Annotated in this window: 52 protein-coding genes, 4 tRNA genes and 4 rRNA genes (1 of these 60 only partly in view); 25 read left to right on the top strand and 35 right to left on the bottom strand. The window is 55.4% G+C overall.

Features of this window, described 5'->3' with window-relative positions; genetic code table 11:
* Positions 1 to 283 carry the beginning of a class I SAM-dependent methyltransferase gene (locus AC4PCC_RS03210; RefSeq protein WP_492126379.1) on the bottom strand. Its footprint begins 455 nt before the window's first position, so 283 of the gene's 738 nt are visible here — the first part of the coding sequence; it begins with the start codon at positions 281 to 283; its stop codon lies off the left edge, out of view.
* 44 nt (positions 284 to 327) lie between these two features.
* Between AC4PCC_RS03210 and gloB the strand changes: the two genes are divergently transcribed.
* Both gloB and mltD read left to right on the top strand, forming a co-directional pair.
* On the top strand, positions 328 to 1083 hold the full coding sequence (gene gloB / locus AC4PCC_RS03205; RefSeq protein ID WP_492127448.1) for a hydroxyacylglutathione hydrolase: 756 nt from the start codon (positions 328 to 330) through the stop codon (positions 1081 to 1083).
* A 70-nt stretch (positions 1084 to 1153) separates the two neighbouring features.
* On the top strand, positions 1154 to 2530 hold the full coding sequence (gene mltD, locus AC4PCC_RS03200) for a murein transglycosylase D (protein ID WP_492126378.1): 1377 nt from the start codon (positions 1154 to 1156) through the stop codon (positions 2528 to 2530).
* A 90-nt stretch (positions 2531 to 2620) separates the two neighbouring features.
* On the opposite strand, the gene AC4PCC_RS03195 is transcribed toward mltD, so the two are convergent.
* The 11 genes from AC4PCC_RS03195 to gmhB all read right to left on the bottom strand — a co-directional run bounded on the left by AC4PCC_RS03195 (position 2621) and on the right by gmhB (position 11449).
* Positions 2621 to 3385: a class I SAM-dependent methyltransferase gene (locus AC4PCC_RS03195; RefSeq protein ID WP_492126377.1), complete on the bottom strand. Its 765-nt coding sequence runs from the start codon at positions 3383 to 3385 to the stop codon at positions 2621 to 2623.
* 77 nt (positions 3386 to 3462) lie between these two features.
* A complete protein-coding gene (locus AC4PCC_RS03190) occupies positions 3463 to 4266 on the bottom strand; it encodes an endonuclease/exonuclease/phosphatase family protein (protein ID WP_492126376.1) in 804 nt (267 codons plus the stop codon).
* 206 nt (positions 4267 to 4472) lie between these two features.
* Positions 4473 to 4549: transfer RNA gene (locus AC4PCC_RS03185), tRNA-Asp, on the bottom strand.
* Between the two features lie 102 nt (positions 4550 to 4651).
* A 5S ribosomal RNA gene (gene rrf, locus AC4PCC_RS03180) occupies positions 4652 to 4767 on the bottom strand.
* 29 nt (positions 4768 to 4796) lie between these two features.
* Positions 4797 to 4872 (bottom strand) — tRNA-Thr (locus AC4PCC_RS03175).
* Between the two features lie 47 nt (positions 4873 to 4919).
* A 5S ribosomal RNA gene (gene rrf / locus AC4PCC_RS03170) occupies positions 4920 to 5035 on the bottom strand.
* A gap of 296 nt (positions 5036 to 5331) precedes the next feature.
* Positions 5332 to 8236 (bottom strand): 23S ribosomal RNA (locus tag AC4PCC_RS03165).
* A 319-nt stretch (positions 8237 to 8555) separates the two neighbouring features.
* Positions 8556 to 8631, bottom strand: a tRNA-Ala gene (locus AC4PCC_RS03160).
* Between the two features lie 155 nt (positions 8632 to 8786).
* Positions 8787 to 8863 (bottom strand) — tRNA-Ile (locus tag AC4PCC_RS03155).
* Between the two features lie 74 nt (positions 8864 to 8937).
* A 16S ribosomal RNA gene (locus tag AC4PCC_RS03150) occupies positions 8938 to 10479 on the bottom strand.
* Together the 16S, 23S and 5S rRNA genes with 4 tRNA genes alongside form the textbook arrangement of a ribosomal RNA operon.
* 409 nt (positions 10480 to 10888) lie before the next feature.
* Positions 10889 to 11449: a D-glycero-beta-D-manno-heptose 1,7-bisphosphate 7-phosphatase gene (gmhB, locus tag AC4PCC_RS03145; protein WP_492126375.1), complete on the bottom strand. Its 561-nt coding sequence runs from the start codon at positions 11447 to 11449 to the stop codon at positions 10889 to 10891.
* Between the two features lie 457 nt (positions 11450 to 11906).
* Here gmhB and metN point away from each other — a divergent pair, with 457 nt between their 5' ends.
* The 6 genes from metN (at position 11907) to proS (ending at position 17512) form a co-directional block, all read left to right on the top strand.
* Entirely contained in the window at positions 11907 to 12938 is a 1032-nt protein-coding gene (gene metN / locus AC4PCC_RS03140) for a methionine ABC transporter ATP-binding protein MetN (RefSeq protein ID WP_492127447.1), read from the top strand.
* Positions 12931 to 13584, top strand: a complete 654-nt coding sequence (locus AC4PCC_RS03135; RefSeq protein ID WP_492126374.1) for a methionine ABC transporter permease MetI — start codon at positions 12931 to 12933, stop codon at positions 13582 to 13584. The genes metN and AC4PCC_RS03135 overlap by 8 nt, the downstream gene beginning before the upstream one ends.
* 26 nt (positions 13585 to 13610) lie before the next feature.
* The gene (locus AC4PCC_RS03130) at positions 13611 to 14426 is read left to right on the top strand and encodes a MetQ/NlpA family lipoprotein (RefSeq protein WP_492126373.1); all 816 of its coding nucleotides are present in this window, start codon (positions 13611 to 13613) and stop codon (positions 14424 to 14426) included.
* 149 nt (positions 14427 to 14575) lie between these two features.
* The gene (rcsF, locus tag AC4PCC_RS03125) at positions 14576 to 14980 is read left to right on the top strand and encodes an Rcs stress response system protein RcsF (RefSeq protein WP_067706283.1); all 405 of its coding nucleotides are present in this window, start codon (positions 14576 to 14578) and stop codon (positions 14978 to 14980) included.
* A complete protein-coding gene (tsaA, locus tag AC4PCC_RS03120; RefSeq protein WP_067706281.1) occupies positions 14977 to 15684 on the top strand; it encodes a tRNA (N6-threonylcarbamoyladenosine(37)-N6)-methyltransferase TrmO in 708 nt (235 codons plus the stop codon). The genes rcsF and tsaA overlap by 4 nt, the downstream gene beginning before the upstream one ends.
* Positions 15685 to 15793: 109 nt before the next feature.
* Positions 15794 to 17512, top strand: a complete 1719-nt coding sequence (gene proS / locus AC4PCC_RS03115; RefSeq protein ID WP_492126372.1) for a proline--tRNA ligase — start codon at positions 15794 to 15796, stop codon at positions 17510 to 17512.
* Positions 17513 to 17691: 179 nt separating this feature from the next.
* On the opposite strand, the gene arfB is transcribed toward proS, so the two are convergent.
* Complete coding sequence (gene arfB / locus AC4PCC_RS03110) at positions 17692 to 18114, bottom strand: alternative ribosome rescue aminoacyl-tRNA hydrolase ArfB (RefSeq protein WP_067706279.1); 423 nt, start codon at positions 18112 to 18114, stop codon at positions 17692 to 17694.
* Positions 18111 to 18665: a YaeQ family protein gene (locus AC4PCC_RS03105; protein ID WP_345828925.1), complete on the bottom strand. Its 555-nt coding sequence runs from the start codon at positions 18663 to 18665 to the stop codon at positions 18111 to 18113. Before AC4PCC_RS03105 ends, arfB begins: the two co-directional genes overlap by 4 nt.
* Before the next feature lie 133 nt (positions 18666 to 18798).
* Between AC4PCC_RS03105 and AC4PCC_RS03100 the strand changes: the two genes are divergently transcribed.
* The gene (locus AC4PCC_RS03100; RefSeq protein WP_067706275.1) at positions 18799 to 18999 is read left to right on the top strand and encodes a YaeP family protein; all 201 of its coding nucleotides are present in this window, start codon (positions 18799 to 18801) and stop codon (positions 18997 to 18999) included.
* Positions 18986 to 19249, top strand: a complete 264-nt coding sequence (gene rof / locus AC4PCC_RS03095; protein ID WP_492126371.1) for a Rho-binding antiterminator — start codon at positions 18986 to 18988, stop codon at positions 19247 to 19249. Before AC4PCC_RS03100 ends, rof begins: the two co-directional genes overlap by 14 nt.
* A gap of 43 nt (positions 19250 to 19292) precedes the next feature.
* Here rof and AC4PCC_RS03090 read toward each other — a convergent pair whose 3' ends face one another.
* From AC4PCC_RS03090 to AC4PCC_RS03070, 5 genes are all read right to left on the bottom strand, one after another.
* Positions 19293 to 19607, bottom strand: coding sequence for a c-type cytochrome (locus AC4PCC_RS03090; RefSeq protein WP_067706271.1), 315 nt, complete (start codon positions 19605 to 19607; stop codon positions 19293 to 19295).
* 11 nt (positions 19608 to 19618) lie between these two features.
* On the bottom strand, positions 19619 to 20917 hold the full coding sequence (gene tilS / locus AC4PCC_RS03085; RefSeq protein ID WP_492126370.1) for a tRNA lysidine(34) synthetase TilS: 1299 nt from the start codon (positions 20915 to 20917) through the stop codon (positions 19619 to 19621).
* A 239-nt stretch (positions 20918 to 21156) separates the two neighbouring features.
* A complete protein-coding gene (locus AC4PCC_RS03080) occupies positions 21157 to 21546 on the bottom strand; it encodes a VOC family protein (protein WP_492126369.1) in 390 nt (129 codons plus the stop codon).
* Positions 21547 to 21637: 91 nt separating this feature from the next.
* Positions 21638 to 23776 (bottom strand): lysine decarboxylase LdcC, encoded by a 2139-nt coding sequence (locus AC4PCC_RS03075; RefSeq protein ID WP_492126368.1) that lies wholly within the window; start codon positions 23774 to 23776, stop codon positions 21638 to 21640.
* 38 nt (positions 23777 to 23814) lie between these two features.
* A complete protein-coding gene (locus AC4PCC_RS03070; protein ID WP_492126367.1) occupies positions 23815 to 24405 on the bottom strand; it encodes a cupin domain-containing protein in 591 nt (196 codons plus the stop codon).
* Positions 24406 to 24562: 157 nt separating this feature from the next.
* On the opposite strand from AC4PCC_RS03070, the gene AC4PCC_RS03065 reads away from it, so the two are divergent.
* On the top strand, positions 24563 to 25045 hold the full coding sequence (locus AC4PCC_RS03065) for a YlaC family protein (protein WP_492126366.1): 483 nt from the start codon (positions 24563 to 24565) through the stop codon (positions 25043 to 25045).
* Positions 25046 to 25084: 39 nt separating this feature from the next.
* Here the strand turns inward: AC4PCC_RS03065 and AC4PCC_RS03060 are convergent, their stop codons facing one another.
* The gene (locus AC4PCC_RS03060; protein WP_492126365.1) at positions 25085 to 26494 is read right to left on the bottom strand and encodes an aminotransferase-like domain-containing protein; all 1410 of its coding nucleotides are present in this window, start codon (positions 26492 to 26494) and stop codon (positions 25085 to 25087) included.
* Positions 26495 to 26551: 57 nt separating this feature from the next.
* Entirely contained in the window at positions 26552 to 28681 is a 2130-nt protein-coding gene (locus AC4PCC_RS03055) for a putative bifunctional diguanylate cyclase/phosphodiesterase (RefSeq protein ID WP_492126364.1), read from the bottom strand.
* 547 nt (positions 28682 to 29228) lie between these two features.
* On the opposite strand from AC4PCC_RS03055, the gene AC4PCC_RS03050 reads away from it, so the two are divergent.
* From AC4PCC_RS03050 to AC4PCC_RS03015, 8 genes are all read left to right on the top strand, one after another.
* The gene (locus AC4PCC_RS03050; protein ID WP_492126363.1) at positions 29229 to 29795 is read left to right on the top strand and encodes a spore coat protein U domain-containing protein; all 567 of its coding nucleotides are present in this window, start codon (positions 29229 to 29231) and stop codon (positions 29793 to 29795) included.
* A 71-nt stretch (positions 29796 to 29866) separates the two neighbouring features.
* The gene (locus AC4PCC_RS03045; protein WP_492127446.1) at positions 29867 to 30349 is read left to right on the top strand and encodes a Csu type fimbrial protein; all 483 of its coding nucleotides are present in this window, start codon (positions 29867 to 29869) and stop codon (positions 30347 to 30349) included.
* A gap of 23 nt (positions 30350 to 30372) precedes the next feature.
* The gene (locus tag AC4PCC_RS03040; RefSeq protein WP_492126362.1) at positions 30373 to 31092 is read left to right on the top strand and encodes a fimbrial biogenesis chaperone; all 720 of its coding nucleotides are present in this window, start codon (positions 30373 to 30375) and stop codon (positions 31090 to 31092) included.
* Between the two features lie 3 nt (positions 31093 to 31095).
* Positions 31096 to 33513, top strand: a complete 2418-nt coding sequence (locus AC4PCC_RS03035) for a fimbria/pilus outer membrane usher protein (protein ID WP_492126361.1) — start codon at positions 31096 to 31098, stop codon at positions 33511 to 33513.
* A complete protein-coding gene (locus tag AC4PCC_RS03030; RefSeq protein ID WP_492126360.1) occupies positions 33510 to 34496 on the top strand; it encodes a Csu type fimbrial protein in 987 nt (328 codons plus the stop codon). Before AC4PCC_RS03035 ends, AC4PCC_RS03030 begins: the two co-directional genes overlap by 4 nt.
* Before the next feature lie 316 nt (positions 34497 to 34812).
* Positions 34813 to 36132 (top strand): MFS transporter, encoded by a 1320-nt coding sequence (locus tag AC4PCC_RS03025; protein WP_492126359.1) that lies wholly within the window; start codon positions 34813 to 34815, stop codon positions 36130 to 36132.
* Positions 36133 to 36742: 610 nt separating this feature from the next.
* The gene (locus AC4PCC_RS03020) at positions 36743 to 37018 is read left to right on the top strand and encodes a hypothetical protein (RefSeq protein WP_492126358.1); all 276 of its coding nucleotides are present in this window, start codon (positions 36743 to 36745) and stop codon (positions 37016 to 37018) included.
* 3 nt (positions 37019 to 37021) lie between these two features.
* A complete protein-coding gene (locus AC4PCC_RS03015; protein WP_492126357.1) occupies positions 37022 to 37249 on the top strand; it encodes a hypothetical protein in 228 nt (75 codons plus the stop codon).
* 130 nt (positions 37250 to 37379) lie between these two features.
* Here AC4PCC_RS03015 and exbD read toward each other — a convergent pair whose 3' ends face one another.
* Complete coding sequence (gene exbD, locus AC4PCC_RS03010) at positions 37380 to 37802, bottom strand: TonB system transport protein ExbD (protein WP_492126356.1); 423 nt, start codon at positions 37800 to 37802, stop codon at positions 37380 to 37382.
* A 5-nt stretch (positions 37803 to 37807) separates the two neighbouring features.
* Positions 37808 to 38542, bottom strand: coding sequence for a tol-pal system-associated acyl-CoA thioesterase (gene exbB, locus AC4PCC_RS03005; RefSeq protein ID WP_492126355.1), 735 nt, complete (start codon positions 38540 to 38542; stop codon positions 37808 to 37810).
* Positions 38543 to 38777: 235 nt separating this feature from the next.
* On the opposite strand from exbB, the gene metC reads away from it, so the two are divergent.
* A complete protein-coding gene (gene metC, locus AC4PCC_RS03000; RefSeq protein ID WP_492126354.1) occupies positions 38778 to 39968 on the top strand; it encodes a cystathionine beta-lyase in 1191 nt (396 codons plus the stop codon).
* 115 nt (positions 39969 to 40083) lie between these two features.
* Positions 40084 to 40743: a DedA family protein gene (locus AC4PCC_RS02995; RefSeq protein ID WP_067706242.1), complete on the top strand. Its 660-nt coding sequence runs from the start codon at positions 40084 to 40086 to the stop codon at positions 40741 to 40743.
* A gap of 22 nt (positions 40744 to 40765) precedes the next feature.
* Here AC4PCC_RS02995 and AC4PCC_RS02990 read toward each other — a convergent pair whose 3' ends face one another.
* Positions 40766 to 41653, bottom strand: coding sequence for an AraC family transcriptional regulator (locus AC4PCC_RS02990; RefSeq protein ID WP_492127445.1), 888 nt, complete (start codon positions 41651 to 41653; stop codon positions 40766 to 40768).
* Positions 41654 to 41894: 241 nt separating this feature from the next.
* On the opposite strand from AC4PCC_RS02990, the gene dkgA reads away from it, so the two are divergent.
* The gene (gene dkgA / locus AC4PCC_RS02985; RefSeq protein WP_416247991.1) at positions 41895 to 42719 is read left to right on the top strand and encodes a 2,5-didehydrogluconate reductase DkgA; all 825 of its coding nucleotides are present in this window, start codon (positions 41895 to 41897) and stop codon (positions 42717 to 42719) included.
* Between the two features lie 56 nt (positions 42720 to 42775).
* Here dkgA and ftsP read toward each other — a convergent pair whose 3' ends face one another.
* From ftsP to AC4PCC_RS02965, 4 genes are all read right to left on the bottom strand, one after another.
* Positions 42776 to 44191, bottom strand: a complete 1416-nt coding sequence (gene ftsP / locus AC4PCC_RS02980; protein WP_492126353.1) for a cell division protein FtsP — start codon at positions 44189 to 44191, stop codon at positions 42776 to 42778.
* 91 nt (positions 44192 to 44282) lie between these two features.
* A complete protein-coding gene (locus AC4PCC_RS02975) occupies positions 44283 to 45029 on the bottom strand; it encodes a 1-acylglycerol-3-phosphate O-acyltransferase (RefSeq protein ID WP_492126352.1) in 747 nt (248 codons plus the stop codon).
* Between the two features lie 177 nt (positions 45030 to 45206).
* A complete protein-coding gene (gene parC, locus AC4PCC_RS02970) occupies positions 45207 to 47486 on the bottom strand; it encodes a DNA topoisomerase IV subunit A (RefSeq protein ID WP_492126351.1) in 2280 nt (759 codons plus the stop codon).
* Positions 47487 to 47637: 151 nt separating this feature from the next.
* Positions 47638 to 48405 (bottom strand): transporter substrate-binding domain-containing protein, encoded by a 768-nt coding sequence (locus tag AC4PCC_RS02965; protein WP_492126350.1) that lies wholly within the window; start codon positions 48403 to 48405, stop codon positions 47638 to 47640.
* A gap of 138 nt (positions 48406 to 48543) precedes the next feature.
* On the opposite strand from AC4PCC_RS02965, the gene AC4PCC_RS02960 reads away from it, so the two are divergent.
* Together AC4PCC_RS02960 and AC4PCC_RS02955 are read left to right on the top strand one after the other, a co-directional pair.
* On the top strand, positions 48544 to 49125 hold the full coding sequence (locus AC4PCC_RS02960) for an NAD(P)H-dependent oxidoreductase (RefSeq protein WP_492126349.1): 582 nt from the start codon (positions 48544 to 48546) through the stop codon (positions 49123 to 49125).
* 33 nt (positions 49126 to 49158) lie between these two features.
* Positions 49159 to 49476, top strand: coding sequence for a putative quinol monooxygenase (locus AC4PCC_RS02955; protein WP_067706228.1), 318 nt, complete (start codon positions 49159 to 49161; stop codon positions 49474 to 49476).
* 29 nt (positions 49477 to 49505) lie between these two features.
* On the opposite strand, the gene AC4PCC_RS02950 is transcribed toward AC4PCC_RS02955, so the two are convergent.
* The 6 genes from AC4PCC_RS02950 to nudF are packed head-to-tail and all read right to left on the bottom strand — an operon-like array spanning position 49506 to position 54925.
* A complete protein-coding gene (locus AC4PCC_RS02950) occupies positions 49506 to 50405 on the bottom strand; it encodes a LysR substrate-binding domain-containing protein (RefSeq protein ID WP_345828966.1) in 900 nt (299 codons plus the stop codon).
* A 53-nt stretch (positions 50406 to 50458) separates the two neighbouring features.
* Positions 50459 to 52354 carry a DNA topoisomerase IV subunit B gene (gene parE / locus AC4PCC_RS02945; protein ID WP_492126348.1) on the bottom strand — a complete coding sequence of 632 codons (1896 nt, stop codon included), beginning with the start codon at positions 52352 to 52354 and terminating at the stop codon, positions 50459 to 50461.
* Between the two features lie 53 nt (positions 52355 to 52407).
* Positions 52408 to 52989, bottom strand: a complete 582-nt coding sequence (yqiA, locus tag AC4PCC_RS02940) for an esterase YqiA (RefSeq protein ID WP_492126347.1) — start codon at positions 52987 to 52989, stop codon at positions 52408 to 52410.
* 3 nt (positions 52990 to 52992) lie between these two features.
* Entirely contained in the window at positions 52993 to 53820 is an 828-nt protein-coding gene (cpdA, locus tag AC4PCC_RS02935) for a 3',5'-cyclic-AMP phosphodiesterase (RefSeq protein ID WP_492126346.1), read from the bottom strand.
* 47 nt (positions 53821 to 53867) lie between these two features.
* Positions 53868 to 54293 carry a DUF1249 family protein gene (locus tag AC4PCC_RS02930; RefSeq protein ID WP_067706219.1) on the bottom strand — a complete coding sequence of 142 codons (426 nt, stop codon included), beginning with the start codon at positions 54291 to 54293 and terminating at the stop codon, positions 53868 to 53870.
* On the bottom strand, positions 54290 to 54925 hold the full coding sequence (nudF, locus tag AC4PCC_RS02925) for an ADP-ribose diphosphatase (RefSeq protein ID WP_492126345.1): 636 nt from the start codon (positions 54923 to 54925) through the stop codon (positions 54290 to 54292). Before nudF ends, AC4PCC_RS02930 begins: the two co-directional genes overlap by 4 nt.
* A 211-nt stretch (positions 54926 to 55136) precedes the next feature.
* On the opposite strand from nudF, the gene tolC reads away from it, so the two are divergent.
* Positions 55137 to 56645, top strand: a complete 1509-nt coding sequence (gene tolC / locus AC4PCC_RS02920; RefSeq protein WP_492126344.1) for an outer membrane channel protein TolC — start codon at positions 55137 to 55139, stop codon at positions 56643 to 56645.
* 148 nt (positions 56646 to 56793) lie between these two features.
* Here the strand turns inward: tolC and AC4PCC_RS02915 are convergent, their stop codons facing one another.
* Positions 56794 to 57006, bottom strand: coding sequence for a hypothetical protein (locus AC4PCC_RS02915; RefSeq protein ID WP_492126343.1), 213 nt, complete (start codon positions 57004 to 57006; stop codon positions 56794 to 56796).
* Positions 57007 to 57061 lie beyond the last annotated feature (55 nt).

The raw sequence follows: 57061 nt of genomic DNA, 5'->3' as shown, positions 1-57061 counted from the left end.
GGCAGGCATCCACGGATTTCGATTCAAACGGCAGGCTCATCGGATCGGCCTGCACCTGCAACCGCTCACCATACAGTCCGACATTTACCTGATGGGATATCGCGCAGTGGCTGGTTTCGATTTCTGCGCTGAGATCGCCCACTTTTAGCAAATGGAAGCCGTAAATCCGCGCAAGACAGGGCTGGAGGTGTGACGTGAGCGCATCACGATAAAATTCTCCCCATGGCATTTCCGCCCAGGAGTGTGGCGCATGACGAATTTGGCGTGTTTTAGCAGGCTTCATGCTTTACCATCTTCTTTCCATTTCGGCCATTAAACGAGGCGATGATGAATCTTACCAGCATTCCGGCATTTCAGGACAACTACATCTGGTCATTAAGTAACGAAGAAGGACAGTGTCTGATTGTGGATCCAGGCGAAGCGGCACCGGTACTGGCGGCGCTGGAAAAAAACAGTTGGCAGCCGGTCGCCATTCTTTTAACTCATCATCACCATGACCACGTTGGCGGCGTAAAAGAACTTCTTAAAAAATACCCCGATCTGCCGGTTTATGGCCCAGAGGAAACACGCGATAAAGGGGCAAATGTGCTGGTTGGAGAGGGTGATAAGGTCGCTATTTTGGGCTGCGAATTTAGTGTTTATCATACGCCGGGCCATACTTTAGGACATATCTCATATTTCAGTCACCCTTACCTTTTCTGTGGGGACACGCTCTTTTCCGGCGGCTGCGGGAGGCTGTTCGAAGGCACACCCAGGCAGATGTATGAATCTTTTCAGAAACTTAACAAGCTCCCCGAAGATACACTAATATGTTGCGCGCATGAGTATACTTTATCGAATATGAAGTTTGCCCATGCCGTTTTACATCAGGATGTTGAAATAGATCGGTATTACCAGCAAATTAAGGAGTTACGAGCGAAAAACAGGGTTACCTTGCCCGTAACGCTGGCTAATGAGAGGAAAATAAATATTTTTCTACGCACTCAAGATGTTGATTTAAAAAGAACTCTTGGTTATGAAACATCTCCACAACATGAATGGCAGGTTTTTGCGACTCTACGCGAGAAGAAAGACAATTTTTGATTTTCGGGTTGTATTGGTTTAGCCATGCACGTATAGTTGCTCGTCTTTTAAGCGACAAATTGACACACACATGAAGGCTATAGCGATATTTTTCGCCTCGGTCTTGCTGGTGGGGTGCCAGGCGTCACAACATGACGCCAACGTACCGGAGCAGCATGCACAGAGTTTGTCTTCAGCGGGTCAAAATGATAATTCAAATGATGCAGATCGACTTTTATCACCGCGCTGGCAGGACGATGGGACCCGCCTTACGCAAGATCAGGATCTATGGAATTTCATTGGCGACGAGCTGAAGATGAAGGTTCCGGATAATCCCCGGATACGCGAACAAAAACAAAAATACTTAAGAAACAAGAGCTATCTCCACGATGTAACATTACGGGCAGAGCCGTATATGTACTGGATTGTCGAGCAGATTAAGCAACGTAAAATGCCGATGGAACTGGTACTACTACCCATAGTGGAGAGCGCTTTTGATCCCCATGCAACTTCAACTGCTAATGCCGCGGGCATCTGGCAGATAGTACCGCAGACGGGGCGTAACTACGGTCTGAAGCAGACACAGTGGTATGATGGACGACGTGACGTCGTGGCTTCAACCAAAGTGGCGCTGGATATGATGGAGCGGATGAACCGCATGTTTGGCGGCGACTGGTTACTGACCATTGCCGCTTATAACAGTGGTGAAGGTCGCGTTTTGAAGGCGATGAAAGCCAATAAATCTCGCGGAAAGCCAACGGATTTCTGGTCTCTTTCTCTGCCCAGGGAAACGACGATCTACGTGCCTAAAATGCTGGCGCTTGGCGAGTTGCTCAAGAACAATAAGCGGTACGGTATCCAGTTACCGAAGCCGAACGAAACGCGGGCTCTGGCACGGGTCGACGTTGGGCAGCCGATAGAGCTGACGCAGGCGGCCGAAATGGCTGGCATGTCACTCAGTAAGTTAAAAAGCTTTAACGCGGGTTATAAGCGCAGTAGTACGGGACCTACCGGCCCCCACTACATTATGGTGCCAAAATCGAATGTGGCGCAGCTGCGTAACTCTCTGGCAACCGGCGACATTGCCGCTGTTCAGAACGTTGCGCTGGCGAGCAATACCACTACAGCGTCGTACAAAGTTCGCAGTGGCGATACCCTGTCGGGTATTGCAAAGCGCCTGAACGTGTCGATGGCGGACTTACAGCGTGCTAATAACATCCGTGGCGGCAACATTAAGCCGGGACAAACGCTAAGCCTGGGCAGCAGCGGAAACGCAGCTAAACTGGCCGATAATGGCAACAGCATCACCTATCAGGTTCGCAAAGGTGATTCTCTGGCCAGCATTGCAAAGCGCCATGGCGTTGAAATGCAGGATGTGATGCGCTGGAATAGCAGCGGCAGTAAGAACATTCAGCCCGGCGATAAGCTGACGCTGTTTGTTAATAACAGCGCCACGCCTGACAGCTAAGCTCACTCAACAATAAAAAAAGCCAATCTGATGATTGGCTTTTTTTATTCCTGCTCCCTGGCTCCAGATTCCAGGTCCCTGCCCTTTGAACTACAGCTTCACTGCCTCGATAAAGAGAGTATCAGTGCTGAAGCTTCCATCTGGCTTCAGCGCGTAATAGCGCTGCACATCTTCAGAAGCCGATTGCTGATAAGCGCGGATGGCTTCAATCATCAACGGCGGCGTGCGCATCCGTTCTGTCCAGCTTGAAAACTCAAGCTCCAGTCGGTCATGGCTAACTGCTGTGATAGCAAGGCCAGCCTCGGTGAACATCGTGAGCCACTCCCCCGGCGCGTAATCCCGCACATGAGACGTATCGCGCAGGGCCTCAACGGTTTGCAGCCAGATATCCAGTACGGCGTTTCCCGGCGCGCTGACGTCCATAAAGATCACCTTCCCGCCAGGCTTGAGTACGCGCTTCACTTCGCGCATTGCGCTTCCTACGTCGTGCCAGTGATGTGCAGAGTAACGACTGATGACAATATCAAACTGTTCATCCTTAAAGGGGAGCTGTTCTGCATACCCCCACTGAGTGGTTAAGTTCGTTAAGCCCTGCTCCTTCGCTGACTCATTTACCACCGCAAGCATTTTTTCTGAGAGGTCATAAGCAACCACGCTCGAAACATGCCGGGCTGCCGCATAGCTCGCATGCCCACCGCCACAGCCCAGATCAAGCACTGAGGCATCTTTCTCAGCAGACAAACGTTCCCCAAGCCCGATCAGATCGCTACCGCTCACGTGTACAGCACTTGTCAGATAAGCGCTGGCCTGGTCGCCAAATTGCTTTTCAACGTGATCGTGATGATGTTTTGCCATGACGCGAATTTCCTTTTTATTGTTGAAATGACGGGCAGAATGTGGAAGTGCCTGCCCTGATAGCAGGCAGAACATGCTTATAGAAGCACAGGCCTGCTGGGAGTGAATTCAACGAGTAGCGGATTGTGATCGGAGGCGCGGGTAACCAGCACGGTGGCTTCAGTCACTCTCATGTCGCGGTAAAATACGAAGTCTAATGGCCGACCAAAGGCTTTGCGTCGGTGATCGTCAGTAAAACTGACCTCTTTCAGCCCCATGTCCCTGGCGAAATTATACAATGCGTAAATACGCTGACGGCTCCAGGCATTAAAATCACCCGCCATGATGACAGGACCCTTATGGTGGATGATTTGTTCACCTATCGGGCCCAGCTGCTTGCTGTAGACATCAACACCTAAGCTGAAGTTAACAGCATGAATATTCACCACCATTAGCATTTGCTCATCGGGCAATGGGTAAGCGGTAACCAACGCGGACTTTGATAAGCGGAGTAAAGGTTCACGTTCACGCAGTGGGCAGCAGTAGACCGCATGCGCTGATGCCAGCGTCATGACGCCCGATGGATGCTGCGGCAGAGAAAAGGCGGGGACCTGATCGGCAGCCAGGTAATTGCTTGTAGCAAAACGCACCAGTTCGGGGGTGGTCTGAGCCTCCTGCAAAAGTACAAGGTGAGCATCTTTACCGAAATTCTGCAGAACCGAAAGCCAGTCAGCGCGCTGCTGCTTAAAGATATTCCATACCAGTACGCGCAGCGAAGAGTCTGCGGTCAAAGGGGCTCCGGGCGGTAATGCCTTTCCGACGTGCAGCATGGCACCAGGCGGGAATATACGCTCCGCTGGCTGCCCTGCTACATATCTCATGGCATAGGTCTTTTTACGCACGCTACCCGCCTGGTTTTAATGACTGCTAAATAATATATGCCGTAATGATGTTATAAGGGCTTTAGGGCTTAGTTTCAATCGGAGCATGCTAATAAGACTGGATTGTCAGTAAACAAATATTGATGAGAAGCCACTGTCTGTCTTGTGATGGCTTTTTTCACATACAAAAAAACCCTGAGTCAGATGACTCAGGGTCTAATGATAAGTGGCGGAACGGACGGGGCTCGAACCCGCGACCCCCTGCGTGACAGGCAGGTATTCTAACCAACTGAACTACCGCTCCACCGATTCTGTACTGAATCCAGAATGTTGCTTCTGGTATCAGGTGTTTCACCCATTCCGTGTCACCGGAGTGGTCATGACCAGCGTACTGGTCTAAATTGATGCCTGGCAGTTCCCTACTCTCGCATGGGGAGACCCCACACTACCATCGGCGCTACGGCGTTTCACTTCTGAGTTCGGCATGGGGTCAGGTGGGACCACCGCGCTAAAGCCGCCAGGCAAATTCTTTTACCGCACTTGCGTATAACTGGTGCTGATACCCAGAGTCGAACTGGGGACCTCACCCTTACCAAGGGTGCGCTCTACCAACTGAGCCATATCAGCACGCTTATTACTTAATAAAGAACCTTGTTCTTTATCTCTAATTTGATGCCTGGCAGTTCCCTACTCTCGCATGGGGAGACCCCACACTACCATCGGCGCTACGGCGTTTCACTTCTGAGTTCGGCATGGGGTCAGGTGGGACCACCGCGCTACAGCCGCCAGGCAAATCTTGGTGCACGGAACGAATATTTTGCGCTGCTGCACTGGCCGCACCTGCAAACTCAGTCACATACTTCAGTATGCTCCTTCCTTCGCTGCGTTTGCCGCACTGCTTCAGCACAAACTCTTTCGTTCCCGCTAATCTTTTAAATCACACTCCGCGGAATAAGGTCCGCAGGGCAGATAAAATCTCCTGCTCTGTCCCGCATGCGTAATATGCAGAACAGCTTAATTCTTTCCGGATAAGCTGAAAATTGTCTTTCTGTCTCTCAACGCTCACCAGAACGCTTCTGGTGTTGTAAGGTTAAGCCTCACGGGTCATTAGTACCGGTTAGCTCAACGCATCGCTGCGCTTACACACCCGGCCTATCAACGTCGTAGTCTTCAACGTCCCTTCAGGACCCTTAAAGGGTCAGGGAAGATTCATCTCGAGGCAAGTTTCGCGCTTAGATGCTTTCAGCGCTTATCTTTTCCGCACTTAGCTACCGGGCAATGCCATTGGCATGACAACCCGAACACCAGTGGTGCGTTCACTCCGGTCCTCTCGTACTAGGAGCAACCCCTCTCAATCTTCCAGCGCCCACGGCAGATAGGGACCGAACTGTCTCACGACGTTCTAAACCCAGCTCGCGTACCACTTTAAACGGCGAACAGCCGTACCCTTGGGACCTACTTCAGCCCCAGGATGTGATGAGCCGACATCGAGGTGCCAAACACCGCCGTCGATATGAACTCTTGGGCGGTATCAGCCTGTTATCCCCGGAGTACCTTTTATCCGTTGAGCGATGGCCCTTCCATTCAGAACCACCGGATCACTATGACCTGCTTTCGCACCTGCCCGAGCCGTCACTCTCGCAGTCAAGCCAGCTTATGCCATTGCACTAACCTCACGATGTCCGACCGTGATTAGCTGACCTTCGTGCTCCTCCGTTACTCTTTAGGAGGAGACCGCCCCAGTCAAACTACCCACCAGACACTGTCCCCACGCCAGATTATGGCGCCAGGTTAGAACATCAAACGTTAAAGGGTGGTATTTCAAGGTTGGCTCCACGCAGACTGGCGTCCACGCTTCAAAGCCTCCCACCTATCCTACACATCAAGGCTCAATGTTCAGTGTCAAGCTGTAGTAAAGGTTCACGGGGTCTTTCCGTCTTGCCGCGGGTACACTGCATCTTCACAGCGAGTTCAATTTCACTGAGTCTCGGGTGGAGACAGCCTGGCCATCATTACGCCATTCGTGCAGGTCGGAACTTACCCGACAAGGAATTTCGCTACCTTAGGACCGTTATAGTTACGGCCGCCGTTTACCGGGGCTTCGATCAGGAGCTTCTCTTGCGATAACCCCATCAATTAACCTTCCGGCACCGGGCAGGCGTCACACCGTATACGTCCACTTTCGTGTTTGCACAGTGCTGTGTTTTTAATAAACAGTTGCAGCCAGCTGGTATCTTCGACTGGCTTCAGCTCCGCGAGCAAGTCGCTTCACCTACGCACCAGCGTGCCTTCTCCCGAAGTTACGGCACCATTTTGCCTAGTTCCTTCACCCGAGTTCTCTCAAGCGCCTTGGTATTCTCTACCTGACCACCTGTGTCGGTTTGGGGTACGATTCGTTGTTACCTGATGCTTAGAGGCTTTTCCTGGAAGCAGGGCATTTGTTACTTCAGCACCGTGGTGCCTCGTCATCACGCCTCAGCCTTAAGGCATTCCGGATTTACCTGGAACACCAGCCTACACGCTTAAACCGGGACAACCGTCGCCCGGCTAACATAGCCTTCTCCGTCCCCCCTTCGCAGTAACACCGAGTACAGGAATATTAACCTGTTTCCCATCGACTACGCCTTTCGGCCTCGCCTTAGGGGTCGACTCACCCTGCCCCGATTAACGTTGGACAGGAACCCTTGGTCTTCCGGCGAGCGGGCTTTTCACCCGCTTTATCGTTACTCATGTCAGCATTCGCACTTCTGATACCTCCAGCAGACCTCACAGTCCACCTTCAACGGCTTACAGAACGCTCCCCTACCCAACAACACCTAAGTGTCGCTGCCGCAGCTTCGGTGCATGGTTTAGCCCCGTTACATCTTCCGCGCAGGCCGACTCGACCAGTGAGCTATTACGCTTTCTTTAAATGATGGCTGCTTCTAAGCCAACATCCTGGCTGTCTGTGCCTTCCCACATCGTTTCCCACTTAACCATGACTTTGGGACCTTAGCTGGCGGTCTGGGTTGTTTCCCTCTTCACGACGGACGTTAGCACCCGCCGTGTGTCTCCCGTGATAACATTCTCCGGTATTCGCAGTTTGCATCGGGTTGGTAAGCCGGGATGGCCCCCTAGCCGAAACAGTGCTCTACCCCCGGAGATGAGTTCACGAGGCGCTACCTAAATAGCTTTCGGGGAGAACCAGCTATCTCCCGGTTTGATTGGCCTTTCACCCCCAGCCACAGGTCATCCGCTAATTTTTCAACATTAGTCGGTTCGGTCCTCCAGTTAGTGTTACCCAACCTTCAACCTGCCCATGGCTAGATCACCGGGTTTCGGGTCTATACCCTGCAACTTAACGCCCAGTTAAGACTCGGTTTCCCTGCGGCTCCCCTATACGGTTAACCTTGCTACAGAATATAAGTCGCTGACCCATTATACAAAAGGTACGCAGTCACACCACGAAGGTGCTCCCACTGCTTGTACGTACACGGTTTCAGGTTCTGTTTCACTCCCCTCGCCGGGGTTCTTTTCGCCTTTCCCTCACGGTACTGGTTCACTATCGGTCAGTCAGGAGTATTTAGCCTTGGAGGATGGTCCCCCCATATTCAGACAGGATATCACGTGTCCCGCCCTACTCTTCGAACTCACAGCAAATGCATCTTTGTGTACGGGAGTGTCACCCTGTACCCTGCGACTTTCCAGACGCTTCCACTGATGCACAAACTGATTCAGGTTCTGGGCTCCTCCCCGTTCGCTCGCCGCTACTGGGGGAATCTCGGTTGATTTCTTTTCCTCGGGGTACTTAGATGTTTCAGTTCCCCCGGTTCGCCTCGCAACACTATGTATTCATGTTGCGATAGTGTGTCGAAACACACTGGGTTTCCCCATTCGGGTATCGCCGGTTGTTGCGGTTCATATCACCTTACCGGCGCTTATCGCAGATTAGCACGCCCTTCATCGCCTCTGACTGCCAGGGCATCCACCGTGTACGCTTAGTCACTTAACCTCACAACCCAGAAGATTCTGGCTGCGTGACCCGTCTGAACTGCGGCGTTGCTCCGGTGCTCGCAACTGCTCATGGACATGAAGTCCACTGCGCGTTGCTGTGCGCCGGGCGCCCTGCATTTCAGCCGTTCACTCAGCCCTCAGCTTTCTGAGGAGTAAGCATTTGAGAGACCCGACCATATCGTGTTATTTCATTCTTATTACGGAGAATGAAAACGATACGTCGTTTCAATTTTCAGCTTGTTCCGGATTATTAAAGAGCATAATACTTCGCAGCACACCGTTGCCGGTACGCTCTGAAGTATTGTCAGAAAACTGCATGGTGGAGCTAAGCGGGATCGAACCGCTGACCTCCTGCGTGCAAGGCAGGCGCTCTCCCAGCTGAGCTATAGCCCCATACAGTTACTGCAGAGACCTTCCACTACCACTCAACGTGAGTTCACCTGTCGCTGTGAGGCGGCAAATGTTAATTTTTGCTCAGGCAGGCCGTGCGAATGGGAAGTTTACCTGAGGTAAACCACCGCGCGCATAACGCAGCATGAGTGAAAATTTGGTAGGCCTGAGTGGACTTGAACCACCGACCTCACCCTTATCAGGGGTGCGCTCTAACCACCTGAGCTACAAGCCTGTAGAGGTTTTTCTGCTCGTTACTTTTTCATCAGACAATCTGTTGTGGACACTACGCGGGAAAGTATCTTCAGGTAAGGAGGTGATCCAACCGCAGGTTCCCCTACGGTTACCTTGTTACGACTTCACCCCAGTCATGAATCACAAAGTGGTAAGCGCCCTCCCGAAGGTTAAGCTACCTACTTCTTTTGCAACCCACTCCCATGGTGTGACGGGCGGTGTGTACAAGGCCCGGGAACGTATTCACCGTGGCATTCTGATCCACGATTACTAGCGATTCCGACTTCACGGAGTCGAGTTGCAGACTCCGATCCGGACTACGACGCACTTTGTGAGGTCCGCTTGCTCTCGCGAGGTCGCTTCTCTTTGTATGCGCCATTGTAGCACGTGTGTAGCCCTGCTCGTAAGGGCCATGATGACTTGACGTCATCCCCACCTTCCTCCGGTTTATCACCGGCAGTCTCCTTTGAGTTCCCGACCGAATCGCTGGCAACAAAGGATAAGGGTTGCGCTCGTTGCGGGACTTAACCCAACATTTCACAACACGAGCTGACGACAGCCATGCAGCACCTGTCTCACGGTTCCCGAAGGCACTAAGGCATCTCTGCCAAATTCCGTGGATGTCAAGAGCAGGTAAGGTTCTTCGCGTTGCATCGAATTAAACCACATGCTCCACCGCTTGTGCGGGCCCCCGTCAATTCATTTGAGTTTTAACCTTGCGGCCGTACTCCCCAGGCGGTCGACTTAACGCGTTAGCTCCGGAAGCCACTCCTCAAGGGAACAACCTCCAAGTCGACATCGTTTACGGCGTGGACTACCAGGGTATCTAATCCTGTTTGCTCCCCACGCTTTCGCACCTGAGCGTCAGTCTTTGTCCAGGGGGCCGCCTTCGCCACCGGTATTCCTCCAGATCTCTACGCATTTCACCGCTACACCTGGAATTCTACCCCCCTCTACAAGACTCTAGCCTGCCAGTTTCGAATGCAGTTCCCGGGTTGAGCCCGGGGATTTCACATCCGACTTGACAGACCGCCTGCGTGCGCTTTACGCCCAGTAATTCCGATTAACGCTTGCACCCTCCGTATTACCGCGGCTGCTGGCACGGAGTTAGCCGGTGCTTCTTCTGCGGGTAACGTCAATGAACGAGGTTATTAACCTCACTCCCTTCCTCCCCGCTGAAAGTACTTTACAACCCGAAGGCCTTCTTCATACACGCGGCATGGCTGCATCAGGCTTGCGCCCATTGTGCAATATTCCCCACTGCTGCCTCCCGTAGGAGTCTGGACCGTGTCTCAGTTCCAGTGTGGCTGGTCATCCTCTCAGACCAGCTAGGGATCGTCGCCTTGGTGAGCCATTACCTCACCAACAAGCTAATCCCATCTGGGCACATCCGATGGTGTGAGGCCCGAAGGTCCCCCACTTTGGTCCGTAGACGTTATGCGGTATTAGCTACCGTTTCCAGTAGTTATCCCCCTCCATCGGGCAGTTTCCCAGACATTACTCACCCGTCCGCCACTCGTCACCCAAAGAGCAAGCTCTCCTGTGCTACCGTTCGACTTGCATGTGTTAGGCCTGCCGCCAGCGTTCAATCTGAGCCATGATCAAACTCTTCAATTTAAAAGTTCGATTTGCTTCAACAAGTGAAGCGATGCTCAAGTGTAAAACGTCATAATGAATTTCATTATGTGTTCACTCTTAAGACTTGATATTTTTTGCGCCTTGCGGCGCTGATATCAATCCTGCGAGTGCCCACACAGATTGTCTGATAAATTGTTAAAGAGCGTTGCGGCTGGCGCCTTGGCGGCCTGCTGCGAGGTGGCGTATATTACGCTTTCCTCCTTCAGAGTCAACTTCTTTTTGGGAAGTTTTTCTCCGGCGGTTCAGCTTCCTGACCCTCTCAACCCGGCGGCCTGTAAGCCGTTGTTCCGTGTCGATGGAGGCGCATTATAGGGATGCGCCCGGGGAAGGCAAGTATAAAAATGAAGTTTTTTACCGTTCGCTGAAAGTTCGTGCAGAACGCTGCTTTTTAGCCCTGTTTAATGCGTGCAGGCAGGTCTGCAAGGCTGTTTATGACCCAGTCTGCTGCATTTTCACCCTCTTCCGTCACTGGCTTACCGCTACGCACTAAAACCTTTTTACCCACGCCTGCCGCTTTTCCTGCCAGCATGTCCTCAGGTTTGTCGCCTACCATATAAGAAGCGGCCATATCGATGTGGAGTTCCTGCTGAGCGGACAGCAGCATGCCGGGGTGTGGCTTCCGACAGTCGCACTGCTGGCGATACTCTTCTACTACCGCGTCCGGGAGATGCGGACAGAAGTAGATGCCATCTAAATCGACTTCACGATCGGCCAGCGACCAGTCCATCCATTCGGTGAGCTGCATAAAGGTATTTTCATTAAAGATACCCCGCGCAATACCGGACTGGTTAGTTACCATCACCAGCGCAAAACCCATTTTCTTAAGTTCACGCATTGCGTCGATCGCGCCATCAATAAACTGAAAGTTGTCGATTTCATGCACGTAACCATGATCGACATTCATTGTGCCGTCGCGATCGAGAAATATTGCGGGTACGGTATTAGCCACCGGAAGCTCCTGTAATTACCTGTTGCGTTGGGGCATATCATATCCCTGCGCCCGTAACAGAACCAGTAGAGTAATGACGATCGCATTTTCACCCGGTAGCCTGACCACAACATTCCCTGTTCAGGCGTAAAGCGTCGTAGTGTGACCGTAGCATAACGTCACCGCCCCAGGCCGTGAGCGAATGCACCCAATCTGCCCGTAAGCTAATGCGACCTATCCCCCTGCGATCCAAAGCACCGTACCTGCCTGTGAGCAAATTCGCTATAAAGGACGACCCGAAGCTTTTTCAACAATGCCGCTGCGCTACGAATGGTTCATTGTGCGAGAATTCCCTGGCGGAGTAGTGAATCATACTTTGATTGATTCAGCCGTCTGGATGCCTTACCATCCACTCGCGCCCGGCGTTGCTCGGGAAGCACTTTACTTAACGCCATGGATAAACAGCAGCGCACTTAAAATGATAAAACTTTCGCACATAACTAAGGTGTTCCAGCAGGGCACACGCACCATCACGGCGCTGTCAGACGTCAGCCTGCATGTGCCTGCGGGGCAAATTTACGGCGTCATCGGCGCATCAGGGGCGGGGAAAAGCACCCTGATCCGCTGCGTTAATCTACTCGAACGCCCCACTTCCGGGTCTGTTCTGGTCGATAATCAGGAGCTCACCACGCTCTCTGAAAGCCAGCTGACCCGGGCGCGCCGCCAAATAGGCATGATTTTCCAGCATTTCAACCTGATGAACTCCCGTACCGTCGCTGGCAATGTCGCCCTGCCGCTGGAGCTGGGCAAGCTGACCAGCAGCGAGATCAAAACGCGCGTTACTGAGCTGCTGGCCCTTGTCGGCCTGGCGGACAAGCATGATGTCTGGCCGGCCAATCTTTCCGGCGGTCAGAAGCAGCGTGTTGCTATTGCCCGCGCGCTGGCCACCAATCCTAAAGTGCTGCTGTGCGATGAAGCCACCAGCGCCCTCGACCCGGCAACCACGCGCGCCATTCTTGAATTACTTAAGGACATCAACCGCCGCCTGGGCATCACCATACTGCTGATCACCCATGAGATGGATGTCGTTAAGCGCATCTGTGACGGGGTAGCGGTGATCAGCAACGGTGAGTTAATAGAGAACGATACGGTCAGCGAAGTGTTTTCGCACCCTAAGACGCCGCTGGCACAGCAGTTTATTCACTCCACGCTCCATCTGGATATTCCCGACGATTATTCGGCGCGCCTGACGGCGGATCCGCGGCCTGACGCCGTACCTTTATTGCGCCTGGAGTTCACCGGCCAGTCGGTAGATGCCCCATTACTCTCTGAGTCGGCTCGCCGTTTCAATGTGAACAACAATATTATCAGCGCGCAGATGGACTACGCGGGCGGCGTGAAGTTCGGCATTATGCTCACCGAAATGCACGGTACGGATGCTGACACGCAGGCGGCGATCAATTTTCTTAAAGAGCACCATGTAAAGGTAGAGGTACTGGGTTATGTCTGAGGCAATGGTATGGCTTCTCGGCCGGGGCGTTTGGGAAACGCTGATGATGACCTTCGTTTCCGGTTTTTTTGGTTTTGTACTGGGCCTTCCGGTCGGCGTGCTGCTTTACGTGACGCGTCCGGGGCAGATTATGTCCAACCAAAAACTCTACCGCCTCCTCTCTGCGCTGGTGAACATCTTCCGCTCCATCCCCTTTATTATTCTGTTGGTATGGATGATTCCATTTACCCGCATCATCGTCGGCACCTCCATAGGTTTGCAGGCAGCCATTGTTCCGCTGACGGTGGGGGCTGCACCCTTTATTGCCCGCATGGTGGAAAATGCCCTGCTTGAGCTCCCGTCCGGGCTGATTGAGGCTTCACGCGCCATGGGCGCCACCCCGATGCAGATCATACGCAAAGTGCTGCTGCCGGAAGCGATGCCGGGGCTGGTAAATGCAGCAACGATTACGCTGATTACGCTGGTAGGCTATTCTGCTATGGGGGGCGCAGTCGGCGCCGGGGGCCTTGGTCAGATTGGCTATCAGTATGGTTACATCGGCTATGACGCGACGGTCATGAATACGGTACTGGTGTTACTGGTGGTACTCGTTTATCTGATCCAATTCAGTGGTGACCGCATCGTTCGCGCGGTCACGCATAAATAACAGCACATTCAGATTAAGGAAGGGATATGTCTTTTAATTTTAAAACATTGGCCGCTGTAGGCGCGCTAATTGGTACGCTGGCACTGGTTGGTTGCGATCGCAAAGAAAAAGATCCTAATCATATTAAAGTTGGCGTGATCGTCGGTGCGGAGCAGCAGGTTGCTGAAGTCGCTAAGCAGGTGGCTAAAGATAAGTACGGTCTGGACGTTGAGCTGGTCACCTTTAACGATTACGTACTGCCTAATGAAGCGCTGAGCAAAGGCGATATTGACGTCAATGCTTTCCAGCATAAGCCTTATCTCGATCAGCAGATCAAGGATCGCGGCTATAAGCTGGTTTCCGTCGGCAATACTTTCGTTTATCCGATTGCGGGCTACTCTAAGAAAATCAAATCGCTGGATGAGCTACAGAATGGCGCGCAGGTCGCAATTCCTAACGACCCGACGAATCTCGGGCGTTCACTTCTGCTGTTGCAGAAAGTGGGCCTGATTAAGCTTAAAGAGGGCACCGGGCTGCTCCCAACGACTCTGGACGTGGTAGAGAACCCGAAAAATATCAAGCTGGTTGAGCTGGAAGCGCCGCAGCTCCCTCGCTCGCTGGACGATCAGCAGATCGCTCTGGCAGTCATTAATACCACCTATGCCAGCCAGATTAACCTCACCCCAGAGAAAGACGGCATTTTTGTGGAAGACAAAAACTCACCTTACGTGAATATGATTGTTGCACGTGAAGATAATAAAGATGCTGAAAACGTGAAGAAATTCGTTGAGGCGTATCACTCTGACGAAGTCAGCAACGCCGCGAGCAAAATCTTCAACGGCGGTGCGGTAAAAGGCTGGTAAAATGCCAGGATCTGCGGTTTCACTTCGGTGATAGCCGTGACGCCATTGACAAAGCGGGCGATTGCCCGCTTTATTATTTCCAGAACGCTTGTTATTACCCACCAGGGTTGCTTCAATAACGTCACTTTACCGACTATAAGGAACTTCACATGCGTGTTTTACCGCTCTGTTTGTTAGCCCTTTCGCTGACAGGGTGTTCGCTGCTGCATAAACCGTACAAACCCGTCGAGCCCTTCAAGCAAACTACGCAAACTGAGCCAGCACGCACCAAACCTGCGCCGCGCCCTGTCCCGGTAAAACTTTACACCGATGCTGGCGATCTGGTCAGTAAGCCGTTCCGCGATTTGGGCGAAGTCTATGGTGAAGATTGCCAGAACAGCGCACAGAGCTCACCGCCAAATATTACAACCGCTCGAAGAAGAATGCAGACGCGCGCGTCAACGATGAAAGCCAATGCCGTACTGCTCCATCAGTGTGAAATCGTAAGTAGTGCGCAGGGTTGCTACCGCCAGGCCGTGTGTCAGGGGTCTGCCCTGAAAGTGTCCAACCAGTGAGTGCATTTTCCTTCCAGCAAATTGGCACCCTTCGTTCCCCCTGGAAGGAAAAGTTTGCCGTTCCCCGCCAGCCGGGCCTTGTGCAGGATGGCGGTGGTGAACTTCACCTGCTCCCCCCTTACAATCAGCCCGAAGCCGTACGCGGACTGGAGGAATTTAGCCATTTATGGCTGCTGTTTGTCTTTCATCAGACGATGGAAGGGGGATGGCGCCCCACCGTACGCCCTCCGCGGCTGGGCGGCAACGCGCGGGTAGGCGTTTTTAGTACCCGTTCAACGTTTCGTCCTAACCCGGTGGGGATGTCGCTGGTCGAGCTGACCGGGATTAGAGTGGATAAAGGCAGCGTTGTGCTGGAGCTGGGAAGCCTTGACCTGGTGGATGGCACCCCCATTGTTGATATCAAACCCTATCTGCCGTTTGCAGAATCCATTCCTGATGCCCGCGCCGGATTTGCCCAACAGGCACCGGATGCGTCAATGCCGGTAACGTTCTCCCCGCTGGCGGAGCAACAGGTTGCCAGCCAGCGCCAGCGCTATCCGCACCTGGCGCGTTTTATCCGTCAGGTACTGGCCCAGGATCCTCGTCCGGCCTACCGTAAGGGCGAAGAGCCCGAGCGGGAATATGCCGCCTGGCTGCTCGATTTTAACGTTCGCTGGTGCGTGACGGGCACAGGAACTGTCGTGATCGCTGTCGATCCGCGTTAATTTATTCCCCTGCATCTTTTGAGAGTTAAAACTCGCTGGTACACTACCGTCAGCATTTTAACTGCCTGGCTTAATTCGTAAGCTTTCTGCTTAACTGGAATCGTAACTCATGCGTACTACTCAATACCTGCTCTCCACTCAGAAGGAGACGCCTGCCGACGCTGAAGTGATCAGCCATCAGCTGATGCTGCGCGCCGGGATGATCCGCAAGCTGGCATCCGGGCTTTATACCTGGCTGCCGACCGGCCTGCGCGTACTTAAAAAAGTCGAAAATATCGTGCGTGAAGAGATGAATAACGCCGGTGCAATTGAGATTTCCATGCCGGTCGTGCAGCCCGCCGATCTGTGGCAGGAAAGTGGACGCTGGGAGGAGTACGGCCCGGAACTGCTGCGCTTTGTCGATCGTGGCGATCGCCCTTTCGTGCTCGGCCCGACGCATGAGGAAGTGGTTACCGACCTGATCCGTAACGAACTGAGCTCATACAAACAGCTGCCGCTGAACGTATTCCAGATCCAGACCAAATTCCGTGATGAAGTGCGCCCTCGCTTTGGCGTGATGCGCTCACGTGAGTTTATTATGAAAGATGCCTACTCCTTTCATATTTCGCAGGCCTCTTTACAGGAGACCTACGATGCGATGTATCGTGCCTACGGCCAGAGCTTTAGCCGGATGGGGCTGGATTTCCGTGCGGTGCAGGCCGATACCGGCTCAATTGGCGGCAGCGCATCCCATGAGTTTCAGGTGCTGGCGAAAAGCGGTGAGGACGATATCGTCTTCTCTACCGAATCGGATTATGCGGCCAACATTGAGCTGGCAGAGGCCGTCGCTCCTGCCGGTGGTCGTCCGGACGCCACTCAGGAACTGAATGAGATTGACACGCCAGAGGCGAAAACTATCGCTGCGCTGGTTGAACAGTTCGGTCTGCCGATCCAAAAAACCGTGAAGACGCTGCTGGTGAAGGCGGCTGCGGAAAGCGGCCACTCGCTGGTTGCCCTGCTGGTGCGCGGCGATCATGAGCTGAACGGAATCAAAGCTGAGAAAATTGATATCGTTGCCGCGCCGCTGACCTTTGCCACTGAGGAAGAGATCCGCGCGGCTATCGGTGCAGGCCCGGGTTCACTTGGCCCGGTAGGCCTGTCACTGCCGGTGGTGGTTGACCGCACCGTGGCGGCCATGAGCGACTTCTGTGCAGGTGCCAATATTGACGGCAAACACTTTACCGGCATCAACTGGCAGCGCGATCTGCCGCTGCCGCGCGTGGCGGATATCCGCAACGTCGTCGAGGGCGATGCCAGTCCGGATGGTAAGGGAACGCTGCTGATCAAGCGCGGCATTGAAGTGGGCCATATCTTCCAGCTCGGCACCAAATACTCCGAAGCGATGAAAGCCTCTGTGCAGGGTGAAGACGGCCGTAACCAGGTTCTGTCTATGGGCTGTTATGGCATCGGCATCAGCCGCATTGTTGCGGCGGCAATTGAACAGAACCATGACGACCGTGGAATTATCTGGCCTGCGGCGCTGGCACCTTTCCAGGTGGCGATCCTGCCAATGAACATGCACAAATCCTTCCGCGTGAAGGAGCTGGCGGAGGAGCTTTACGCCCAGCTGCGTGCGAAAGGCATTGAGGTTATCCTCGACGACCGTAAAGAGCGCCCGGGCGTGATGTTCGCCGACATGGAGCTGATTGGCGTGCCACATACGATTGTCATTGGCGACCGTAACCTGGACAGCGAAGAGATTGAGTATAAATCCCGTCGCGAAGGGGAAAAACGCATGATTAAGACCGGCGAAATCCTTGATTTCCTGTTAGCTGAAATCGACGGCTAAGCCCTCTCCGTGGCAGGCTGCTGATGCAGCCTGCCACGCTCATACCCACTCACCGTAACGTCTTCTCCACACCCCAGTCTGCCCAGCACGCAACGCGTCCGCTACTTCAGCGCGCCACGCTTTTCCGCGCAACGCATCCGTTATTCCGGTGCGCCACGCTTTTCCGCGCAACGCATCCGTTATTCCGGTGCACCACGCATTTTCCCGCGCATTGATTTTGTTGTCGCCTTACGCGCCTTGCCTTCCAGACGGCGTTTCTTTGACGCCAGCGTCGGTCGGGTTGCGCGTCGCTTTTTCTCCACCACGGTCAGTTCCTGGATCAAATTTCCCAGACGCTTCAACGCCGCTTCGCGGTTCATCTCCTGGCTGCGATACTCCTGGGCCTTGATGATCACCACGCCTTCCGGGGTGATCAAATGATGACTGGTGGCCGTCAGCCGCTCTTTGTAAAATTCCGGCAGGCTGGATGCGCGAATATCAAAGCGCAGGTGGATCGCCGTAGAGCTTTTATTAACGTGCTGTCCACCCGCACCCTGCGCCCGAATCGCCGTTATCTCCAGCTCACTGTCCGGAATGGTGACGTTATTAGAGATAACTATCATGCCAGCTTGCCGTTGATTAACCAGTCGGTAAAGTGCAGCTCCAGATGATGCTGGTCGTCAGAGAGCCAGATCGCGCCATCCTGCACCGTAGCCTGTAACGTCATCGAACGCGAAGCAAGTTGGGTAAGCGCTTTCAGCTGCTCGTCATCGAGGAAACGGATGGTGAGGTTATCCTGCTGCGCCAGTTTATTCTGGTTCTGCTGCCACCAGATTTGCGCCGCGCGACTGGTGTACGTGTACAAAAATACCCGGGCAGAACGGTTACAGGCCTTTTTGATGCGGCGCTCGTCCGGCAGGCCCAGCTCGACCCATACCTCAATGCCGTTATGGTCGTTCATCAGCCAGATTTCAGGCTCATCCTCTGCACTCAGCCCACGGGTAAATGTGAGCCGCTCATCGGCGTTGACCAGCCACGCCAGCAGGCGCAGCATCAGGCGCTCTTCCGTTTCAGACGGATGACGGGCCAGGGTGAGACTGGCGTCGAGATAAACGTTTCTGTCCATATCCGCAACGTTCACCGTCGCCTTGTAGATGGTCGCTTTGAGTGCCATAAAGATCCTTATCTTGATTGACCGCCATTGTAACCCGATGACACCGCAAATGACCTGTTGCCAGGCTGATTTCATGTAAAAGCCTGTGTTATAGTCGCTAAATCGCCAGAGAAAACTCTGTCAGGAGGTGCATGTGCAAAAGTATTGTGAATTAGTCCGCCGTAAATACGCTGAAATAGGCAGTGGCGAACTGGGATACGTGCCGGACGCATTAGCGTGCGTATTGAAAGCACTCAACGAGGTAGCGGCTAATACTGAGCTACACTCTTCCATCAGGGAACAGGCAGCGTTTGCTGCTGCTAACTTATTGGTGAGCGATTATGTTGACGAATGAAGCCTACAGACCTATCAACTGTGATGATTACGACAACCTGGAACTCGCCTGCCAGAAAAGCTGGACGCTATCGCTTGAACTTAAAAATGGCGAGCAGCTTAGTGCCAGGGCCACCGATATGGTGTCACGTAAGAATGTGGAGTTTCTGGCCATCGATCTCTCCGGTGAAGTCCGCGAGCTGCGCCTGGACCACATCGCCAGCTTCACCCATCCGGAGCTGGGTACCGTCGTGGTCAGCGAGTCTGATTAAGCGTCATGCGGGCGGACGCTATTCCGCCCGCATGACGGCCCTTTCACGGCTTCATGCTGGCATACCATGCAGCCAAATCGTCAATATCTTTATCGTTTAAACCTGCCACAAACGCCTTCATCACTTCTGCCTGACCGCCATTACGTTCCCCTTTTTTATAGGCCTGTAGCGCATGAGCCAGATAGTCAGCATTCTGCCCGGCGAGGTTAGGATAGAGCGCCACCTGCGCCTTACCCTGCGCGCCATGGCATCCCTGACAGCTTGCTGCCTTCTGCGCGCCCGCCTGAGCATCGCCCTGTGCCAGCGCCGGTAGCGTTAAGCTCGCCAGAAATAGCATGAGTAATATTTTTCTTATCATGTTGTCTGCTCTTATTTTTTCCAGTGTATTTTCCATACCTTTTCCGATAAAGGTTCCCCCTCGCGGGTAACCCTGACCCCGGCGGCCGCGACAAAGCGCTCACCGTAAAAAATCAGCGGCGTACGCCCTCGCTGCCAGGGGGGGATATCCCACTCCTGCCAGAGCTTTTTCAGCGAGCGACTTCCGGCCCGGCCGGGAATATGGAATTGTCCCGGGGCCTGAAAACGAACGGTGACCTTTTCTCCCTCTTCCGGCGTACGCACTGCAAGGCCTTCGGTACCCGTTAACAGCTGCCCCAGGCCGTCGGGTAGCGTTAGCGGCTCCCAGGGGGAAGGCCAGTCAATAACGTCATCGCGCACGGCGTTACTGAGCACAAGCCAGTAAAGCCTGTCCCGGAAGCGTCGTACTTCAAACCGGCCAAGTACCAGTCGCGGCGCGGCGTCTTCGCGGCTACAGGCAACCTCCTGCCAGATACGCTGCAAAGCATCACGAGACGGCATCAGCCCTCCCTGCCCCGCGACCCAGCGACGCAACAGCGCGCTGCGTCGCGCGTCGCTCATCTCCGCCAGCGGGGGAAAGGTTAGCGCCCCGTCCGCCGTGACTAAATGCGATAATGACTCTGCCAGCAGCTCGTCCAGCAGCTGCTCCTGTTCGCCACACAGAGCTGCGCTGCGGGAAACGGCCTGTGAAAAGTGCGGCCAGCGTGCCGTCAGCAGGGGAAGCACGGCCTGCCGCAGAAAATTGCGGTCATAGCGCTGGTCCTGATTGCTCTCATCCTCGATCCAGCTCAGCTGATGGTCAGCCGCCCAGGTCTCGAGCTGTTCTCGCGTGTGTGAGAGCAGCGGGCGCAAATGTGCATGGCCTGCCAGCGAGGCATGCAGCGGCATGGCAGCCAGTCCGGCTGGCCCGCTTCCGCGCTTAAGCGCCAGCAGCAGCGTTTCACACTGATCGTTTTGATGCTGGGCGGTCACCAGGCACTCGCCCGGCTGGATATGCTGTTTAAACGCATCGTAACGCGCAGTCCGGGCGGCCGCTTCTACACCCATTTGCCGACTGTTCACCTGCACCTGTACCACCTCGAGCGGCACCTGCCACTGCAGGCACTGCTGGCGACAGCGGTCGGCCCACTTATCCGCAAACGGGCTGAGCCCGTGATGGACGTGTATCGCTCTTAGCTGGAGATCGGGAAGCTGCCTGCGCAACAGAACCAGTTGATGGAGCAGCACGCTGGAATCAAGGCCGCCGCTGTAGGCCACCAGCAGGCGTTGATGTCCGGCAAGATGCAGTTGAGGAAGAAGCGAGACTGGCATGAGGATCCCACGATTCACGTTAAAACCCGGCCCTCTCAGACCGGGGGCGTCGGAGGCTATTTTACGCATGGTCAGGCGTTCACAGCAAATCCTCAACGAGCCTGAGGGAGTATTTAATACCGTGCCAGCGCCTGTCACCGCCCATGATTCATTACGCAAAAGCCAACGACAGCGGCAGACACTGGCAACCATTTATTACGCCTGATACAGCTACGGTACCAGACATCGCCCGACATTTATTACGCCTGATACAGCTCCAGCGGCAGGCCGTCCGGATCGGCAAAAAAGGTGTAACGCTTATCGGTAAGCGGGTCCACGCGGATCTCCTCGCAGTTCACTCCTTTCGCTTCCAGCTCACGCTTTGCAGCGTCGATATCCGCGACGCTGAAAGCCAGATGGCGAAGACCGCAGGCTTCAGGCTGCGTGGGCCGCGCAGGCGGTTGGGGAAAGGAGAACAGCTCGATAACGTAGTTGCCGTTTAGCGCCAGGTCGCCTTTCCACGAGTCGCGGGCCTCACGGTAAACTTCGTCCATCAGCGTAAAGCCCAGCAGGTCGCAATAAAATGCCTTACTGGTTTCATAATGGCTGGCGATGATGGCGATATGGTGGATCTGCCTGATACCTAACATAGTGCTCTCTTGATGATGAATTTGACCTTTTACGCTACGCGGAAATGCCCGGAATGAGAATGGCAAAATTCCGCGAAGACGTGGCTACCGATTATGACTTGAGCACCCGCACCAGATACTGGCCTTCCCCGGTCAATGTTGCGCCGTGAATATCCGTTTCGAAGCCCGGATAGTGACGGCCAATGGTGCAGAGCATCAGCAGAAAATCGAGCACCGCGCGGCTCTCTTCGGTGATCATCTCCCCTGGCATCACCACCGGGACGCCCGGCGGATAGGGCAGGATCATATTGGCAGAAACGCGTCCCACCAGTTCGCTGATATCCACCGTTTCGACATTACCACGGACCTGCTGCTGGAACATCTGGTGGGGCGTCATTTTCATTTCCGGCAGCGTCGCAAAGGCCTGTAGCATCAGGCGCGGCAGATCGTGCTCGCTGATGAGCCGGTGGATCCCCTGAGCCAGCGTCTGGATGCGCATGGTTCGGTAGAAGTCAGGATCTTCGGCATAGAGATCCGGCAGCATATTCTTCACCCGCAGGTTGAGATCGTAGGCGCGCTTAAATTCAGCCAGCCCGCGCAACACGCTCATCGCCTTGGTTTTATCAATGCCAATACTGAACAGGAACAGCAGGTTATAGGGGCCGGTCTTTTCAACCACCACCCCACGTTCGTCCAGATATTTCGCCACCAGCGCTGCCGGGATGCCTTCCTCCGCCATTTCACCCTGCTCACTCATCCCGGGGGTGAGAATGGTCACTTTGATCGGATCGAGGTACATATGATCCGCATCGGCATCCATAAAGCCGTGCCACTCCTCTTCGCCCGGCTGAATGGGCCAGCATTCAGGTTGGTCAACGCCATCTGGCTGCCAGATATCAAAGAACCAGCCGTCGCACTCTTCGCGCAGCCGCTGGATCTCGCGGCGGAAGTGCAGCGCGCGCTCAACCGAGCGGTTAATCAATCGCTTACCGGGGTTACCCCGCAGCATGGCCGCCGCCGTTTCTATCGACGCCACGATGGAGTAATTCGGCGAGGTCGTGGTATGCATCATGTAGGCTTCGTTAAAGGTGTGTTCGTCGTACTCCCCCTTAATGTGGATCAGTGAAGCCTGGGAAAAGGCCGCCAGCAGCTTATGCGTGGACTGCGTTTCGTAAATAACCTTGCCCGGCGTACGTTCACCGCTCATGCCGCTCAGGCCGTTATAGATTGGGTGGAAATTGGTATAGGGCACCCAGGCAGAATCAAAGTGGATGGAGGGGACCTCCAGCGTCTCTTTAATATACTGGGTGTTATAGAGCAGACCATCGTAGGTCGAATTGGTGATCACCGCGTGCACCGGCCAGCTGGCACGCTCGGTCTGGGCCACCTTCAGCGCGATGCTCTCTTTGGTGAACTCCCGTTTGGGGATCCCGCCGAGGATCCCCAGCGCGTTACGCGTGGGTTTCAGCCAGATTGGAATAATGTCGCTCATCATCAGCAAATGAGTCAGTGATTTATGGCAGTTACGATCCACCAGCACCGTACTCCCGGCCGGGGCCGCATACATACCGACGATTTTATTTGATGTCGAGGTGCCGTTAGTCACCATATAGCTCTGCTCAGCACCAAAGGTACGTGCAATATACTCTTCCGCCTCCAGGTGGGGGCCGGTGTGATCCAGCAGCGATCCCAGTTCAGTCACCGAGATAGAGATATCCGCCTTCAGGGTGTTAGCACCGTAAAAGTCATAGAACAGCGTGCCAACCGGGCTTTTTTGAAATGCGGTTCCGGCCATATGTCCCGGCGTGCAGAAGGTGTATTTTCCCTCTTTCGCATAGTTAAACAGCGCCTTTGTCAGCGGCGGGGTGATGGTATCAATATATTCATCCGTATACTGGCGGATGCGTTGGGCAATCTCTTCTGCGCCCCCCAGGCCATATTCAAAGAACCAGATGGCCATGCGCATCTCATTGATGCTCACATCCAGGGTGGAATGGGTGTTGATAAAGGCATAAAGCGGCAGGTATTCATTTAACTGGTTGATCTCACTACAGAGATCGAGGCTGTGTTCATCCCAGTCGAAAATCACGCCGCAGATACGGGGATTGTGTTCAATCAGCTTGAGCAGGTCGTTACCGTCTTTCGGATAAATTGTCTTAAAGCCCCGGATATTCAATACGTTATCAAGTTCACGGATAGGTTCATCTTTATAGAAGACGTTCTGCGGTCCTACGATCGCAATGATATTCAATGTTCACCTCTGATTCTGTCATTAATGCTTTACTGCCGTTATTCGCGCACGTCCAGAGGATGCCAAATCTCCGTCACCGCCCCTTCACCGCCGGTGAGCGGATCCTGCTGCGGCAGCGGGACACGGCTGATATCCACAACGGACTGAGGCATTAAAGCTGGGTCATCCCGTCGCGTTTCAGGCTGCATACCGCGTGGGTACGCCCCCACCGCGAAAAAGTCCTCGGTGGCGGAAAGCTGCTGATGTCCCACGCCCGCCGGGATCAGTACCGCATCGCCCGCCTGAACGGTGACCACCCTGCCCGTTTCTCCGCCAAACAGGACCTGCGCCCGACCCGCTGCGATGCCCAGCAGTTCGTGGGTATTAGGGTGATAATGTGTCCAGGGATAGATCGGGTAGCGCCAGCGCGGCAGCCAGTGGTGAGCGGTAAACAGATCTTCAAAATAGCGGGCAATATCCCCGACGTCTTCCGGCACCACCTGCGGATAAATAATCAGCGGTAAAAGGTTGTTCGGCACCTCAGGCGCCGGCTGAAAGGTCAGATGTTGTGGATTGTTCGACGCCCCGGCGGAAAAGGTGCCAGCGGCAAAGGACATCATAGCGAGCAAATTTCCAGCATGCGGCAGCATAGGGCATCTCCTGAGATCGGGTTCGGAAGTATAGTAAGAGATCCCGCGCACTGCTCCAGGAATAATGACAACTGTTATACCTGAATTATCGCAAACTGTGTCTGTCATGACTTTACCCACTGTGGTCTACTAATAACAATAACGAGTGAGGTATAACGTGAACGATATTAAACAAATCCTGCTGCGTGAAATTGATACCCTGAACCGCGAGGAGCGACGTGATAACAAGCCGCGCTTCAGCTTTAATTTTCTGAAAAGTCACCCGGGTCTGTGGGTCTCTATGTACGTCTGCTATGCCCTGACGGTGGCGCTGATTTTCACCACGGAATTTCTGGGCTGGCCCGCTTTCTGGGGCGCTACGCTGTTCGTTTTACTGATGAGCGGCCTGATGATGCTGGATATCAATCCCCGCTACCGCTTTGAAGATATTGATACGCTCGATCTGCGCGTTTGCTATAACGGCGAGTGGTATTACGTGCGTACGCTTTCTGACACCGCCATAGCGGAAATTATGCAAAGCTCGCAGGTGCCTGAGCGGGTGAAGGAGGGGATCAGGAAGCTGCTGACCCTGAAAGGCGAAGTGGATTTCTATGACGTCTACCATCTGACCTGGGGCCAGCAGCGCGCCTCTGCCGTCTGACCTCTCACAGGCCAGCTTGCCTGCTGGCCCATAAAGCGCTCACAGCATTGCCGCAATCAGCTTACCCAGCGTCGCGACGGCGGCCTCCTGTGCTTCCCCCCATGCCCAGGCGGTATTAAAGCGGAAATAGTTAGCGTACTGCTCGCCGGAAGAGAACATTTTACCTGGCGCGATGCTGATGTTGTACTCAAGCGCGCGGGTATAAAGCAGGGTGGTATTCACCTGTTTAGGCAGTTCAATCCACAAGAAATAGCCGCCCTGGCTGTCATTGATTCTGGCGGCGGCGGGCAGATGCCGTCGGAGTGACTGACGGGCCAGATTTTTACGCTGCTCCAGCGACTGGCGCAGACGCCGCAGATGGCTGTCATAGCTCCGGGTGCCCAGATAGTTGGCCAGCGCCAGCTGCATAGGCGCACTGGTAGCCAGCGTACTCATCAGCTGTAGCTGCTGGATCTTTTTGGCATGTTTGCCCGCCGCGACCCATCCCACGCGGAACCCCGCAACCAGATTTTTAGAGAAGGACGAGCAGTGCAGCACATCGTTCTGGCTATCAAACGCCTTTGCGGGCAGCGGTTTTTCACTGCCAAAGTAGAGTTCGCTGTAAACATCATCTTCAATCAGGGCGACCCGATGCTCCGCCAGTAGCGCCACCAGCTGCTGCTTTTTTTCGCGACTCAGCGTACAGCCAACCGGGTTCTGCTGGTTGGTCATCATCCAGCAGGCTTTTATCGGCCAGCGCGCCAGCGCCCGCGCCAGCTCATCAAGATCCATCCCGAGGCGGGGATCGGTCGCAATGGCGACGGCCTTCAGCTTCAGGCGCTCAATAACCTGTAGCGCACCATAAAAGCAGGGATTTTCAATTACCACCCAGTCACCCGGTTCGGTCACCGCCTGCATACTGAGGTTCAGTGCCTCCATTGCGCCATTGGTGATCACAATCTCATCCGGAGAAACGGCAATCCCCTGTAGGGCGTAGCGCTGCGCCAGCGTTTTACGCAGCGTTTCATTGCCGGGCGGCAGATTATTTATCGCATCTGCTGGAGTCAGAGAGTGCGACACGGCGCTGAGTGAGCGCATCAGCTGCCGCTGGGGGAAAAGTTCAGGGTCGGGGAAAGCGGAACCGAAGGGGACGATCTGCGGGCAGCGACCGGCCTGAAGCACGTCGAAAATAAAGGCGTTAATGTCGACCGACTCCGCCAGCTGCACTTTTTGATGGCCAACCGGCTGGCTGAGGAATTCTGCGCGCGGTGCGACAAAGTAGCCTGACTGTGGCCGGGAGCGGATCCATCCCTGGCTCTCCAGCACCTGATAGGCGTGCATCACCGTCATCAGACTCATGCCGCTGAGCGCAACCTGTTCACGCAGCGAGGGCAGTTTCTCTCCCGGCAGCCAGATTTCTGCCGCGATTTGCTGGGTAATACGATCGATAAGCCGCTGATATTTTGCCAAAACCGTTACCGACTCCTTGAGGATTACTGGCGGTTATTATAGGCACGGCGTACGCATTTAGACAGTGTCCGGCAGGGCTGGCCGGCTCTTTTTCCCCGGCTCAGAAGGTTGCGCCTCTTTTTGATCGGTGACCACATTTCGTCTGAGTTGTGGCACCTGCCCGGCAGGTACCGGGCGACCCAGAAGATAGCCCTGGAGCGAATCACAGCCCAGCCGGGTCAAAAATGCCTGCTGCTCCTGCGTTTCAACGCCCTCGGCCACCACTTTCAGATTCAGCGTCTGCGCCAGTGCAACGATGGCGGTGATAATCGTGGCGTCACCACTTTGCGGCCGCAGTTCGCTCACGAACGCACGATCGATTTTCAGTTCGCTGGCCGGTAGCCGCTTCAGATAAAGCAGGCTGGAGTAGCCGGTACCAAAATCATCAATAGACGTTTTGATACCCAGTGCAGCCAGCTCGGTCAGAATACGGATGCTCTCCTCTGGCTCACGCATTGCGGTTGTTTCGGTCACCTCCAGCGTCAATAACTCTGCCGGAATATGATACTCCGCCAGCGCCCGGGTGATGGTTTCTACCAGACCGACCTGTTCAAACTGCACGGTGGAGAGGTTAACCGCCGCGGACCAGCGCGGATCCTCTGCAAGATGCCAGATTCGCAGCTGGCGACAGGCCTCGTTAATCACCCAGTTACCCAGGCTTACGATAAGGCCGGTTTTTTCCGCCACCGGCAGGAAGACATCCGGCATAAGCAGCCCGCGCTGCGGATGCTGCCAGCGGATCAGCGCCTCAAAACCGAGGATCTGCCCATCCGTTGCGCCATATTTAGGCTGATAAAAGAGGCGCAGCTCATTGTTTGCGATAGCCAGCCACAGATCGTTTATCAGCTGTAGCTGATTCTGCGCCAGCGTGTTCATGGATGGCTGAAAAAAGCTGTAGCCATTGCGCCCATTCTTTTTGGTGTGGTACATCGCCGCATCGGCATTAAACATCAGCTCGCGCTCGTCCCGACCGTCCCCAGGGAAAACGGCGATCCCAATACTCAGGGAAACCAGCAGTTCGTAAAGGGAGAGGGTAAAGGGCACACCAATCGCTTTGACCAGCCTGTCGGCGACGACGGCAGCATCATTGGGTTCGCTTATTTCCAGCAGCAACACAAATTCATCGCCCCCGATTCTTGCCAGCGTATGAAGGTATTTGAGCTGGGCGTTCATTCTGTCAGTCACGGCGATCAGCAGATTATCGCCGGTATGGTGACCAAACGCGTCGTTTACCCCCTTAAAGCCGTCGAGATCCATAAACATCACCGCAAAGGTACTCTCTTCACGAATGGCTTTAGCCAGGGCCTGCTTCAGACGGTCTTCCAGCAGAATACGGTTTGGCAGCCGGGTAAGATTGTCATGTAGCGCCAGCTGAGCCAGCTCCCGGTTGGCTTCCGCCAGGGAAGAGGCCAGCACCGAGGTTCGCGACTGAAGCCGGGCATCCAGCGTGGAGACCACCAGCGCAATACCGAGAATGGATAACGTCACCACGGTGACCACCACCGCCAGCCACTGACTGTTTACGCCCTGCCCGGTCGCATGGCTGTTCATGGGGAAATTCGCGGCGGCCATACCGGTGTAGTGCATCCCGGCGATAGCTCCGCCCATCACCATCGCCGCGCCGGCCCGCAGCAGCCCGAGTCGCCCATTCCCCTGACGCAGCCTGAATGCCAGCCACAAAGCCACCACCGAGGCCAGCAACGCGATAACCACCGACACCACTACCCAGCGCCAGTTCCAGTCGATGCCCGGTGCCAGCATCAGAGCTGCCATGCCAATGTAGTGCATGGAGGCGACGCCGCTACCGAGCACCAGTGCGCCAATAATCAGCCGCCCGAGCGTAAGCTGACCATAACAGACAATCCACAGCGCAAAAATCGATGCGGCAATGGCAACCGCCATAGAGATAACCGTCAGGCTGGGGTCATAGCTCATTGCCATTGCAAGATCCATCGCCAGCATGCCGATAAAATGCATTGACCAGATGCCAATTCCCATTGCAAACCCGCCGCCAATCAGCCAGAACGTTTCGGCTTTTCCCGTCGTGGTGGTTACCCTGCCCGCCATATCCAGCGCGGTATAGGAGGCGAGAAAGGCAACGGCCACGGAAGCGATGACCATCAGCGGGTCCCAGGAACTCATAAGCATAGGTGGATCTCGGTTTTTGCAGCCAGTAGCGTGGCGCTGATTTATTAAACAAAACTTTCTTAATTCTTACCAATACCCCTTTATCTCACGCGCAAAACAGGACCATTGTTAACCGGAATATAAATATAGAGGGCTGGCCTGACTTAATGACTTTACCTGCCCGGGTCGGCACGCGTGGTTTTAAAATTTTGTGGTACGGCTTAATCGCTCACAGAACATACCACGCTCTTCAAATATTTACTTTACGATAATAAGATAATTCTTAAAAATGGCCATTTTCTCCCACTATCCGTGGCCTGGGACGTATAAAACTTTTTCCCTTCGCAGCAGCAAATATTATTTTTTCTTGCGGCTGTTCACGTATCCCTTAGTTGTTATATAGTAAAGAAAACCCTATATATTACGCTGCTGCTGATGCGAAGAAACGCGCTTTACGGCCATTTATTAAAACTAATACATTATTTTTTCTTTAAATATTACGGTAATTTGTTCACTTTTACATCAGGCGAAAAAGCACTTTCATCGATCTAATCAGTAAGGAATGGTTATGAAACTGAAGCTTTTTCTGCTGGGTTGCGCACTGAGCGCTGGCACGGTGACGTCCGGTTTTACCGCTACCACGACGGGCACCATTAACGCCACGCTGGTGCTCACTACCGGCTGCCTTGTCAACGGCCAGTCGGCTACCACAGGCGTTAATTTCGGTACTCTGGACTTTGGTAGCAGCGCAGGGACCTTTGATACGCTCAACGCCACCTTAGTTGGCTCGCTGGGTAACGGTATCTTCGTTCGCTGCACCACGGGTCAGACCTACAATGTTCAGCTCACCAGCAGTAATGAAGCACCGGCTACCGTTTATGGTGCCGTCACCGCGCAGCCGCGCTATCTGGTTCTGGGCAGTGATGCGACTCAGGGAATAGCCTATACCCTGTATGGCAGCACCGCTTACACCACTCCCATCGCAAACAATGCCAATCTGGTCAATACGGGCACCACCGATCCGGTCAACGGCGATAATTATCCTGTTTATGGCCGGGTGAGCGGCGGTGGGTTTAACGCCGCGATCCCCGCGGGAACCTACACGGATACGATTAACGTCGCCGTGAATTACTGATTGTTACTGAAGGGGAACGCCTTGTGTTGGCGTGGCTGAAAACCGGAGCCTGGCTGGCGGGTGCGTTCTGCATGTTACTCAGCGTTATCAGCAACCCTGCGTGGCCACTTCCGACACAGACCTTTGAGATCAGCGCATCGATTGTTAACGGTTGTGTGATTTCCGGTACCAACACTGCCGTATTGGGTGCGCTGAACTTCGGCACACTACCGGGCGTAGGCAGCAGGTCGGCCAGTGCCAGCCTGACGCAAAATGCTGCGTTTACGCTGGCCTGTACGCCCGGCACCACGCTGAATTTGAGCATTGACGGCGGCGCGCATTATTCCACGACCCGGAATATGCAGGTGGCGAATAATACCAATCTGATTGGCTACTCGCTTTACACCAACGCCAACCACAGTGCCGTCAGCGCAATCCCGGTGAGTCAGAATGTGGCGCTGGCCTTCAGTAATGCCAATAACATCACCCTGCCGGTTTACGGTCTGGTGCAGCTCAGCGGAGTCAACCGTGCCGGCACCTACAGCGATACCCTGACGGTAACGCTGAGCTGGTGAGAAAGGGAAAACGAGAAGCATATATGAATAGGTTACCTCTTATTGCGCTGTTTTTTTGCCTGATCGGCGGCGCATTTTTATCACCCGTCCGGGCGGGTAATTCGGTACTGATCTGGCCCATCGATCCCAAAATCCCCAGTGGGGATAAGGCGACAGAGCTATGGATTGAGAACCGGGGCGGGGCGACCACGCTTATGCAGGTCAGGATTTTTAACTGGCAGCAGATTGATGGCAAAGAGCAGTATCAGACGCAGCAGAGCGTGGTGGCCAGCCCGCCGCTGGTCAGAATCGAGCCTGGGCAAAAGCAGCTGGTACGCCTGATCAATCAGGTCCCGCCGCCGCCGGGCAAAGAAATGGCCTGGCGTGTGGTACTGGATGAAATTCCCACCCCTCAGAGCCAGGCACCGAATCAGGCCGGACTGAACTTCCAGATGCGCTACTCCGTGCCGCTGTTTACCTACGGCCAGGGCCTCTCTGCGGATACTGCCCAGCCTGCGTTAAGCTGGCGGGTGATCACCCAGGACGGCCATAGCGCGTTGAGAATTACCAACAGTGGAAAAGGTCACGCCCGTCTGAGCAAAGTTAGCCTGGGCGGTCGCACGCTATCGAATAGCCTGTTTGGCTACGTGCTGGCCAGTGCCAGCAACACTTTCCCACTGAACTTTCCGGCCTCCAATAGCGCGGAGCTGCGCGCCGAGCTGGATAATAATAAAAGCTGGCGCAGCACTGGCTCGCCACGCTAACCGATGAGCAGGCACAGCTTAGCTTCAGTAAGCCACTACCTGCCCGTCGTCGTCAGCCTGCTGGGAAGTCTGCTGCCCGGGGCCGGGCGGGCAGAGACCTGGTCCTCACTGCCGCCGCCGCCGGTAAAAAATGAGGCTGGCCCGCAGAAGCAGCAATATATGCTGGGCCTGGTGGTAAACGATCGCGACAGCCAGCAGGTGGTACCCGTTACGTTTAACGGCGACCACTATCTTCTCAGGGCGGGCGATCTTCAGCGGGCCGGTATTCCGGCGGCGCAAATCAGCTCCTCAATGGTGGATGTCTCTACCCTGCCAGGCGTGAAGGCAAATTATGACGCCGCCCGCCAGCGCATTCTGCTGACCGTGCCGCCCGACTGGCTCCCGGCTCAGCATCTGGGCGGCAGCGACAATCAACAGCCACGCTACCCCGGACTCAGCACGCCAGGTGCACTGTTTAACTACGATCTCTACACCAGCCGGACCAGCCAGAGTGGTACACGTCTTTCCGCGTGGAGCGAGTTTCGCCTGTTTGGCAGCGGCGGGCAGCTTTCGACCAACGGTGTTTATCAGCAGCAGATCGCCGGTTCGCCGGGTTATCAAAATGATGGCTATCTCCGCTACGACAGCTGGTGGAGCAATCAGGATGAGGAGCGATCCCTGAGCTGGCGCGTAGGGGATTTGATTACGGATTCACTGGCGTGGAGCAACAGCGTCAGGCTGGGCGGCATCCAGATTGCACGGGATTTCTCGGTGCGCCCGGATATTATCACCTACCCCCTGCCCGCTTTTTCCGGCCAGGCGGCGGTTCCCTCGACCGTCGATCTGTTCGTCAACGGCTACAGAAACAGTTCTAACAACGTGCAGCCCGGTCCATGGACGATGACCAATATGCCTTTCGTCAATGGGGCGGGAAACGCGGTAGTGGTGACCACCGATGCAACTGGCCGTCGCATCACCACGACAATGCCTTTCTACGTCTCCAGCAATCTGCTGAAGCCCGGCCTGTCGGACTTCTCCTTCTCTGCCGGTGCGCTGCGCGAAAACTACGGGGTCAAAAACGCAGACTATGGCGCGGGCGCTGCCAGCGGCTCGTGGCGATATGGTCTGAACGACTGGCTGACGCTGGAGAGCCACGCCGAGGCCGCAGAGTCCCTGGCGCTGGCCGGCGCGGGCGGGCAGTTGCGCATCGGCTCGCTCGGCGTAGTGAATAGCGCGGTGACCCGCAGCCAGATGGACGGTGAGAGCGGTGACCAGTACAGCTGGGGCTATCAGTACAATAACAGCCGCTTTAGCATCGGCACTCAGCATATTATTCGCACCGCTGACTTCAGCAATCTGGCGCTGTATGGCGATCGCAGCAGTGGGGCGACCAGAACGGAATATACGCTTAGCCGCCGCAGCGCCCAGTATAATGTCAGCCTGTCGCTGAACCAGTACGGCAGCCTGGGCGCGGCTTTTATTGATATTACCAGCGGCAACGGCAACAAAACCCAGCTGTTGAACCTCTCCTGGAGTAAGGATATCTGGGGTAACAGTAGCCTTTACCTCTCCGCCACCCATGACCAGCAGCAGGACGTATGGTCCGGTGCCGTTTCACTGGTGATCCCCTTCAGCGAACGGGGAAATGCCAGCATCGGCCTGGAGCGCGACCGTTTTGGCGGCACGGCACAGCATCTGGGCGTCTCACGCGCCATGCCCACCGAAGGGGGCTTTTCCTATGATGCCTCCTGGGCACGCGAGAGTAGCGGCAGCGACTTCACCCAGGGCAGTGTTAGCTGGCGTAATGACCTGATTCAGACCTCAGCAGGGTTCTACGGTGACAGCGATTACAGCACCCAGTTTGGAGATATCACCGGGTCACTGGTGTTTATGGATGGCAGCCTGTTTGCCGCCAATGAGGTGAATGATGCCTTTGTACTGGTAAAAACCGATTATCCCGAAGTCGAAGTAGACTATGAGAATCAGTTAATGGGTAAGACGAATAGCAAGGGTTACCTGCTGGTGCCGAGAGTCAGCTCGTGGTATCCGGCGAAATATGCGATCAATACGCTCGACCTGCCGGTGGATATGACGACCTCAGCGGTCGAGCAGCGCTTCGCGGTTAAGCGTCAGAGCGGTTATCTGCTGCATTTCCCCATCGTCCCGCTGCGCGCCGCCAGCGTTATCCTGCTCGATCAGGACGGGCAACCTCTTCCCGTGTCAACCCAGCTTATCCGCCAGGGTCAGGCCACGGAATACGTAGGCTGGGACGGCATTGCCTGGATGGAAAATCTCCAGCCCGAAAACCCGTTCAGGGCCGAAACGCCGGACGGGCGACACTGCGAGTCAGTATTGAAGGTTCCCGGCGGACGGCCTGTATCCCTCAGGACCTATGGACCGCTAACCTGCACTCTCTCCGCCGATGCGCCAGGAGCACCATGATGAAAAAAATCTCAGCCGTTCTGTTCTTGCTGCTGATGGCATGCTCCCTCCCGGGATGGGCGGCCTGCACCTTACCCTCGTCGACCGCCTCGTTTGGCAGCGTCAGTTCTTTTGCGGTGAATACCACCGCCAGTGCCACCTCGGCCAGCGTGAACGTCAACTGCGGATCGGGCAGTATTCTTTCGCTGCTTTCAACGGATTACGTCAAAATACAGGTGGCAAGCGCGACCTTTACCAGCGGTACACGTGGCGCACTTAAGACCAGCAGTAGCGGCAGCGATAGCATTCCCGTCCAGCTGTGTAGCGATTCCGCCTGCGGCAATGAGATGACCATTGGCGGAACCACCGTGAGCTTCAGCTCTTCTCAGTTAGTGAATCTGGTGGGTCTGCTGGGCGGGCAAAACTTTACCATTCCGGTGTATATGCGCACCGTGCCGGGTCAGGTGGTGGCCGCCGGGAGCTATACGGGCGTCATGAATATGCTGGTCAGCTACAACGTCTGTACCGGGCTTGGCGCACTGGGGCTGTGTTTGTTGGGCAGTCAGATAACCAGCTCCGGCACGGTGCCCATTACCGCCAGTATGACTATCACTAACGATTGCACCACTATCACCGCCCCCAACATCAGCTTTGGCAGTGCACCGCTGGTCAGCAGCTTCAGTAAAGTCGCCCAGTCGATTAATGTCATCTGTACTAAAGACAGCACCTATACGGTGGGACTGAGCAACGGTAGCCATGCAGTGGGGAGCCAGCGCTATATGACCAGCGGCAGCAACCAGCTCGCCTATGAGATTTATCAAAATACCAGCACCCTGCGCTGGGGGCCTGTTGGCAGCGAGCGCGTTGCCAGTACGGCGGCGAATAGCATCAGTGTTGATGGGCTAACCCGCACCTTTAATTACACCGCACAGATTTTAACTAACCAAACCACACCCGTAGCAGGCAGCTACAGCGACAGCGTGGTCGTGGATCTCTCATTTTAACGCGCGCCAGGTGAAACGTGGTGGTGGCTCTCTCACTGGAAAGTACGGCCAATGTCACGTGATAGTGGATCTCTCAATGGAAAGTACGGTCAATGTGGCGAAATTAGCCCTCGTAACTATCGGGCCTTGATGAATCTTGCGTCAGGGAGAACCAGCAGAAGTGAGCCATCGCGCGTTTCACAGGCCGCTATACCTCCAGCATTGTGTTAACTATTTGTTACCCATGTAATACGATAGTTAAGCTTTAACAGTGATATCGATCACATTAAAATATTTACTGACAGGCTAAAAGGGGGGAAAAACTAAAGGATGCTGTATGACTGTTTTCTCCCCACCCGCAAAAAAACCGCGAAGCCATGCCAGAACTATTTTCACCGTAACCAGCGGTAATTTTCTGGAGATGTATGATTTTATGGTGTTCGGCTACTACGCGACCGCCATTGCCAAAACCTTCTTCCCCGGTGATAACCCCTTTGCTTCCCTGATGCTGACGCTAATGACCTTTGGCGCTGGCTTCCTGATGCGTCCGCTCGGTGCCATCATTCTTGGCTCATTTATCGACCATCACGGACGCCGTAAAGGGCTGCTGGTCACACTGGGACTGATGGCGCTGGGAACGCTGACCATCGCCGTAGTGCCGGGATACAATACGCTGGGCGTCGCCGCGCCGATTCTGATTTTGCTGGGGCGTCTGCTACAGGGCTTCTCGGCTGGCGTGGAGCTGGGCGGCGTTTCGGTGTATCTGGCTGAGATGGCTCCTCCTAAGCGCAAGGGTTTCTTTGTCAGCTGGCAGTCGGGCAGCCAGCAGGTGGCAGTTATATTTGCCGCACTGCTTGGGCTGGGACTGAATCATTTACTGGAAAAGGATCAGGTCACCGACTGGGGCTGGCGTATTCCGTTTGTGATTGGCTGTATGATCGTGCCGTTTTTGTTTTGGATCCGCCGTATGCTGGAGGAAACCGAGGAGTTCAGCCAGCGCAAGGTACACCCTTCGATGAAGCAGATTGTCAGGTCGGTAGCCAGTAACTGGCCGCTGGTGCTGGCGGGGATGTTGATGGTGGTGACCACCACGGTGATGTTTTATATGATCACCGCTTTTACGCCGACGTTTGGCAAAACGGTGCTGATGATGAGCGATAAACAGAGCTTTTTTGTCACGCTGTGCGTAGGGCTGTCTAACCTGATATGGCTGCCCATTATGGGCTCGGTTTCCGACCGTTATGGCCGCCGCCCGCTGCTGATTCTGTTTAGCGTGCTGATGATCGCCACTGCCTGGCCGGTTCTGCACTGGCTGGTGGGGTCACCAACGTTTGCGCATCTGCTGGAAGCCGAGCTGTGGCTCTCCTTTCTTTATGCCAGCTATAACGGCGCAATGGTGGTGTATCTGGCGGAGATTATGCCCGCCGAGGTGCGTGCCACGGGCTTTTCACTGGCTTACAGTCTCGCTACCGCGCTGTTCGGCGGCTTCACCCCGGCAATCTGCAGTTATCTGATTCACTCGACAGGCGATAAGGCGATGCCCGGCGTCTGGCTAACCATTGCCGCCGTTTGTGGCCTGCTTGGCACCATGATTATTAAGCGTCTGGTCCGTCAGTATCAGATTAAGAATACGGCGGCTCCGCTGGCTCAGGTTTAAGTTCGGGCAGTGAATGGGGCATGATGCCTGGTGGTGTCTGCATATGGTGCGCGGCGCTACAAGAGCTGGAGGTGTCGCCTGGGGGGGGGCCCGGCGCTACAAAAGCCTGGGGTGTCGCCTGGGGGGGGGGCCCGGCGCTACAAAAGCCTGGGATGTCGCCTACGGGTGGGGCCCGGCGCTACAAAAGCCTGGGGTGTCGCCTACGGGTGGGGCCCGGTGCTACAAAAGCTGGAGGTGTCGCCTACGGGTGGGGCCCGGTGCTACAAAAGCTGGAGGTGTCGCCTACGGGTGGGGCCCGGTGCCTGGCGGTCCTCGCGCCGCGCGTGGCGCGGTCCCTTCGCTCCGCTCGTCGACCTTTCGGACCGGGCATGACGGGACATCCCTGTCCCGGCATGCCCTTGTGCCAGCATCCCTGCTGGCCCATCCGGGTCTTCCTTACTGCACTCAGCGCTGCGGAATGCCTGTCACCGGGCCCCACCCGCCTGCTTATTGTATTGTGCTGACTGCGGGTAAAAGCAACTCAAAAGCCTGAGAGGTGGACAATCCCTGCGGTTGACGGGCAATCCGCAGCGCTGCGGCGAAGACGGAGGGCCAGGCGAGGGCAGCAGGGATGCTGCACTCAGGGAGCGGCGGGCAGGGACGCCCGCTCGCGACCGGGCCGTCCGGCCCGGAGTCGGAGCCAAAGGCACCACGCGGAGCGTGGCGTGAGGACGCCCGGCAAACGCTGGGATTGTCCACCGGGATTGCAGGTATTACAGCCTGTACGACCGGCCTGCCAACAGGCAGGGTATCGGAATGCCTGTCACCAGGCCCCACCCGTCTGCTTATTGTATTGTGCTGGCTGTGGGTTAAAGGCGGTTTCACTAAAAGCAATTCAGGCGCCTGAGAGGTGGACAATCCCTGCGATTGTCGGGCAATCCGCAGCGCTGCGGCGAAGACGGAGGGCCAGGCGAGAGCAGCAGGGATGCTGCTCTCAGGGAGCGGCGGGCAGGGACGCCCGCTCGCGACCGGGCCGTCCGGCCTGGCGTCGGAGCCAAAGGCACCACGCAGAGCGTGGCGTGAGGACGCCCGGCAAACGCTGGGATTGTCCACCGGCGTCGCAGGTATTACAACCTAACCTGGCAACCTGGCAACCTGGCAACCTGGCAACCTGGCAACCTGGCAACCTGGCAACAGGATGCCGAAATACCTGACACCGGGCAATAGTCCCTACTCCTTTAACGCCCGCTCGCGACCAGTCCAGTCAGCTACTTCGCGGTGGTTTCCATACCCATCAGGCCAATCTTCAAATAACCCGCCTGACGCAGCTTATCCATAACCCCCATCAGCGTGGCATAATCCACCGACTTATCGGCCTGGAAGAAAATGGTGGTTTCTTTATTACCCGCCGTCTGATCGTTCAGGGCATTAACCAGCGTCTCGTCTGTCACCGCATTATTGCCAATAAACAACTGCCTATCGGCCTTAATCGAAAGATAAACGGGCTTATCGGGACGTGGCTGCGGCGTACTGGTAGAAGCAGGCAGGTTAACGCGGACGTCAACTGTCGCCAGCGGCGCGGCGACCATAAAGATGATCAGCAGCACCAGCATCACGTCGATAAACGGCGTGACGTTAATCTCATGCATTTCGCCGTTGCTTTCGTGATCTTCATTCAATCGCATCGCCATCGTACTTAGCCCACCCGCAGTTTGTGAGCGGCGGCGTGGCGCGGTGAATCATTGCTGGCCGCCAGATCCAGATCGCGGCTTTGCAGCAGCAGGATCTGCGCCGCAACGTCGCCCATTGATGCCTTGTAATTAGCGATCATGCGGGCAAAAACGTTATAGATGACCACGGCCGGGATTGCCGCAATCAAACCCACGGCGGTGGCCAGCAGCGCTTCCGCGATACCCGGCGCGACGACCGCCAGATTGGTGGTCTGCGTCTGTGCAATGCCGATAAAGCTGTTCATGATTCCCCACACGGTGCCGAACAGGCCGACAAAGGGGGCAATTGAGCCTACCGTCGCCAGGAATCCGTTACCCCGGCCTGCATGGCGGCTGAAGAATGCGACGCGGCGCTCCAGTCGGAAGGCGGTGCGCTCTTTGATACCATCATTGTCGTCAGAGCCCTGCGAAAGCTGTAGCTCATCTTCCGCTTCTTTCAGCAGCAGCGCCGTCAGGCTGGCCGCATTAAAGGTTGCGCAGGTCTTCGAGGCCTCGGGTAGCGAGCGCGCCTCAGCCAGTGACTGCTGCTCACGCTTCAGACGACGCTTTGCGGAACTCAGTTCTGCGCTTTTGCTGAAAAATATTGCCCAGGTGACGACCGATGCCAGCAGCAGTCCGATCATTACCACTTTAACCACGATGTCTGCATGATGGTACATGCCCCACACGGAAAGATCCGTCTGCATCAAATCATTCGTCACGCTGTCTCTCCAACGGAAATCAACTAAAAGCAAAAAACCAGTCAGGATCATACCAAATCAATGCTGAATTGATAGTGGTTATCATTAGTATTTACATCTACCCGCTTTATTCCCGCATTTATCAGCGCTTTTCTGGCTTCAGACTGAAACTTTGTCATACAGCGCATTGCTCAATTTCGTCATCAGGCGCGCCGTGTTAACGTTAGAAATCAACCTTTCTCAGACTGGGCAATTGATGAGCAGAAAAAAAATCGAAACCACGCTGATCGCCGCTGGCCGCAGCAAACGCTATACCCAGGGCGCCGTTAACAGCGTGATTCAACGGGCGTCATCACTGGTATTCGACAGCGTGGCAGAGAAAAAACGCGCCGCGGCAGGGCGCGCAGACCGTGATCTTTTCTATGGTCGTCGCGGCACGCTCACCCACTTCTCTCTTCAGGACGCCATGACCGAACTGGAAGGCGGCGCGGGCTGTGCGCTTTATCCCTGTGGAGCGGCGGCCGTCGCTAATGCCATCCTCGCTTTTGTTGCCGCTGGTGACAATGTGCTGATGGCGGGATCGGTGTATGAGCCCACTCAGGATTTTTGCAGCAAAATTCTCAGTAAAATGAATGTCTCAACCCAGTGGTTCGATCACAATATTGGCGATGAGATTGCAGAGTTAGTCCAGCCCAACACCAAAGTGGTCTTCCTGGAATCCCCGGCCTCCATCACCATGGAAGTTCAGGATATTCCTGCCATTGTCTCGGCGGTGCGCCGTGTGGCGCCGGACGCCGTCATCATGATCGACAATACCTGGGCCGCAGGGATCCTCTTTCCGGCGCTGGCCTTTGGCATTGATATCTCTATCCAGGCCGGTACCAAATACCTGATCGGCCATTCAGATGCCATGATCGGCACCGCGGTAGCAAATGAACGCTGCTGGCCCCAGCTGCGTGAGAACTCCTATCTGATGGGGCAGATGGTGGACGCGGATACCGCCTACATGGCAAGTCGCGGCCTGCGTACGCTCGCCGTGCGTCTGCGCCAGCATCAGGAGAGCGCTATCCACATCGCACAGTGGCTGGCGGCGCGTCCTGAAGTGGCGGTGGTGAATCACCCGGCGCTGCCTGAATGTCGGGGACACGCATTCTGGAAGCGTGACTTTACCGGCAGCAGCGGCCTGTTCTCCTTTGTGCTGAAAGAACGCCTGAGCGATGCGCAGCTTGCCCACTATCTGGATCACTTTGAGCATTTCAGTATGGCCTACTCATGGGGAGGCTATGAGTCGCTAATCCTCGCTAACCAGCCTGAGGAGCTGGAGGCAATACGTCCGGCGAAGGGCGTGGATTTTAGCGGAACGCTGGTGAGAGTGCATATCGGCCTGGAAAACGCAGACGATTTGATTGCCGATCTGGCCGCTGGCTTTGCCCGTCTTGAAGCCTGAGCAGGATGAATAAGTAAATAAAAACCAAACGACAGAGAGCAATGGGCATCGATCAAGGTTAACGAGCCGAATAACGCGTACAATTGACCAACTAACGTATTCACTGGGATATGAAATGGGTGTACTACACGAGATTGTGCGGGCATTGTGGCATCAGGATTTTGCTGCGCTCGCCAATCCGGATGTGATATGGATTGTCTACGGCATTATGTTTATCACTCTGCTGCTTGAAAACGGCCTGTTGCCCGCCTCTTTTCTGCCCGGTGACAGCCTGTTGCTGCTGGCCGGGGCCATGATTGCGAAAGGCGTTATGGCATTTATGCCGACGCTGCTGATCCTCACCCTTGCCGCCAGCCTCGGCTGCTGGCTGAGCTATCTTCAGGGCCGCTGGCTGGGGAATACCCGGCTGGTCAAAAGCTGGCTGATGCATTTGCCCGCGCAGTACCACCAGCGGGCGTGGAGTTTGTTTCATCGCCACGGCCTGATGGCGCTGCTGGTTGGGCGCTTTCTGGCGTTTGTTCGCACCATTCTGCCTACGATGGCGGGAATTTCCGGCCTGAAGAACAGCCGTTTCCAGCTGTTCAACTGGCTTAGCGGCCTGCTGTGGGTCACGATTCTGGTGTCGCTAGGCTACGCTATCAGTCAGGTTCCTTTTATTAAGCGCCATGAAGATCAGGTTATGGCGATCCTGATGATTCTGCCTCTGGTATTGTTGTGCGTAGGTCTGGTGGGTAGCATCACGCTGGTTATCAGGCGCAAAAAGTCCTCTCTGTAGGGCCGGTGTTCCGGCCCTCTTCTTATACCGTTTGCCGCATGCGCATCACTTCTTCCCCCGGCGTGACGCCAAAATAGCGTTTAAACTCACGAGAAAACTGTGATGCGCTTTCATAACCCACCCGCATTGCCGCCGTACTCGCTTTCAGCCCCTCCTGCAACATCATCATCCGCGCCTGATGCAGTCGGTAGCTTTTCAGGTACTGTAACGGCGAAGTGCTGGTGACCGCCTTAAAGTTATGATGAAACGCCGAGACGCTCATATTCACCTCTGCGGCCAGCTGATCCACGCTCATGTTATCCCGGTAGTTATGCTCAATCCGCCGCAGCGCGCGGGCTATCTGGCTGAACTGAGTCTGACGACTGACCTGCGCCAGCAGGGCACCCCCGCAGGGACCCAGCAGGACATAATAGAGAATTTCACGCACAATCTGTGGCCCGAGCACGCGGGCATCGCGCGGATTAGCCATGACGTCCAGCAGCCTCTCTGCGGCGCACAGCATCTCCCCGGTCAGGGATGCCGTATGTATTCCCCGCGTCTGCGGCGCGGGGTGAAAGCTGTCGTCATCGCCAATATCAATCAGCAGATCCTGTAAGCGGGTGGAATCCACATTGAGCAACATCCCCACCAGCGGCTCTTCCGCAGTCGCGAAGGTTTCGCACTCAAAGGGCAAGGTCACCGTCAGCATCAGGTATTTGGTGGCGTCATAGTGAAAAACGTGATTGCCCAGATAACCGGTTTTATGCCCCTGGAAAAGGATCACAATCCCCGATGAGTACATTACCGGGGTGCGTCCGCTCGGCCGGTCGACGTACAGCAGCTTGATGTCAGGCACCATTGACAGCGAAGGTGCCTCTTTCAGGGCAATGACCTGCTGAGCAAGTCGGGAGCACAGCGCATTACGATCCATAACCATTCTCACCCTCTTAAATTCCTTTTGACATGATGAACGCTTCTTTCATCTTTCTCCAGAGCCGTGGAGAATTGGGCAATCCTTTGGCAGGAATAAGCAGTGAATACGGTGAACGCATCCGGCATCAGGATGAAACACCCTGCACAAGAAGATTTCTCAAAGCGTGCGATAAACTCAGCTAAGCTTAGTGACACTAACCGGCAAAGCGTACCGGATAAAATGCGATAAAGGAGAGAACATGGCTGAACAACCTGTAATTAAACTCCACGACGGCAACATGATGCCGCAAATAGGTCTGGGCGTCTGGCAGGCCAGCATCGACGATGCACGTCAGGCAGCCGTCAAGGCGCTTGAGGTGGGCTATCGCGCTATCGACACCGCCGCTATCTATAAAAATGAAGAAGGGATTGGTCAGGCGCTGCAGGAAACTGACGTCGCGCGTGACGATATCTTTGTAACCACCAAGCTGTGGAATGACGACCAGCTGAATGCGGAACAGGCCATTGAAACCAGCCTGAAAAAGCTCCAGCTACAGAGCGTCGATCTCTACCTGATGCACTGGCCCTGCCCGGCGAAAGATAACTACGTTGAAGCATGGAAGGCGATGATTGAGCTACAGAAACAGGGCCTGACCAAAAGTATTGGCGTCTGTAACTTCCAGCAGGCCCACCTGAAACGCCTGCTGGACGAAACCGGCGTCAGCCCGGTCATCAATCAGATTGAGCTGCATCCGATGATGCAACAGCGCACGCTTCATGCCTGGAACGCAATGCATCAAATCCAGACCGAATCGTGGAGCCCGCTGGCGCAGGGGGGGAAAGGCGTATTCGATCAGGAGATCATCAAAAACCTGGCGAAAAAGTATGGCAAAACCCCCGCGCAGATCGTTATCCGCTGGCATCTGGACAGCGGTCTGGTGGTGATCCCGAAATCGGTCACGCCATCGCGTATTGAAGAGAACTTTAAGGTTTTCGACTTCCGTCTGGAAAAACCAGAAATTAGTGAGATCGCCACGCTGGACAGGGGCAATCGCCTGGGTCCGGATCCTGACGAGCTGAACTAAGCGATCCGTCTGCGCACGAACGGGCCTGATTAACGCCAGGCCCGTTTCCGCGGACGTTACCCCGCCGGCTGTACCAAAAGCTGACCCGCGCTACCCCGATCGGCCATTTCCAGCGTCTGGCTGTAATAGACAAAGGGGAAGTGATCGGAAGAGTACTGAACAAACGAAACGAACAGCTCAACGCTGCCGTCCACCCAGACGGTATCCTTCCAGCCGCGATCTTCAGCCATCGGCTGCGCGCCATTGACGTTTTTAATCAGAAACATCACGCCCTGAATATGGAACGACTGCGGCAGATCGGCATGAATGATCCAGCGTTCAAAGGTTCCCTGCTGCGCGCTGTTGTCGATCCGCGTCATATCCCAAAGCGCCCCATTAATACCGGCGATGCTGTCGCCCAGCGTGAACTCTCGCGTGCGGCTGACGCTGCCCTCAATGACCTGGTCGGCCAGTAAGCGCATCGGCAGGTTATCGGTCATCAGCGGCAGCAGCCCGGTTGGTCGGAGCGTCAGGATCAGGGTGGAGGTGAGAATGCTCGAAGGCTCAAACAGGCCGCGCAGGCGGTCCACCAGACCCGCAGGCATTCCAGCCGTCACGGAAACCTCATCACCCTTACTCATATCGACCAGCACCTCCCGACGCTCGCCCGGCGCCAGCGAAAGCTGCTGCACCGCCACCGGCGCGGCAAGAAAACCCTGATCGCTGGCAATAACGTTTAGCGGACGACCATCGCTCAGCTGGAGCTGGTAGCGTCGCGAGTTTGAGGCGTTCAGCAGCCGCAGGCGAACCCATCCACGAGAGACTTCAACCCAGGGATTCTGTACGCCGTTAACCAGCAGCGTATCCCCCACGAAGCCGCCGCTGGAAGGCGGGTCATACTGCGGCGAACCGAAGTTATCCAGACGCTTGTCCTGAATAATCAGGGGAAAATCATCAACGCCATAGTGATTTGGCAGCGGCAGTGACTTGCTCAACTCATCTTCGACAAGCCACATGCCCGCCAGCCCGTTATAAACATGAGGGGCCATATGATTGGGCGTATTGGCATGATACCAACAGGTTGCCGCCGCCTGGCGCACCGGGAGCACCGGCGCCCAGTCCACGCCGGGAGACATGAGCCGGGGCGCACCGCCCGCCAGCGCGCCGGGCAGATGCAGTCCGCTGATGGTCATCGAGACCGGTTCAGCCAGGCGGTTACTGTAGATCAGTTTGACGTCGTCACCGTTCCATACCCGTACCGTCGGGCCAAGGTAGAGACCGTTGATCCCCCACACCTGCGCCTTGCTGCCCTCGGTGAATGACCAGTGGCTGCGTTGCAGGGTCAGAAAAACAGGCTGCCCGCGACGCGACTCAATAAGCGGCGGGACCGGTAAGGCGACTCCGGGTCCGGCCGCATAAGCGCGTACGGGCAGTGCACTGGCGCACAGGGCAACGCCCGATGCCTGAATAAACTGACGTCGACTGAAGGACATACCAACTCCGTAACCTAAAAAAACAGCCTGATGACCCGCTGCACGTCTGATTTGTCATTCTGAATGCTGTGTGGGGCCTGAAACGTAGCGATTACTTTCCGCCGCGCTTATCAGCAGCCTCGCGCGCCGCCACTTCCGCATTCAGCTCATCCAGCTTAGCTGACATGAGCTCGCGGCAGTGGGTCGCCAGCTTACGCGCGGAGAGTGTGGCAAAGGCCGCGGTATCCACCGGTGGCAGCATCTCAATAATGACATGTCCATTATGCAGGCGATTCAGTTTGATCTTGTCGTGCGTATTGGAGACGACGATGGGGATAATCGGCACGCCCGCCGTGATTGCCGCATGAAAAGCGCCGGTTTTAAAAGGCAGCAGACCACGTCCACGGCTGCGGGTCCCCTCCGGGAACATCCAGAAGGAGATGCGCTTCTTTTTAAACTGGGCGATCATCTTACTGATGGTACCATGTGCCGATGCGCGGTTTTCCCGATCAATCAGCAGATTACCCGTCAGCCAGTAGAGCTGCCCGAAAAAGGGGATCCACAGCAGGCTTTTCTTACCCACGGTTACCGTTGTCGGCTGCACCATCTTCGCCGCGGTAATCATGTCGTAATTGTTCTGATGGTTGGCGATGTAAATCGCGTTCGGGTAATTATCTGCCCCTTCGGGCCTGCGCAGTTCAACCTTCAGCCCAAACACCGGCGACAGTCGGCCAAAAAGATGCCCAAAGGTGGCAACATGACGCGGATTACGCGGGCTAAAAAGGCAATAAATACAACCAAAAACACTGATCAGGATTGAACAGATAATCACGATCGCGAAACGTAAAATTGAGAGCATCACATCCTCGTTATTGCTTCCAGATCCTCCCCGGTCAATCCGCGACCGCAAACGCGCCAGCGGACCGACATACAGGGAATCTCAACGCTTTACCCAGCGGGTAAAGTATATCCTTAATTACCGAAATACGCCGCCTTTCACCGGGTTAGCCGCGTAAGAAAGGCTTATCATCGCGTATTATTCCTCGCTATCGGGCGCCTCTGCACCCGCTCTTTCCGGCGCGTCGACCTCTATGCGCTCAACGTTCTGCAATCCTCGCGGCAGCAGCGTCCCACGACGCCCCCGCTCCGCGCGGAATTTCTCCAGCTCCTCGGGTCGCACTTTGAGCTTACGTTTTCCGGCATGCAGCATGATCGACGCCTGCTCGGGGAGCAGCAGTAACCATTTCAGCGTATCTTCACCGGCGACGGCCTGAGCAGAGGGAATAGAGATGATTTTATTGCCTTTGCCTTTTGCCAGCTGCGGCAGCTCAGCCACCGGGAACAGCAGCATTCTGCCCGCGGCGGTGATAGCAAGCAGCCTGTCGTCGTCGTGGTGGATAGCCATCGGCGTCATCACTTTGGCATTTTTCGGCAGGCTGAGCAGCGCTTTACCGGCACGATTGCGTGAGAGCAGATCGCTAAAGGTACAGACGAAGCCGTATCCGGCATCCGACGCCATGAGCAGCCTCTGCTCATCCGCTTCCATCAGCACCTGCTCCATTACGGCACCCGGCGGCGGCGTCAGCTTGCCGGTAAGGGGCTCGCCCTGCCCGCGCGCAGAAGGCAACGTCGTCGGCTCCAGCGCATAGCTGCGCCCGGTCGAGTCAATAAACACCACCGGCTGATTGCTTTTGCCCCTGGCTGCGGCGCGGTAGCTGTCTCCCGCTTTATAACTCAGCCCGGTCGGATCGATATCGTGCCCTTTGGCACTGCGTACCCAGCCCATCTGCGACAGCACAATGGTGACCGGTTCTGAGGGCACCAGCTCGTTTTCGCTGATCGCCTTTGCTTCGCCCCGCTCGCACAGCGGTGAACGACGATCGTCACCGTAGGCATCGCTGTCGGCCTGAAGCTCTTTTTTCAGCAGCGAATTCATTTTGCGCTCCGAGGCGAGAATAGCCTGAAGACGGTCACGTTCTTTCGCCAGCTCATCCTGCTCACCGCGAATTTTCATCTCTTCCAGTTTGGCAAGATGGCGTAATTTCAGCTCAAGGATCGCTTCGGCCTGAGTTTCACTAATCTCGAAGCGCGACATCAGCACCTGTTTCGGCTCGTCTTCGCTGCGAATGATGTGGATCACTTCGTCAATATTAAGAAAGGCAACCAGCAGCCCCTCAAGAATATGCAGGCGCCTGAGCACTTTTTCCAGGCGATGGCTGAGGCGGCGACGCACGGTTTCACGACGATAAACCAGCCATTCGCTGATGATTTCCAGCAGGTTTTTCACCGACGGGCGGTTATCCAGCCCGATCATATTCATATTGATGCGGTAGCTTTTTTCCAGGTCGGTGGTGGCGAACAGATGGTTCATCACCTGCTCCATATCCACGCGATTCGAACGCGGCACAATCACCAGCCGCGTTGGGTTCTCATGGTTGGACTCATCGCGCAGGTCCTCCACCATCGGCAGCTTTTTATTGCGCATCTGGGCAGCGATCTGCTCCAGCACGCGCGCGCCGGAAACCTGATGCGGCAGCGCGGTGATCACCACGTCGCCCTCTTCTCGCTTCCAGACCGCGCGCATACGCACCGAACCGCGCCCGGTCTGATAAATTTTACGGATTTCGTTACGCGGCGTGATGATCTCCGCCTCGGTCGGGTAGTCCGGCCCCTGCACGATTTCCAGCAGATCTTCGATTGTCGCTTTGGGCGAGTCGATCAGCGTGATGGCAGCCTGCGCCACTTCACGCAGGTTATGCGGCGGTATATCGGTCGCCATACCGACCGCAATGCCAGTCGTGCCGTTCAGCAAAATGTTCGGCAGTCGCGCAGGCAGGATGGAAGGCTCCTGTAGCGTACCGTCGAAATTGGGCACGTAATCCACCGTCCCCTGGCCCAGCTCACCCAGCAGCAGCTCGGCATATTTAGACAGGCGGGATTCGGTATAACGCATGGCGGCAAAGGATTTGGGGTCGTCCGGCGCCCCCCAGTTACCCTGGCCGTCTACCAGCGGATAGCGATAGGAGAAGGGCTGCGCCATCAGCACCATCGCTTCATAACAGGCGCTGTCGCCGTGCGGATGGTATTTACCCAGCACGTCACCCACGGTACGGGCCGATTTCTTAAATTTGGCGCTGTTATTCAGCCCCAGCTCGGACATGGCATAGATGATGCGCCGCTGAACGGGTTTAAGACCATCGCCAATATAGGGAAGCGCCCTGTCCATGATGACGTACATGGAGTAGTTCAGGTACGCATTTTCCGTAAATTTATGCAGGGCAAGACGCTCTGCACCATCCTGCGTCAGGTCACTCATTGCTGTTTTTTCCTCACATCGCGGCACGCGCGGCGCGTCACATTGGGGTCGTTTGGCGAGGATAGTACCTTATCCGGGCTGGTGCTGTCACAGGTAACCGTGCGCAGACGGCGAATCACGTGGGCAGGTGGATCCTGCCCACGCTGCGAGTTTATTTTGCCGCCGCCAGCCACTGACCGACCACCTGCTGATACTCGCCGGAGGCCTTACTCAGATGCAGCCACTGGTCGATATAGAGCTTCCAGCTCATGTCGTCACGGGGGATCATCCACGCCTTCTCGCCATACTCCAGCGGCTTTGACGGATTAACGGCACAGAGCTGTGGGTAGCGCTTCTGCTGATAGAGCGCTTCCGAGGCGTCGGTTATCATCACGTCAGCCTTTTTATCCACCAGCTGCTGGAAAATGGTCACGTTGTCATGAAACAGGGTGAGGCTGGCCTGCGGCAGGTAGCGATGCACAAAAGCCTCATTGGTGCCGCCTGCCGGCTCAATCAGGCGAACCCCGGGCTTATTGAGCTGCGCAATCGACCGGTAGCGGGTCTTATCGGCGCAGCGCACCAGCGGAATTTTGCCGTCCGTATCCAGCGGCGCGGCGAACCAGGCGGTCTGCTGGCGCTTAAGTGTGACGGAGACGCCGCCCACGGCGATATCACACTGCTTGCCCAGAAAGTCCTGCGTCAGCATTTTCCAGCGGGTCGGCACCCATTTGACCTGGGCACCCAGGCTCTGCGCCAGCGATGCGACCAGGCTGACATCAATCCCCTCGTACTGACCGTCAGCGCGCAGGTAGCTGTAGGGCTTATAGTCGCCGGTGGTGCAAACCGTCAGGGTTTTACTCTGGCTTACGCGGTCAAGGTGTGACTGCGCGCAGACGCTGCCCGATATCAGCAGTAGTGCGACGATGCCTGTTTTTATCATTATTTTCTTCTCGTTATCAAAGGGCCAACACGCCCGTATTATTGCTTAATGCGCAACAGTGTTGTGATCGGATGCACGTTTCTCTGGCGAATTTTTCTGCGTAGACTGGCCGCAAAATCAAGAACTGGAGAGAAAAACATGAGCAAAATCCTGATCGTCGATGCCGGCAAGGCCTTCGCCCATTCCAAAGGCGAGCTTAACCATACGCTGACCGACTGCGCCACCGCCTTTTTGCGTGATGCAGGCCATGAGGTCAGCGTCACCGTCGTAGACGAAGGTTATGTGCTGGCCGACGAAGTCCAAAAGTATGTGCAGAACGACGTGGTAATATACCAGATGCCGGGCTGGTGGATGGGCGAACCCTGGATCCTGAAAAAATATATTGATGAAGTCTTTACTGAAGGCCACGGCGCCCTCTATGCCAGCGATGGGCGCACCCGCGCCGATGCAGCAAAAAAGTATGGCTCTGGTGGCCTGCTTCAGGGTAAAAAATATATGCTGTCACTGACGTGGAATGCGCCACTGGACGCCTTTACCGATCCACAGCAGTTCTTTGAAGGCGTGGGTGTGGATGGTGTTTATCTGCATTTCCACAAGGCCAATCAGTTCCTGGGCATGGAAGGGTTGCCGACGTTTATCTGTAATGACGTGATCAAGCAGCCGATGATTGCCGAAGACCTCGCACGCTACCGGGTGCACCTGGGCGGAATTTTCGCTTAACTGATTCAATACTCATGCTGTTAAGGAACCACTATGCTGACCGTAATTGCTGAAATTTGCGTAAAGCCCGGACGCCGGGCCGCCGTTTTACAGGCCATTGAGACACTTACGCCCACAGTGTTGCAGGAAGCGGGATGCGGCGGCTATCAGGCGCTGACCGACCATAGCGCACAGGTTCCGTGGAAGCAGCACTCGCCGGACTCGATCTTTATGCTTGAGCAGTGGGATTCCCTGCGCCATCTGGAGGGACATCAGCAGGCGGAGCATATGGAGCAGCACCGTACCCGCATCCGGGATGACGTACTCAACGTTAAAATTTACGTGCTGGAGCCGGCGAAACAGACGCCGTAATCGTCAGGGAATGGACGCGCGCTTTCGTTTTATAACAATCCCCGCTGCGTGATGCATTCGCTGAGAAAGTCGAGAAAACAGCGAATTCGCAGGGACAGGGTGACGTTGCGATAGTAAACCGCGTGGATCGGATGATGCATATCCCGGGTGACGTCTGCCAGCACCGGCACCAGTCGCCCGGTTGCGCAATCTTCTCGGCTCATAAAATCGGAGAGGCGCACAATCCCCTGCCCGTACACCGCCAGTTGCCGCAGCGTTTCGCCGCTGGAGGCGGAGACGGAAGGCGCGATCGGCAGAAACTCCCCTTCGCGCTGCCAGACCGGCCACAGATTATGCTGCTCAAGCTGGCTAAACCCCAGCAGGCGATGATTTGCGAGATCCGCCACGCTGGCAGGCGTACCGTACTTCGCCAGGTATTCCGGACTGGCCATCAGCCGCAGCTTGCTGTAGCCCAGCGATCGGGCATGAATGGTGGAATCCCGCAGTTCACCAATGCGAATGGCAATATCCGTCTGCTGTTCAAGCAGGTCAATTACCACGTCGTCGGTATTCAGCTCCAGCTGGATCAGGGGATAACGCGCGGTAAATTCATTCAGCAGCGGCACGATGACATGCAGCATAAACGGCGTGGCAGCATTGATCCGCAGGCGGCCAGAAGGGATTTCCCGCCGCTGGGCGATCTGCTCCTCCGCGCTTTCTACCGCGCGCAGTATTTCCCGCGCGTGTGCAAGAAAGAGCTGGCCCTCTTCGGTCAGCGCAATGCGACGGGTGGTGCGGTGCAGCAGCGTGGTTTGCAGCTTTTTTTCCAGCCTGCTCAACGCGCGGCTGATGCCGGAAGTGGTCTGGGAGAGCTGCTCAGCAGCGGCGGTAATTGAGCCGGTGTCGACCACTACCACCCAGGCACGTAGCTCATCAAGGGTGATTTTCACGCAATGCGCATCCTGAACGGTCAGGGCGGCCGACGGGCCGCCCTGATAAGGTCTTATACCTCGATTTCGGCGGTATCGCCTTTTTCCTGCAGCCAGTTACGCCGGTCTTCCGAGCGTTTTTTCGCCAGCAGCATATCCATCACCGCCAGCGTCTGATCGACATCCTCATCGCTCACCGTCAGCTGTACCAGACGGCGGGTATTGGGATCGAGCGTGGTTTCACGCAGTTGCAGCGGGTTCATCTCGCCCAGGCCTTTAAAGCGCTGCACGTTGGGTTTACCCTTTTTACGCTTGAGCTGATCGAGGATGCCGGCTTTCTCTTCCTCATCCAGCGCGTAATACACCTCTTTACCCAGATCGATGCGGTATAGCGGCGGCATGGCGACGTAAACGTGACCATTTTTCACCAGCGCGCGGAAGTGGCGCATAAACAGCGCACAGAGCAGCGTGGCGATGTGCAGGCCATCCGAGTCCGCATCCGCGAGAATGCAGATTTTGCCGTAGCGCAGCTGGCCCATATCCTCACTGTCGGGATCGATACCGATCGCCACCGAGATATCATGCACTTCCTGCGAGGCCAGCACTTCGTCAGAAGAGACTTCCCAGGTATTGAGGATCTTCCCCTTCAGCGGCATGATCGCCTGATATTCACGGTCGCGCGCCTGCTTCGCCGAGCCACCCGCTGAATCCCCTTCGACCAGAAACAGCTCGGTGCGGTTGAGATCCTGAGCGCTACAGTCAGCCAGCTTGCCGGGCAGGGCCGGACCGCTGGTCAGCTTTTTACGCACCACTTTTTTAGCCGCGCGCATACGGCGCTGCGCGCTGGAGATGGCCAGCTCGGCCAGCTGTTCGGCCGCCTGCACGTTCTGGTTAAGCCACAGGCTGAAAGCATCTTTCACCACGCCGGAAACAAAGGCGGCGCACTGCCGGGAAGAGAGGCGCTCTTTGGTCTGCCCGGCAAACTGCGGATCCTGCATCTTGACCGACAGCACATAGGCGCAGCGATCCCAGATATCCTCCGCCGACAGCTTAACGCCGCGCGGCAGAATGTTGCGAAATTCGCAGAATTCGCGCATCGCATCCAGCAGGCCCTGGCGCAGGCCGTTGACGTGCGTACCGCCCTGCATGGTCGGGATCAGGTTAACGTAGCTCTCCGTCAGCAGTTCCCCGCCTTCCGGCAGCCACAGCAGCGCCCAGTCAACCGCCTCGACGTCACCGGAAAAACTGCCGACAAAAGGTCTTTCCGGCAGGGTCGGCAGACCGTTGACCGCTTCACACAGGTAGTCCGTCAAACCATCGGCGTAGCACCAGCTCTGCTCGGTATTATTGACCTTGTCTTTAAAGACAATTTCAACGCCGGGGCAAAGCACCGCTTTCGCCTTGAGCAGATGGCTCATCCGCGAGACGGAGAAACGTGGGCTGTCAAAGAAGGAAACATCCGGCCAGAAGCGAACGCGGGTGCCAGTATTACGCTTGCCAACCGTGCCCGTTACGCGGAGATCCTCAACCTTATCGCCGTTCTCAAATGCCATTTCGTACACTTCCGCATTACGGCGGACGGTAACTTCAACGCGGGTTGAAAGGGCATTCACCACCGAGATCCCCACGCCGTGCAGGCCACCGGAGAACTGATAGTTTTTGTTTGAGAATTTGCCGCCCGCATGCAGGCGGCAGAAGATCAGCTCAACGGCGGGCACACCCTCTTCCGGGTGAATATCGACAGGCATACCGCGCCCGTCGTCCGTCACTTCTAGCGACTGATCGGCATGAAGGATAACCTCGATGCGTTTGGCATGACCGGCCAGCGCCTCATCGACGCTGTTATCGATCACTTCCTGACCTAAATGGTTTGGACGTGACGTATCGGTGTACATTCCCGGACGGCGACGAACGGGTTCAAGGCCGCTGAGTACCTCAATGGAGTCAGCGTTGTAGCTGGATTGAGTCATCGTATAAATCTGATTGGTGGCTAAAAAAGAGTGGCCTGCCTCCGCGCTTCGCTTCAGGCGGAAGATAAGCCCAGGAAGTCGAGAATCGGGGAGAAATGGCGTTCGAATCCGATAAAAGCGTGATTTCCGCCCTCTTCCACCGTCTGGCGGCAGGGGCTGTAATAGTCCAGAGCCTGGCGGTAATCGAGCACTTCATCACCCGTTTGCTGGATCAGCCAGAGCAGATCCGGCGATGTTAACGGGTCAATCTGCATCGCTTTCAGATCGTAAATATGGCGAGACTCTAACACATATTGCTGGCCGGTGTATGGGTTCTCGTTGTCGCCAAGATAATCCGTGAGCAGCTCAAATGGCCGCACGGCGGGATTGACCACCACGGCCGGTAAGCCAAATCGCTGGGAAAGCCAGGTGGCGTAATACCCGCCCAGCGACGAGCCGACAATGCCCAGCGGCTCACCGGGCAGAGCGAGCACCTGCTCCTCCAGCAGTGCGCCTGCGTCAGCCGGGAAAGCAGGCAGTTGCGGAACCAGAAAGCGAATCGCGGGATGCTGCGCGCGTAGCCACTGGCCGAACTGCGTCGCCTTGGCCGAGGCAGGTGAGCTGTTAAAACCGTGAAGATAGAGCAACGTGGCCATCAGTCAGTACCCTTCAGAATCGAGATTCGGGGTGAATGTCCGGGTTTGCAGCCGCTCAGTCACGGTGTCAACCCGCCCGTCCGCAAAGAGATCCAGCCAGCGCCAGCCCGGTGCCTCGGAATCAATGGTAAAGCTGGTGCAGTGCGGTTTGAACTGTACGCAGGTTGAGGGCGTGGCCAGCAGACGCCGACCGTTCCAGTCGAGATCGAGTTCCTGATGGATATGGCCACAGATTAACGTCTTCGCCAGCGGATAGCGCTGCAGTATGGCATCAAGCATGTGCGCATTGCGCAGGCTGTGCTGATCGAGCCAGCTACAGCCTGAAGGCTGCGGATGATGGTGCAGCAGGATCAGGTGATGGCGCTGAGGGTACGCCGCCAGCGCATTTTCCAGCCACTCCAGCTGATACTCGCTGAGTTCACCGTGCGGCACACCATAAACCTGACTGTCCAGCAGCAGCAGCTGCCAGCTATCGCCGATCAGCACCTGCTTTTCATCGGCGATTTGCGCACTGGCAAAGGTGCTGAACATAGCGGGTTGGAAATCATGGTTGCCCGGCAGCCAGACGCAGGGCGCTGGTAGACGCGCGATGCCCTCAGCAAAATGCTGATAGGCTTCAACCGTATGATCCTGAGCCAGATCGCCCGTTGCGACGATCAAATCATATTGACGCGCACCAGCCAGAATGGCTTCCAGTACGGCGTCAAAGCTGGCCCAGGTGTTCACACCCAGCAGCGTTTCGTTTTTACCGGCAAACAGGTGGGTGTCCGTTATCTGCAATATCCTTGCCTCTGCCCCACTCGTTACCGGAAGTTTTAACAGGCTATCCAATCAAAGTCCTTAGGGTTAACGCCATCTCCGCTTGCCTTGTCAGCGACTCAACAAACCGGTACGGCCATCGCGCCATGCGCTAAACAGTAGCGCAACCAGTCCGCCAGGAACTGGTTTATTTGATGCTTTTCATCACGCTGATGGAGCTTTTTATTAGGATAATCATAGCGCGCTTTAAAGCGAAAGATCTGCTGGGTTGAACACACTTCCGCCACCATGGCGTCGTGGTAAAGGCGAACGGACAGCGCAGGCAGGCTCCAGTAACTCACCGCCGGGAAAGTTTGTTTAATCTCTACCAGCGTGGTGTAGCGCGTCGACTCCTGAATCGTTACCGAGTAACGGGCGTCGTTAACCTGATAGGTCACTGATTCACCCGCCTGGTCGTTTTTCGGCAGCAGGCGACGCAGCTGGGCGAAATTAGTTTCGCAGATCCGCATCATTTCAGGGAAATCAGGTGTGTAGCGCTTAATCATTCGGGTTTCCACTCTTCTCTTAGCGTTTTGTGGTGCAGTTCCAGCCATTGCAGAGCGATGACCGAGGCCGCGTTATCTATTTTACCCTCCTCTACCCAGCGGTACGCCTGGCTGCGGCTGACCACATGGACAAGAATATCCTCATTCTCTTCCTCCAGACCGTGGTTTCCCTGAGCCACGCTGGCATCCACTTCACCCACCAGAATCGCCAGCCTTTCGCTGGTGCCGCCCGGGCTGGCCAGATAACTGAGTACCGGCCTGACCCGCCCCGGCGTTAATCCGGCTTCTTCCTGCGCCTCACGGCGCACAACATCTTCCGGCGTCTCGCCGGGTTCTATGATACCGGCGACTAATTCTAACAGCCAGGGCGTAGAACTGCTGTCCCAGACGGGAATACGTATCTGTTCAATCAGGACCACTTCATCCCTTACCGGGTCATAGGGTAGCAGTACCGCTGCATGTCCGCGTTCAAAGACCTCTCTTTTTACCTCGCCACTCATCTCACCGTTGAACATACGGTGGCGAAAACGGTAGCGTGTCAGCGAAAAAAAACCACTGTAGAGCGTCTCACGTGCAATAATTTCTACATCGTTTTTGGTGAAAGTCACTGGGTATTTTTTGTCGTTTTCCATCGTTCCTCTCCCGTCGGAGTGAGTGGCAAAATCGAGAAAAAATTCCCGAATTCGCTGAGAGTGTGGTTCTTAATGAATTATTTGAGTAAATTAAGGCAACATGGCACGTTCAGCCAACTTATCTCTTCCGTGTACTCGTTAAAATCGGCGATTATTTTTTGGCTTACGTCAGCGCTACCATAGCAATTTTGCTGCACTACAAGGAATGCAAATGAAGAAACTGCTCCCGTTACTTATCGGCCTGAGTCTGGGCGGCTTCAGCGTCGGCAGTCAGGCGGAGAACCTGCTGCAGGTTTATCAGCAGGCCCGGTTGTCTAACCCCGATCTGCGCAGTTCTGCAGCCGACCGCGATGCGGCCTTTGAGAAAATCAACGAAGCGCGTAGCCCACTGCTTCCTCAGCTCGGTCTGGGTGCTGATTATACTTATAATAATGGATATCGCGACAGCAGTGGCCTGAACTCTAAAACGGCCAGCGGCTCGCTACAGCTGACGCAAACTATTTTTGATATGTCAAAATGGCGCGCCCTGACCCTGCAGGAAAAGCAGGCGGGCATTCAGGATGTCACCTATCAGAATGCACAGCAAACGCTGATTCTGAACACGGCGACCGCCTATTTTAACGTGCTGAATGCCATTGATACGCTCTCCTATATCGAAGCGCAGAAACAGTCAATCTACCGCCAGCTCGATCAGACCACCCAGCGCTTTAACGTAGGTCTGGTCGCGATTACCGACGTGCAGAATGCCCGCTCACAGTACGACACCGTGCTGGCCAACGAAGTGACCGCGCGTAATGCGCTGGATAACAACGTGGAAACCCTGCGTCAGGTTACCGGCAACTACTACCCAAGCCTGGCCTCGCTGAACGTTGACAGTTTCAGAACCGAGAAACCTCAGCCGGTTAACGCGCTGCTGAAGGAAGCGGAAAGCCGCAACCTGAGCCTGCTCTCCGCGCGTCTGACTCAGGATCTCTCCCGTGAAGAGATTCGCCTGGCGGAAACCGGCCATATGCCGACGGTGGATCTGACGGCCTCTACCGGTCTGACTAACAGCAAATACGGCGGCCGCTACGCAGAACGCTCCACTTCGACCACTGATAATATCAGCGGATCTAACCAGGTGGGCCTGAGCTTCTCCCTGCCGCTGTATAGCGGCGGCTCGGTCACTTCACAGGTGAAGCAGGCGCAGTATGCTTTCGTCTCCTCCAGTGAGCAGCTTGAGAGCGCGCACCGTTCGGCGGTTCAGACCGTTCGTTCGTCGTTCAACAACGTGAATGCCTCTATCAGCAGCATTGAAGCCTATAAGCAGGCGGTGGTTTCCGCTCAAAGCTCTCTGGATGCGATGGAAGCCGGTTATCAGGTTGGTACCCGCACGATCGTTGACGTGCTGGATGCGACCTCAACCCTGTATAACGCGAAGCAGCAGCTTGCCAATGCCCGCTACAGCTACATGATCAACCAGCTGAATATCAAATCAGCGCTGGGTACCCTAAACGAGCAGGATTTGCAGACGCTGAACAGCCGTCTGGGTAAAGATGTTCCCACGTCGCCCGAGACCGTCGCGCCTGAAACGCCGCAGCAAAATGCCTCCGCTGACAGTGGCGATACCTCATCGGCAGTGAAAAAAACCGCGGCTGATACGGGCAACACAGCAGCAGCGCCTGCGGCGGTTCACCGTAGCGCACCGGTCAGCACCCGCCGCAATCCATTCAGTCACTGATTATCCCCCCCAGGGCAGTATTAACTGCCCTTTATTTCAATACTCACGCCTCATACCTCAATAATAATACGCGCCTCTTTATTTAAATTTTTTTCTATTTCACGATTGTACGCCCTGTGTTGAAATGCGTCTCAAATTTATCCACCGATTAATTATCATGCCCTTCTTCAGGCACTATATAAATAACCACAGGCGTAATTAAAACTGGAAAAATATCACCGGTGTTGTCTGAATAATTTTCATAAAAGCAGATGGCGATTACAGGCTCGCTTTTTAAAAGCTCCCAACGCCACTTTGTTAACGCTATAAATGTTCTGTAGCGTTTTAAGAAAATTAACAAGGCACTTAAAAAAACACTCATGGACGCCCCACAGGTTAAATAATGATGAGAGAACAAAATCATTAAAAATAAGTGG

This window comes from Erwinia sp. L03-1, from assembly GCF_058686115.1.
Note: the sequence above shows the minus strand (reverse complement) of the source record. Positions and strands in the feature narration are given on the sequence as shown.

What these genes read in the sequence shown, in the direction of transcription:
- gloB (WP_492127448.1), top strand. Translation starts at nt 328, where the DNA reads ATGAATCTTACCAGCATTCCGGCATTTCAGGACAACTACATCTGGTCA.
- mltD (WP_492126378.1), top strand. Translation starts at nt 1,154, where the DNA reads ATGAAGGCTATAGCGATATTTTTCGCCTCGGTCTTGCTGGTGGGGTGC.
- AC4PCC_RS03195 (WP_492126377.1), bottom strand. Translation starts at nt 3,385, where the DNA reads ATGGCAAAACATCATCACGATCACGTTGAAAAGCAATTTGGCGACCAG.
- metN (WP_492127447.1), top strand. Translation starts at nt 11,907, where the DNA reads ATGATAAAACTTTCGCACATAACTAAGGTGTTCCAGCAGGGCACACGC.
- AC4PCC_RS03135 (WP_492126374.1), top strand. Translation starts at nt 12,931, where the DNA reads ATGTCTGAGGCAATGGTATGGCTTCTCGGCCGGGGCGTTTGGGAAACG.
- AC4PCC_RS03130 (WP_492126373.1), top strand. Translation starts at nt 13,611, where the DNA reads ATGTCTTTTAATTTTAAAACATTGGCCGCTGTAGGCGCGCTAATTGGT.
- rcsF (WP_067706283.1), top strand. Translation starts at nt 14,576, where the DNA reads ATGCGTGTTTTACCGCTCTGTTTGTTAGCCCTTTCGCTGACAGGGTGT.
- proS (WP_492126372.1), top strand. Translation starts at nt 15,794, where the DNA reads ATGCGTACTACTCAATACCTGCTCTCCACTCAGAAGGAGACGCCTGCC.
- arfB (WP_067706279.1), bottom strand. Translation starts at nt 18,114, where the DNA reads ATGATAGTTATCTCTAATAACGTCACCATTCCGGACAGTGAGCTGGAG.
- AC4PCC_RS03105 (WP_345828925.1), bottom strand. Translation starts at nt 18,665, where the DNA reads ATGGCACTCAAAGCGACCATCTACAAGGCGACGGTGAACGTTGCGGAT.
- rof (WP_492126371.1), top strand. Translation starts at nt 18,986, where the DNA reads ATGTTGACGAATGAAGCCTACAGACCTATCAACTGTGATGATTACGAC.
- AC4PCC_RS03090 (WP_067706271.1), bottom strand. Translation starts at nt 19,607, where the DNA reads ATGATAAGAAAAATATTACTCATGCTATTTCTGGCGAGCTTAACGCTA.
- tilS (WP_492126370.1), bottom strand. Translation starts at nt 20,917, where the DNA reads ATGCCAGTCTCGCTTCTTCCTCAACTGCATCTTGCCGGACATCAACGC.
- AC4PCC_RS03080 (WP_492126369.1), bottom strand. Translation starts at nt 21,546, where the DNA reads ATGTTAGGTATCAGGCAGATCCACCATATCGCCATCATCGCCAGCCAT.
- AC4PCC_RS03070 (WP_492126367.1), bottom strand. Translation starts at nt 24,405, where the DNA reads ATGCTGCCGCATGCTGGAAATTTGCTCGCTATGATGTCCTTTGCCGCT.
- AC4PCC_RS03055 (WP_492126364.1), bottom strand. Translation starts at nt 28,681, where the DNA reads ATGCTTATGAGTTCCTGGGACCCGCTGATGGTCATCGCTTCCGTGGCC.
- AC4PCC_RS03050 (WP_492126363.1), top strand. Translation starts at nt 29,229, where the DNA reads ATGAAACTGAAGCTTTTTCTGCTGGGTTGCGCACTGAGCGCTGGCACG.
- AC4PCC_RS03045 (WP_492127446.1), top strand. Translation starts at nt 29,867, where the DNA reads ATGTTACTCAGCGTTATCAGCAACCCTGCGTGGCCACTTCCGACACAG.
- AC4PCC_RS03040 (WP_492126362.1), top strand. Translation starts at nt 30,373, where the DNA reads ATGAATAGGTTACCTCTTATTGCGCTGTTTTTTTGCCTGATCGGCGGC.
- AC4PCC_RS03035 (WP_492126361.1), top strand. Translation starts at nt 31,096, where the DNA reads ATGAGCAGGCACAGCTTAGCTTCAGTAAGCCACTACCTGCCCGTCGTC.
- AC4PCC_RS03030 (WP_492126360.1), top strand. Translation starts at nt 33,510, where the DNA reads ATGATGAAAAAAATCTCAGCCGTTCTGTTCTTGCTGCTGATGGCATGC.
- AC4PCC_RS03025 (WP_492126359.1), top strand. Translation starts at nt 34,813, where the DNA reads ATGACTGTTTTCTCCCCACCCGCAAAAAAACCGCGAAGCCATGCCAGA.
- AC4PCC_RS03020 (WP_492126358.1), top strand. Translation starts at nt 36,743, where the DNA reads ATGCTGCACTCAGGGAGCGGCGGGCAGGGACGCCCGCTCGCGACCGGG.
- exbD (WP_492126356.1), bottom strand. Translation starts at nt 37,802, where the DNA reads ATGGCGATGCGATTGAATGAAGATCACGAAAGCAACGGCGAAATGCAT.
- metC (WP_492126354.1), top strand. Translation starts at nt 38,778, where the DNA reads ATGAGCAGAAAAAAAATCGAAACCACGCTGATCGCCGCTGGCCGCAGC.
- AC4PCC_RS02995 (WP_067706242.1), top strand. Translation starts at nt 40,084, where the DNA reads ATGGGTGTACTACACGAGATTGTGCGGGCATTGTGGCATCAGGATTTT.
- AC4PCC_RS02990 (WP_492127445.1), bottom strand. Translation starts at nt 41,653, where the DNA reads ATGGATCGTAATGCGCTGTGCTCCCGACTTGCTCAGCAGGTCATTGCC.
- dkgA (WP_416247991.1), top strand. Translation starts at nt 41,895, where the DNA reads ATGGCTGAACAACCTGTAATTAAACTCCACGACGGCAACATGATGCCG.
- ftsP (WP_492126353.1), bottom strand. Translation starts at nt 44,191, where the DNA reads ATGTCCTTCAGTCGACGTCAGTTTATTCAGGCATCGGGCGTTGCCCTG.
- AC4PCC_RS02975 (WP_492126352.1), bottom strand. Translation starts at nt 45,029, where the DNA reads ATGCTCTCAATTTTACGTTTCGCGATCGTGATTATCTGTTCAATCCTG.
- parC (WP_492126351.1), bottom strand. Translation starts at nt 47,486, where the DNA reads ATGAGTGACCTGACGCAGGATGGTGCAGAGCGTCTTGCCCTGCATAAA.
- AC4PCC_RS02965 (WP_492126350.1), bottom strand. Translation starts at nt 48,405, where the DNA reads ATGATAAAAACAGGCATCGTCGCACTACTGCTGATATCGGGCAGCGTC.
- AC4PCC_RS02960 (WP_492126349.1), top strand. Translation starts at nt 48,544, where the DNA reads ATGAGCAAAATCCTGATCGTCGATGCCGGCAAGGCCTTCGCCCATTCC.
- AC4PCC_RS02955 (WP_067706228.1), top strand. Translation starts at nt 49,159, where the DNA reads ATGCTGACCGTAATTGCTGAAATTTGCGTAAAGCCCGGACGCCGGGCC.
- parE (WP_492126348.1), bottom strand. Translation starts at nt 52,354, where the DNA reads ATGACTCAATCCAGCTACAACGCTGACTCCATTGAGGTACTCAGCGGC.
- yqiA (WP_492126347.1), bottom strand. Translation starts at nt 52,989, where the DNA reads ATGGCCACGTTGCTCTATCTTCACGGTTTTAACAGCTCACCTGCCTCG.
- AC4PCC_RS02930 (WP_067706219.1), bottom strand. Translation starts at nt 54,293, where the DNA reads ATGATTAAGCGCTACACACCTGATTTCCCTGAAATGATGCGGATCTGC.
- nudF (WP_492126345.1), bottom strand. Translation starts at nt 54,925, where the DNA reads ATGGAAAACGACAAAAAATACCCAGTGACTTTCACCAAAAACGATGTA.
- tolC (WP_492126344.1), top strand. Translation starts at nt 55,137, where the DNA reads ATGAAGAAACTGCTCCCGTTACTTATCGGCCTGAGTCTGGGCGGCTTC.
- AC4PCC_RS02915 (WP_492126343.1), bottom strand. Translation starts at nt 57,006, where the DNA reads ATGAGTGTTTTTTTAAGTGCCTTGTTAATTTTCTTAAAACGCTACAGA.